This window comes from Mucilaginibacter sp. P5_A4, from assembly GCF_056400605.1.
The window spans coordinates 55,682-113,352 of record NZ_JBFUKX010000007.1 but is presented as its reverse complement, the minus strand read 5'-3'; the positions used below and the strand labels follow the sequence as shown (position 1 = coordinate 113,352).

41 protein-coding genes and 1 pseudogene (1 of these 42 cut by a window edge) are annotated in these 57,671 nt (G+C 42.3%); 17 read left to right on the top strand and 25 right to left on the bottom strand.

Annotated elements, in window-relative coordinates; translation table 11 throughout:
• The first annotated feature begins 81 nt into the window (after positions 1-81).
• Entirely contained in the window at positions 82-396 is a 315-nt protein-coding gene (locus AC1DQW_RS06940; RefSeq protein ID WP_477453424.1) for a hypothetical protein, read from the top strand.
• Between the two features lie 500 nt (positions 397-896).
• Here the strand turns inward: AC1DQW_RS06940 and AC1DQW_RS06935 are convergent, their stop codons facing one another.
• Entirely contained in the window at positions 897-3,272 is a 2,376-nt protein-coding gene (locus tag AC1DQW_RS06935) for an ABC transporter permease (protein WP_477453423.1), read from the bottom strand.
• A 1,697-nt stretch (positions 3,273-4,969) separates the two neighbouring features.
• Here AC1DQW_RS06935 and AC1DQW_RS06930 point away from each other — a divergent pair.
• On the top strand, positions 4,970-5,152 hold the full coding sequence (locus tag AC1DQW_RS06930; protein ID WP_477453456.1) for a DinB family protein: 183 nt from the start codon (positions 4,970-4,972) through the stop codon (positions 5,150-5,152).
• A gap of 6 nt (positions 5,153-5,158) precedes the next feature.
• On the opposite strand, the gene AC1DQW_RS06925 is transcribed toward AC1DQW_RS06930, so the two are convergent.
• On the bottom strand, positions 5,159-5,602 hold the full coding sequence (locus AC1DQW_RS06925) for a Crp/Fnr family transcriptional regulator (protein ID WP_477453455.1): 444 nt from the start codon (positions 5,600-5,602) through the stop codon (positions 5,159-5,161).
• A gap of 293 nt (positions 5,603-5,895) precedes the next feature.
• On the opposite strand from AC1DQW_RS06925, the gene AC1DQW_RS06920 reads away from it, so the two are divergent.
• Genes AC1DQW_RS06920 through AC1DQW_RS06910 form a run of 3 tightly spaced genes read left to right on the top strand, consistent with a single transcriptional unit; the run spans position 5,896 to position 15,236 of the window.
• The gene (locus tag AC1DQW_RS06920; protein ID WP_477453422.1) at positions 5,896-9,291 is read left to right on the top strand and encodes a hypothetical protein; all 3,396 of its coding nucleotides are present in this window, start codon (positions 5,896-5,898) and stop codon (positions 9,289-9,291) included.
• Positions 9,292-9,295: 4 nt separating this feature from the next.
• A complete protein-coding gene (locus AC1DQW_RS06915) occupies positions 9,296-14,227 on the top strand; it encodes a DUF6443 domain-containing protein (protein ID WP_477453421.1) in 4,932 nt (1,643 codons plus the stop codon).
• Positions 14,205-15,236 carry a hypothetical protein gene (locus AC1DQW_RS06910; RefSeq protein WP_477453420.1) on the top strand — a complete coding sequence of 344 codons (1,032 nt, stop codon included), beginning with the start codon at positions 14,205-14,207 and terminating at the stop codon, positions 15,234-15,236. Before AC1DQW_RS06915 ends, AC1DQW_RS06910 begins: the two co-directional genes overlap by 23 nt.
• 285 nt (positions 15,237-15,521) lie before the next feature.
• Here AC1DQW_RS06910 and AC1DQW_RS06905 read toward each other — a convergent pair whose 3' ends face one another.
• Entirely contained in the window at positions 15,522-15,758 is a 237-nt protein-coding gene (locus AC1DQW_RS06905; protein WP_477453419.1) for a hypothetical protein, read from the bottom strand.
• A 288-nt stretch (positions 15,759-16,046) separates the two neighbouring features.
• Between AC1DQW_RS06905 and AC1DQW_RS06900 the strand changes: the two genes are divergently transcribed.
• Positions 16,047-17,129: a hypothetical protein gene (locus tag AC1DQW_RS06900; protein ID WP_477453418.1), complete on the top strand. Its 1,083-nt coding sequence runs from the start codon at positions 16,047-16,049 to the stop codon at positions 17,127-17,129.
• Positions 17,130-17,319: 190 nt separating this feature from the next.
• On the opposite strand, the gene AC1DQW_RS06895 is transcribed toward AC1DQW_RS06900, so the two are convergent.
• From AC1DQW_RS06895 to AC1DQW_RS06845, 11 genes are all read right to left on the bottom strand, one after another.
• Entirely contained in the window at positions 17,320-17,622 is a 303-nt protein-coding gene (locus AC1DQW_RS06895; RefSeq protein ID WP_477453417.1) for a hypothetical protein, read from the bottom strand.
• 659 nt (positions 17,623-18,281) lie between these two features.
• Positions 18,282-19,397: an AbiH family protein gene (locus tag AC1DQW_RS06890; RefSeq protein WP_477453416.1), complete on the bottom strand. Its 1,116-nt coding sequence runs from the start codon at positions 19,395-19,397 to the stop codon at positions 18,282-18,284.
• Positions 19,398-19,471: 74 nt separating this feature from the next.
• Positions 19,472-19,912 (bottom strand): hypothetical protein, encoded by a 441-nt coding sequence (locus AC1DQW_RS06885; protein ID WP_477453415.1) that lies wholly within the window; start codon positions 19,910-19,912, stop codon positions 19,472-19,474.
• A gap of 2 nt (positions 19,913-19,914) precedes the next feature.
• Complete coding sequence (locus AC1DQW_RS06880; protein WP_477453414.1) at positions 19,915-20,514, bottom strand: helix-turn-helix domain-containing protein; 600 nt, start codon at positions 20,512-20,514, stop codon at positions 19,915-19,917.
• Entirely contained in the window at positions 20,507-21,007 is a 501-nt protein-coding gene (locus AC1DQW_RS06875) for a hypothetical protein (RefSeq protein WP_477453413.1), read from the bottom strand. Before AC1DQW_RS06875 ends, AC1DQW_RS06880 begins: the two co-directional genes overlap by 8 nt.
• 48 nt (positions 21,008-21,055) lie before the next feature.
• The gene (locus AC1DQW_RS06870; protein WP_477453412.1) at positions 21,056-21,343 is read right to left on the bottom strand and encodes a hypothetical protein; all 288 of its coding nucleotides are present in this window, start codon (positions 21,341-21,343) and stop codon (positions 21,056-21,058) included.
• Positions 21,344-21,490: 147 nt separating this feature from the next.
• Positions 21,491-21,766, bottom strand: a complete 276-nt coding sequence (locus AC1DQW_RS06865; RefSeq protein WP_477453411.1) for a hypothetical protein — start codon at positions 21,764-21,766, stop codon at positions 21,491-21,493.
• 340 nt (positions 21,767-22,106) lie between these two features.
• On the bottom strand, positions 22,107-23,279 hold the full coding sequence (locus AC1DQW_RS06860) for a trypsin-like serine peptidase (RefSeq protein WP_477453410.1): 1,173 nt from the start codon (positions 23,277-23,279) through the stop codon (positions 22,107-22,109).
• Entirely contained in the window at positions 23,276-26,209 is a 2,934-nt protein-coding gene (locus AC1DQW_RS06855; RefSeq protein WP_477453409.1) for a hypothetical protein, read from the bottom strand. The genes AC1DQW_RS06860 and AC1DQW_RS06855 overlap by 4 nt, the downstream gene beginning before the upstream one ends.
• A 29-nt stretch (positions 26,210-26,238) precedes the next feature.
• Complete coding sequence (locus AC1DQW_RS06850; protein ID WP_477453408.1) at positions 26,239-26,997, bottom strand: hypothetical protein; 759 nt, start codon at positions 26,995-26,997, stop codon at positions 26,239-26,241.
• 241 nt (positions 26,998-27,238) lie between these two features.
• Positions 27,239-27,391, bottom strand: coding sequence for a hypothetical protein (locus AC1DQW_RS06845; RefSeq protein ID WP_477453458.1), 153 nt, complete (start codon positions 27,389-27,391; stop codon positions 27,239-27,241).
• Here AC1DQW_RS06845 and AC1DQW_RS06840 point away from each other — a divergent pair.
• Complete coding sequence (locus tag AC1DQW_RS06840; protein ID WP_477453407.1) at positions 27,365-27,553, top strand: Lrp/AsnC ligand binding domain-containing protein; 189 nt, start codon at positions 27,365-27,367, stop codon at positions 27,551-27,553. The two genes, AC1DQW_RS06845 and AC1DQW_RS06840, sit on opposite strands and share 27 nt — an antisense overlap.
• 5 nt (positions 27,554-27,558) lie before the next feature.
• Here the strand turns inward: AC1DQW_RS06840 and AC1DQW_RS06835 are convergent, their stop codons facing one another.
• Genes AC1DQW_RS06835 through AC1DQW_RS06825 form a run of 3 tightly spaced genes read right to left on the bottom strand, consistent with a single transcriptional unit; the run spans position 27,559 to position 30,531 of the window.
• Positions 27,559-28,467: an NlpC/P60 family protein gene (locus tag AC1DQW_RS06835; protein ID WP_477453406.1), complete on the bottom strand. Its 909-nt coding sequence runs from the start codon at positions 28,465-28,467 to the stop codon at positions 27,559-27,561.
• Positions 28,468-28,477: 10 nt separating this feature from the next.
• Positions 28,478-29,575, bottom strand: a complete 1,098-nt coding sequence (locus AC1DQW_RS06830) for a hypothetical protein (RefSeq protein ID WP_477453405.1) — start codon at positions 29,573-29,575, stop codon at positions 28,478-28,480.
• Positions 29,572-30,531, bottom strand: a complete 960-nt coding sequence (locus AC1DQW_RS06825) for a M48 family metalloprotease (protein ID WP_477453404.1) — start codon at positions 30,529-30,531, stop codon at positions 29,572-29,574. Before AC1DQW_RS06825 ends, AC1DQW_RS06830 begins: the two co-directional genes overlap by 4 nt.
• Positions 30,532-31,344: 813 nt before the next feature.
• Between AC1DQW_RS06825 and AC1DQW_RS06820 the strand changes: the two genes are divergently transcribed.
• The 5 genes and pseudogenes from AC1DQW_RS06820 to AC1DQW_RS06800 all read left to right on the top strand — a co-directional run.
• Complete coding sequence (locus AC1DQW_RS06820; protein ID WP_477453403.1) at positions 31,345-32,118, top strand: DNA-formamidopyrimidine glycosylase family protein; 774 nt, start codon at positions 31,345-31,347, stop codon at positions 32,116-32,118.
• 410 nt (positions 32,119-32,528) lie between these two features.
• Positions 32,529-35,918, top strand: a complete 3,390-nt coding sequence (locus tag AC1DQW_RS06815; RefSeq protein WP_477453402.1) for a SpvB/TcaC N-terminal domain-containing protein — start codon at positions 32,529-32,531, stop codon at positions 35,916-35,918.
• Positions 35,919-35,942: 24 nt separating this feature from the next.
• Positions 35,943-39,608, top strand: coding sequence for a DUF6443 domain-containing protein (locus tag AC1DQW_RS06810; RefSeq protein ID WP_477453401.1), 3,666 nt, complete (start codon positions 35,943-35,945; stop codon positions 39,606-39,608).
• Complete coding sequence (locus AC1DQW_RS06805) at positions 39,605-40,297, top strand: hypothetical protein (protein WP_477453400.1); 693 nt, start codon at positions 39,605-39,607, stop codon at positions 40,295-40,297. The genes AC1DQW_RS06810 and AC1DQW_RS06805 overlap by 4 nt, the downstream gene beginning before the upstream one ends.
• 418 nt (positions 40,298-40,715) lie before the next feature.
• Positions 40,716-41,084: pseudogene (locus tag AC1DQW_RS06800) on the top strand (transposase); the annotation flags it as partial.
• A gap of 893 nt (positions 41,085-41,977) precedes the next feature.
• On the opposite strand, the gene AC1DQW_RS06795 reads toward AC1DQW_RS06800, so the two are convergent.
• Positions 41,978-42,811 carry an RteC domain-containing protein gene (locus AC1DQW_RS06795; RefSeq protein ID WP_477453399.1) on the bottom strand — a complete coding sequence of 278 codons (834 nt, stop codon included), beginning with the start codon at positions 42,809-42,811 and terminating at the stop codon, positions 41,978-41,980.
• A 193-nt stretch (positions 42,812-43,004) separates the two neighbouring features.
• On the opposite strand from AC1DQW_RS06795, the gene AC1DQW_RS06790 reads away from it, so the two are divergent.
• Positions 43,005-43,604 (top strand): Crp/Fnr family transcriptional regulator, encoded by a 600-nt coding sequence (locus tag AC1DQW_RS06790; protein ID WP_477453398.1) that lies wholly within the window; start codon positions 43,005-43,007, stop codon positions 43,602-43,604.
• Between the two features lie 794 nt (positions 43,605-44,398).
• On the opposite strand, the gene AC1DQW_RS06785 is transcribed toward AC1DQW_RS06790, so the two are convergent.
• From AC1DQW_RS06785 to AC1DQW_RS06775, 3 genes are all read right to left on the bottom strand, one after another.
• Positions 44,399-44,632 carry a helix-turn-helix domain-containing protein gene (locus tag AC1DQW_RS06785; RefSeq protein WP_477453397.1) on the bottom strand — a complete coding sequence of 78 codons (234 nt, stop codon included), beginning with the start codon at positions 44,630-44,632 and terminating at the stop codon, positions 44,399-44,401.
• A gap of 298 nt (positions 44,633-44,930) precedes the next feature.
• Positions 44,931-46,100 carry a hypothetical protein gene (locus AC1DQW_RS06780; RefSeq protein ID WP_477453396.1) on the bottom strand — a complete coding sequence of 390 codons (1,170 nt, stop codon included), beginning with the start codon at positions 46,098-46,100 and terminating at the stop codon, positions 44,931-44,933.
• A gap of 24 nt (positions 46,101-46,124) precedes the next feature.
• Complete coding sequence (locus AC1DQW_RS06775) at positions 46,125-46,280, bottom strand: hypothetical protein (RefSeq protein ID WP_477453395.1); 156 nt, start codon at positions 46,278-46,280, stop codon at positions 46,125-46,127.
• 372 nt (positions 46,281-46,652) lie between these two features.
• Between AC1DQW_RS06775 and AC1DQW_RS06770 the strand changes: the two genes are divergently transcribed.
• Complete coding sequence (locus tag AC1DQW_RS06770) at positions 46,653-47,441, top strand: sensor histidine kinase (RefSeq protein ID WP_477453394.1); 789 nt, start codon at positions 46,653-46,655, stop codon at positions 47,439-47,441.
• Positions 47,438-48,172, top strand: coding sequence for a LytR/AlgR family response regulator transcription factor (locus AC1DQW_RS06765; protein ID WP_477453393.1), 735 nt, complete (start codon positions 47,438-47,440; stop codon positions 48,170-48,172). The genes AC1DQW_RS06770 and AC1DQW_RS06765 overlap by 4 nt, the downstream gene beginning before the upstream one ends.
• Here the strand turns inward: AC1DQW_RS06765 and AC1DQW_RS06760 are convergent.
• A complete protein-coding gene (locus AC1DQW_RS06760) occupies positions 48,169-51,183 on the bottom strand; it encodes a lantibiotic dehydratase (RefSeq protein ID WP_477453392.1) in 3,015 nt (1,004 codons plus the stop codon). The genes AC1DQW_RS06765 and AC1DQW_RS06760 overlap by 4 nt on opposite strands.
• 88 nt (positions 51,184-51,271) lie before the next feature.
• Between AC1DQW_RS06760 and AC1DQW_RS06755 the strand changes: the two genes are divergently transcribed.
• Positions 51,272-51,694 (top strand): MauE/DoxX family redox-associated membrane protein, encoded by a 423-nt coding sequence (locus AC1DQW_RS06755; protein ID WP_477453391.1) that lies wholly within the window; start codon positions 51,272-51,274, stop codon positions 51,692-51,694.
• 121 nt (positions 51,695-51,815) lie between these two features.
• Positions 51,816-52,100 (top strand): DUF6520 family protein, encoded by a 285-nt coding sequence (locus AC1DQW_RS06750; protein WP_477453390.1) that lies wholly within the window; start codon positions 51,816-51,818, stop codon positions 52,098-52,100.
• A 54-nt stretch (positions 52,101-52,154) separates the two neighbouring features.
• On the opposite strand, the gene AC1DQW_RS06745 is transcribed toward AC1DQW_RS06750, so the two are convergent.
• The 3 genes in view from AC1DQW_RS06745 to AC1DQW_RS06735 are tightly spaced (at most 33 nt apart) and all read right to left on the bottom strand, a layout consistent with a single transcriptional unit that may run on beyond the window.
• Positions 52,155-53,507: a RagB/SusD family nutrient uptake outer membrane protein gene (locus AC1DQW_RS06745; RefSeq protein WP_477453389.1), complete on the bottom strand. Its 1,353-nt coding sequence runs from the start codon at positions 53,505-53,507 to the stop codon at positions 52,155-52,157.
• A 13-nt stretch (positions 53,508-53,520) separates the two neighbouring features.
• A complete protein-coding gene (locus AC1DQW_RS06740) occupies positions 53,521-56,730 on the bottom strand; it encodes a SusC/RagA family TonB-linked outer membrane protein (protein ID WP_477453388.1) in 3,210 nt (1,069 codons plus the stop codon).
• Between the two features lie 33 nt (positions 56,731-56,763).
• Positions 56,764-57,671 carry the 3' portion of a TlpA family protein disulfide reductase gene (locus AC1DQW_RS06735; RefSeq protein ID WP_477453387.1) on the bottom strand. The gene runs 70 nt beyond the window's last position, so only the last 908 of its 978 coding nucleotides appear in the window; the start codon falls outside the window, past its right edge; its stop codon occupies positions 56,764-56,766.

Below are 57,671 nucleotides of genomic sequence, written 5' to 3'. Positions count from 1 at the left end.
GCAAAACCCCTTCAGTTCAACAAAAAACTTGTTAAATCGCTAATCACACGATTGAACATATAGAAGAGAATGCGCTAAAATATGCCTAGCAACATAAAAAAGCCCGTTTTCGTTAGAAAACAGGCTTTTGAAAGTGTGGTGGCTACTGTACAAATCTCGAACTATTTCCTATCTGATTTGCGTTTAATGGATTTGGATTTGACAACGGCTGATAATTATGATCAGCCACTGATAAAATATATTATTCAAGAAGAAATAGGTCTCGGCCTATTTCTGAACGTCACCCAGAGATTAAGGCTTATTTTCATGGTCACAACAATTGGAATGAATTTTACGACTGGAAGGCCGCAGGTACTGATTTTTCTATTCTTTGTTTCAGGGTGGATTACAAATTAAAGGCCGGGTATCGGCAAAAGATGAAACCCGGCTTTCCTTTCAGTTGATATCAATTAATCCACTGAAACATTTATTAACAGTGCGTGAGCGGATATTTAATACCGAGCGCTTAATCAATTACAGGGAGTTCGCTTCGGAGCCCCTCATACAATTTCACTGAAGGTTAAAAGTAAGGATATAAATTATTCTCTTACTATTAGATATAAACCAGCTGTGGTTAAAATAAGCAAACCTGTTAGCTTTCCCACAGCGTTCTTAAGTGCCATGTCCACAGTGATGGATTTAAACCTGATTGTTGGCCAGTGATGTTTGGCGACTAATCACTGGCCTTTATTTATTCAACCCCATGATTACAGCTACTTGGGATCAGGATGATCATCAACGGTGATTAATACTCTATTGCCTGCGCAAGCAATAGGCTTGATAGGATTAATGAGATAGCCTTGGTTAATTGAATGGCCGAAGAATCATTCCCCTTTGTTAAAATTGTCGATCTGCAGTTAATCCGCTTTAAGGCTTTTTGTTGGATTAGCTAATGCCGCTTTTACACTCTGAATACTGGTTGTAAGTAGGGTAATTGTCAAAGCGCCAGCGGCCGTTACTACAAATATCGACCAATCCATACGGGCATGAAAACTATAACTCTGCAACCAGTTATGCATAAAGTAATAGGCAACAGGAGATGCGATCATGATCGAGATGATGATCATCGAGATAAAGTCCTTCGTCAAAAGCGACCATAAATTAAAAACAGTTGCTCCCAAAACCTTCCGTACGCCAATTTCCTTAGTGCGTTGTTCGGCCATAAAGGATGCCATCCCGAATAAACCTAAACAACTGATGAAGATGGCCAGCGCGGCAAAGGAGCTTGCCAATTTGCCAATACGCTCTTCATTGCCAAATTTCTTTGCATATTCCTGATCAACAAATTGAAAATCAAAAGGCTGTCCTAACGCATATTTTTTGTAAATGGCTTCCATGGTATTCAGGGCCTGGACGGCACTTGTTTTTGGATTTATCTTCACGTTAATTATACCGGGTTCTGTGGAGATATAAAAAATTGTAGGCTTGATAGGTTCATAGGGCGATTCAACAATCATATCTTTGGTTACTCCCAATACTGTATATTTTTTGTCGTTCCAGGATATGATCTGGCCAACCGGATTTTTTAGTCTCATATATTTCACAGCCGTTTCGTTTAAAATCAGGCCAAATTGATCAGATGCTAACGACTGAGAAAAATCCTTACCATCTTTGAGCTGCCAATTTACCGCCTTACCATACTGTGATGTAACGGCAAAAGTTGCAAATTCATCCGCCATATTTTGATCTTTTCCTTGCCAGGCCAGGCCGCCGCTTGTTCTGCTGCCCCGGGTTATCTGGTTTCCGGATTCTGCTATTTCGGTAATTACGCCGGATTGTATTAAATCATTTCGGAATGATTCAAAATGATTGTGGATATCTTCCGAGTAAGGCCTTATCATGACGAGGTTTGTCCGGTTGTAACCAATCGGGCGATTTTTGGCATATTGAATCTGACGGAAAACAACTATCGTCCCGATGATCATGAGCACGGAAAATGTAAATTGAATAACAATAAGCGTCTTTCTGGGTAAGCTGGCCATTTTGCCAATGCGAAACGTTCCCTTTAATACCTTAACCGGATTAAAAGATGATAAGTAAAAGGCAGGATAAATACCTGCAAGTAAACCACTGAAGATCGCAAAACTGGTCCCCAATATCCAAAATACGGGTTCTTTCCACAGAACATACATTTGTTTCCCGGACAACTCGTTAAAGAAGGGAAGTGAAAACTGTATCAGTAATAGAGATAAGATAAAGGCCAACAAGGCCATAAGCAGAGATTCACTTAAAAACTGCATGATTAACTGACTCCGAACTGACCCTACTGCTTTCCTGATACCAACTTCTTTAGCCCGCTTTTCTGATCGTGCAGTGCTTAAATTCATAAAATTAATACAGGCAAGTAACAAGACAAAAATGCCGATAATACCAAAAAGCCATACATATTTAATGTTACCCCCAATGTTTGCACCGTCTTTAAATTCTGAATACAGATGCCAGCGGCTCATCGGATCAAGCAATAACTCGGGTTTCAATCTTTTGCCGTCGTTATCTTCCTGATCGAATTTGATATCTTTGATTTTTGATGACAGCGATACAGGGTTAGCATTGTCTGCAATCTGGGCGAAGATTTGAAATGAATTATGATTCCAGTTTCCTTCTGCCTGCCGTACCTCTTCAGTACGGGCATACGCTTTCCAGGGTGCTACGAATGATACTTCATTAAATGATGTATTTGCAGGCAACGCTTGATATACACCAGTTACTTTCAGATTTAGGCTGTCCAATTTAATGACCTTATCTATTGGGTCGGCATTACCAAAAATAGCTTGGGCGACGGTTTCTGAAAGCAAAATAGATGACGGATCTTTTAAACCAGATCTTGTTCCTTTGATCATTTTTAAGGTGAGCATATCAGGGGCCTCGGGTTCCATAAAATTGCCCGTTACGGATAAACTTTTACCCTGATAGGATGCGAGATGTGTATTTGTCCAAGAAGACAGGACTACGTATTTGAAGTTTCCCCTATAGGTTTGACGCAATTGATAGGCAGCAGGTATAGGCATCGCTTTCAGTGTGCTGACCTCCCCGTTTATGGTCTGGCGTTGCATTACCCGGGTAATGTGGTCATAATTTTGATGATATTTATTAAAAGATAGTTCGTCCCATATCCACAATCCGATCAGTATAGCTACAGCCATGCCAATAGATAGGCCCGCTACATTGATAAATGAATGCGATTTACTTCTTATCAAATTGCGCCAGGCAATTTTTAAATAGTTTTTTATCATAATGGTTATAGTACAATTAATTGATCGGTACAGTCGTTCTTAATCAAAACTATGCCATTTGTTAATTGGTTAATTATCAGATTGTTAAATAGGGTGAAAGTGATGCTTTGTATCAATAGCGAACAGGCGGTGTTCGATTTCGAGCGAATCTTGACCCGTAAATTCATCAGTGATAACTGCAAATTTTCTCATATTTAAAAATTATGCCTGATAAATTTAAAAATTAGACCGCTATAGGTAAGATCAGGTGGACAAGTGTTTCGCATGCAGATGACAAGATATTGGTATTGTTAGTCTATTGCAAACAAATACTTTTTTTATTCCTTCCAGTTCTGCTTGATCCAAGATTTCCACTTGATCCTTTTAGATGAGAGAACTTAATCAAATTGTTCTATACCACTATAAACGAAAAACGTTCGCAAGTGTTTAGCAACTTGCGAACGTTTGTGGTATCAGCTGGGATCGAACCAGCGACACAAGGATTTTCAGTCGTATGCTCTGTCTTCTTATATGCTTTATAATCAACTAATTATAAAAGCTATTTTACAAATTCACAATTAATTCTCAATAAGTTATTTCAAAATATTGAACATATAAATATACAATTTCTAAGGGTGAAATAAAAATCTTTCTCGGCTTTACATTTACATTTGTGCCTTAATATGGAATATCATATCCTTAAAAATAAAGTCCCCTAAACGCTCGCCGCCGGGGACTTAAACCTAAACCTTATCACAATTGCAGGCGGGGGCCTGCATTAGATTTTGTAAGTATATCAAATTATTGTGATTGACTTTAGCATGTTCGACACCTTTTTTTAAATTTAAGGTGCACGAAACGAATGCTCAAAGTGCCGATGCAATATTTATCTGTTTTTTTCCATATATCATAACAACGATATATCCGTTTTCACAAATTTGAAAACTACAGTTTTACCATTCTTTCTCCCATCCACAATTTCCCGCTCATTAATTAAACTGGACAGTTTTTTTAAAACATCTACATTGAGTAAGCCTGGTGGATAGCTGTTGCTGTCCATGTAGTAGAAGGGTGGACATTCCGGAGCAATTGACTACCTCCTTCCCGAATTGCAAACAAATTGTTCCGAAACACTTTGACCGTATTAATTAATTGACTATTAACTGAGTTTTTTGTTATTGCCGACACAACTCGGTGCTCTAAAGAGCACGGAATAGACTGGTCTAGCCTTCCAGAATGTCCACCAATAGAGCTAATCGCAGATAATTAAATATTAAACATCTTTTTTGACCCATGTGTGTTTGTTTTAATTGATGAGACCGCTAACCAAGATTAATGTTGCAGCGTTTTAATTTAAATATTAGATCGCATCAACCTAGTGAAAACTGTGATCTGAAAAGCCTAGGATATAGAATTGAAACTGTAAAGAACTCCTTTTGGTAAACGCTTTTATCAAAAGAAAGCCAATCCCATTAAAGGATTGGGATATTACCATTTATAGAGGAGTATTGACAGGCTAAAATGAAGCCTATGGATTTACAAACTTTCATTTGGTTCAAAATAGAACATATTCCAACAACGGTAGGAGAGAAGCAGTTAACTATTTTGAAGGAAGCGGCGATCCCGCTGGGATGATTTTTGATCCTTTTGCGAATCATTTACATGCTATTAGGCGCTCTAAAAGCACTTTTTTTCATTTGAAATCAAAATAGGGTACCATTTTCATTAACCACTCTACTTACCATCGGGGGCAATTGGTCACCCTGCTGCGGCAGGCCGGCAATGATAAATTTTCATCTGTTGACCTGGTTACCTATTACATTCAAAATAACACGATTCCGTGTGAAAGACTAGCCGGTAATTTAGTTTTCTTTGACGGCTATTTAACTAAATGCAGATAAAGAAAGTTATTTATGAACTGAATGGCTTCTGACACGACTCAAAGTTTCCCGCGAAAGGCCAAGATATGAAGCAATCATGTGCAAAGGAACACGATAAAATATGTCCGGAAACCGGGTTATAAAATGCTGATATTTTTCTTCGGTGCTGTAACTGATCGTATCTATTACCCGATGTTGAATGGCATCGTAACTTCTTGCTAAAAGACTGTCTATAAAGTTTTTTAACTTAGGTATTGTCGTCAACAGGTGGAGGAAAGCAGGCTTATCGATTAAAATAAACTCACAATTTTCCAGAGCATCTATGTTACATTTGGACGGAGTGCCGTTATTATAACTTTCGCGGTCGCTGATCCACCAGTTTTCTGCTGCAAATCTTAGTATATGCTCTGTCCCGTCGTTACCGACCGTATACATGCGGAGGCAGCCTTTTACAACAGTTCCCTGACCAATAATATTTTTATTTGATATATTGCAAACGAATTGTATTTTTACCTAACGCTTAACCTTATTACTTTGTCATGCATAAAATATGCCTTATTAACACCCATAAAATACATCAACCTAATTTGTCAGAGCATTCGTTTTGGCTTCGAAGTACTAGCTACAGTGTCTGCAGAGGATAAGGGAGCACTGCTCATAACCTATTTTTGTGACCACTCAGGCGGTAAACAAGTATTAACCACATTTTAATATCTGTTTCCTTCTGCCTGTTTATCTGGCACGAAATATCATTAAAATTAGAAATGAACAAACATCTTCCTTTTTGTGCGTGCATGTTTTTGTGCATGTATCTCTTCCCCCTTGCAGGGATTAAAGTTTACGGACAGTCAGTGGCGCAGTTCGCCACCCCCAATGCGGCCTCAATGGCCATATTTGGACAATACCCGCAAAGTAGTTTCACGGGTACGCCTCCCATCAACGTGCTGGTTTACGATATTAACTTCCAAGGGCTTTCCCTGCCTATTCATCTTAGCTATAATCCCAATTTGGTAAAGCCTAATAGTACAGGGAGCTGGGTGGGCATGGGGTGGAATCTGGCTGCTGGAGGTGCGGTAAACCGCGTTGTGAACGGAAAGCCTGATGACCTGAACTGGTATAATCCATTTGATTGGGTGGAAACTCATGAAACCTCGATGGGTTATTATTATAACCATGGCTACCTGACCAGTAATTGGACCGACGATTCAAAAATACATAATGCAGTTAGTGATGTGTATACTTACCCGACCTTATATAATCTAGCGGGGTCACCTTTTTCGGGCCCACCACACGTTTCTACTATAAAAGATTATGCGCCTGATGAGTTCTCTTTTTCCGTTGGCGATATATCAGGCACTTTTTACCTCGACGACCAGGGGAACTGGAAAGTACGAAGTAAAAACAAAGTGAAAGTGGTGATCGGCGGCGGGGATTTTGTAAACGCTCCTACCAATCCAATATCTACTTTTCCCCTGCCTAACCATTCTTACCTGAACAGGATAACCCTGATTGATGATAGGGGGATTACTTATGTGTTTGGCGGCGAAGCAAGTGCGGTGGAGGACATACAATATACACCCGTGGCATACGAAATGTTTATAAAAACATGGTACCTAACAAGCGTTAGTTTTCCAAATGGAAAAAATATTTCTTTTGCCTATGAATCCGGGCAGCATGTAATTACCAGGCAGCCCAGCTTCTATGATTTTTATTTTGACAACACAACCGGCGCTTTCGTCGGCAGCCCGGCGATTCAGTACACCAACCAAAATAGCCATCCCGCTTATCTGAAACATATCTACACGGATTTAATGGATATTAACTTTTATCGGTCGGAAAATCCTGGTGAATTTGCTAAACTCGATTCAATACACGTTTATAACCGGTTAACAGGCGGGCAGGTAAAAAACTTCGAGTTTTCCTATCAGGATGTTCCAATGGATCGTTTAAAACTGGTTTCACTTATCGAAAAAAATAATTTTGTGCCGGTTGGGCCACACTATTTGTTCCAATATAATTCCGGAAGGTTCCTTTCGTCAAATACGAATACGGATCATTGGGGGTATTACAATACCAAGCCATTAAAAACTACAAGTTATAGTGTCTTTTACGGTTCAAAAGAAGCTGATACCGCCAATTGCAGAAATGAACTTCTGGATCGCGTAACTTACCCAACCGGAGGATACACACGTTATACTTGGGAGCCGAATGATTATTCTAGGGCAGTTTCCGCAATCAACAGGCTCAGCCTACTTGATTTCGGCACCACCAATCCAAGTGCAGGCGGCGTGCGGATTAAGCAAGTGACAAATTATAATATCGACAACGCCAGGACAGGATTCAAGAAATACGTTTATTTGAAAAACTACAGCCCGTCAGCTACAGGAAGTGTATCCACCGGCGTATTATATGGTATGCCGGGATATGTTTATTATAACAGCAGTAAGTATAATTTACTGCCAAGTCAGCCTCTGCTTGAAAACAATGTAGGCAGTCACATTGCTTATTCCGAGGTGACAGAGGTTAATGCCGACGGCGGCTACACTACCACCAATTATTCTAATTTCGATACTGGGGTAAACAATGAGTACATGGATGAACCTGCCGTTCATACGGCAAGCATAAGTTCGTCATTTTTCATAAATCAATACATATCAAATTCTCATGAGCGGGGCTTCCCGCTCCGCAAAAGAGATTTTTCCAGTACAGGCAGCCTGGTGAATGACCAAACAACCCAGTATATACGGATAGATAAGGCCAATGAGTACGTGAAGGCTTACATAGGAACGCTGGGTGATCTTATTCACAATCCCAACTGCGACTGTTATCCCCCCTTTGCGTGGAGTGGGTCTGCGGTAAAAATATACACAAATGCTTACCTTCCTTCGGTTGTAAGTGAAACATCGTATGCTAACAACAGCGCACCGGGTGTTACAGTCACAAACAGCTATACTTATGATAATGCTACTTTGAACCTGAAGTCCGTTTCTTCAACCAATAGTAAAGGTGATGCGATCCAATCAGTAAATAATTATCCGGCGGATATGCTCAACAACGATCCAATAGGCGTTTATAGCGCGATGATCAATGCACACGTCACCAGCCCAGTAATTGAATCGATCAAATACAAAAACGTGATACAGCTTACCCGTACCAAAACCGATTATTATTTTGCCAATAATTTAATCGTGCCTCAGCTGATTCAATCCCAGGAGGGGGGCAATCCCTCGGAAATTGGTGTGAATTATAAAAGCTACGACGATAATGGCAATGTGCTGACCCTATCAAAGGTGGGCGGTCCCGATATCGGTTATCAATGGGGGTATCATAATACCTATCCAACTGCTATGGTAACCAATGCCAATGACATGTATTCTGTATTTACAACAAATCCCGCCACTGCTTTCGTGATATTGCCCAAGGCTAATACACAGATTTACCCATTGACAATTACAATTCCCCAATCCGAGACTCTGACCATCACCATGAATCCAACAGGGTACCCGGGTGCAAATTCGAAAGCCCAGGTTTACTGCACTTATTCAGGTACCGGGTCTCCAGGAGGAACGTTTTATTTGTGTATTGGTGTAGGGGTTACCTGCGGTTACCCATTGTCCAACACTGTAACACTTTCCAGCGGTACCTACACGTTCAATTTTAACTACCAGATTAATCAGAACTTGCTGGCTGACATGATGGTGGCCATCAATTATTCCTCCACTGTTCCCGGCAAGAAAGAATTTTACGCCGAGGATTTTGAAGAGAGTACAGTTCCGGGGGTTACCACAGGAACGGCGCATACAGGTAAAAAATTCATAACAGGCCCGATGAATGTGCCTTTTACACCACCAAATAGTCGCGCTTATGTTTTAAGTTATTGGTACAGCAGCAGCGGCGTCTGGAAATATAGTCCCGAACAAGTCTACACCGGGGCGGGTATGGCGTTGGCAGGAGGAAATGCCTACGATGATATTCGGGTATATCCAAAAGATTCACAAATGAATACTTATACATACGATCCCCTGGTGGGCATGACAAGCAGTACAGATGTCAAGGGAATAACAACCTATTACGAGTACGACAATTTCCAACATCTGATCAATGTCAGGGATAAGGACTTCAATATTGTTAAACATATCGATTACAATTATCAGCAATAACACTATGCGAGCTTCATTATTCCCCAATATCAACCGGAACAGACGCCTGTGCAGGTTGATAAAAGTACTTATTATTGCTTTTAGTATATTAGGTCAAAGGGCTGTTATTGCGCAGGCTCCGGTGATTACCTATAACGGGCCGCTGGCTTTTTACACCGGTACTACGGTGAATCCGGTGTTTCCGCTAAACAGTGCAGGAACGGGAAACACATCCAGTATTCCTGGGTCATTTTATTCTCCCGTTGGATTGGCATTAGACGCTTCAGGTAATATTTATGTAACCAAGAATGGAGTTTATAATATTGATAAATATTCGACTGCAGGCGTACTTACCAGCTTTGCCGGTAAGGCTGCTGCTGGGTCGGCAAATGGTAATGGCGGAGCGGCAAGCTTCTCTCACCCCGTTGGGATGGCATTTGATGTTTCGGGAAATATGTACGTTGCCGATGAAGATAATAACCGTATCCGTAAAGTTACGCCTGCCGGCGATGTTTCCTTTTTTGCAGGGACAGGGACGCAAGGTAAAGCTAACGGTGTGCGTACATCTGCCAGCTTTTACTTTCCATGCGGCGTAGCGGCCGACGCATCCGGTAATATTTATGTCGCTGACACCTTTAATAATATGATCCGCAAAATCGATGCGGCCGGAAACGTGACCTTACTTGCAGGTGACGTTAACGGAGTGGCAGGTTATGCAGATAATACAATTGGTACCGCAGCCAAATTTAATCAGCCATTTAGCATTGTAGTAGATGCGGCCGGGAATCTTTTTGTGACAGATCGCACCAATCAGCGGATCAGGAAAATAACTCCTGCAGGTGCAGTAAGCACCCTTGCAGGTAGCGGCGCGGCAGATTTTGCCGACGGCAACGGCACCGCAGCCAGTTTTCACGCTCCGACCGGGTTGGCGATTGACCCTTCGGGCAATCTTTATGTGGCCGACGAAATCAATAATTGTGTCAGAAAAGTAACACCCGCTGGTGCGGTAACCACCATTTCTGGAACAGGAGCGGCCGGAACAACGGATGGAGCGCCCAACCTATCCAAATTTGACTCTCCATTTGGAATCGCAATTGACCCGGCAAACGGTAACCTTTACGTGGGCGATTTTAACAATAACAAAATCCGGAAAATTGTAACTTCGTCGGTCAGCTTTACTATCAGCCCGGCGTTGCCTGCGGGGCTGACTTTAAATGTGGCAACAGGGGCCATAGGGGGTACACCTACAGTCGTATCGCCGGCAACTAATTATACAGTGACGGCCACTAATCTCAGCGGATCGGGCACCGCTATTGTGAATATAGCGGTTTTCTATCTTCCACCGCCGTTGTTTGGCAACAAGAATTTTATAGCTACCTATGTACCCAGTTATACGGGCATCAAGACAACGGCGTCCCTTTATGCTGCCAGCAGTGATAAAACAAATGTACAGGTAGGTGTACAATACCTCGATGGGCAGGGCAGGCTCTCACAAAGCGTTCAAGTGAAAGGTAGCCCTCTGGGTAAGGACATTGTTCTGCCCAATGAATACGACCTTAATGGCCGTGAAACGCGACAATTTCTTCCTTACGTTGCATCGGGAACAGCTGATGGTAGCTTTAAAAGCGACGCCCTCACGTTGGGATCAGGAGTGTACAGCTTTTATAACCCTGTAGGTACGCCGGTAACGCAAACGCAATTGGCAGGTGGCATCGCACATATCGCCACACCATTCAGCCTTGCTGTGTTTGAACCGTCTCCACTGGGCCGGATAGGAGAACAGGGCGCGCCGGGAGATGCCTGGCAGCCCAATGCAACAACCCCGGGTCTTGGGCACACGAAACGGACTGACTATGCAACAAACGACCTTACGGATATAGGAATAACGGCAACTACCTTTAAGGTATTGCAATATGGGATCACTACCGCTCAGGACGGTAGTTATATACTAGTAAATGCGGGTATAAACGCCTATCCGGTGGGGCAGCTCTACGTTAGCATAACAAAGGATGAAAACTGGCAAACAACGAATCAGCGTGCGGGTACGATTCAGGAATTTAAGGACAAGGATAATCATGTGTTGTTGAAACGCCAGTTCAACAAAAAAGCCGACAACAGTATCGAGATGCTTTCTACATATTATGTGTTCGATAATTTCGGTAACCTGGCATTTGTCCTGCCCCCGGGAGCAAAGCCCGATGCGGGAACTGTGACCCAGGCAACTCTGGATAACTATTGTTACCAGTACCGCTATGATCAGCGGAAAAGGTTAACACAAAAAAAATTGCCGGGTGCCGGATGGGTGTTTATGGTATATAATCGACTTGATCAGGTTGTGTTTTCACAGGATGGGGGGCAGCGGAACAAAACGCCCCAGGAATGGACATTCACCAAATACGACGCAGCGGGTCGGACTATCATAACTGGCAGGCAGATAACAGGCACGGCCGATGCTAATATAAGTTCGCCTAATAGAACCACTTTTTTTGCTATCCAAAATGTGCTGAATACCACAACAAGCCCGCTGTATGAAGGCCGGGATAATACTACGGCCAGCGGCTATGATGGCTTGAGCGATCCAATCGGTAATACTTACACTTACCTACGCATCAATTACTACGACGATTATACTTTTCCGGCTAACCCTTATACCCCTTCGGTAATGGGGACCATGACAAACCCAAAGGGCCTGCTGACAGCTAGTAAAACACTCGTACTGAACCCGGATGGTACATTTGGGCCGATGCTGTGGACAGTAAATTATTACGACGACAAGGGAAGGGTATTGCAGAGCCTACAGCAACACTATGTAGGTGGCACGTATAATGCGGCCAACTATGACGAGATCAATTACTTTTATGATTTTAATGATCGTGTAACCACTATCATCCGGCACCATTATGTTGCCGGTGCCCAGGCTCTTGTTACCTCCGTTAGTTATACGTATGATCACATGGGGCGAAAAACCAAAACCATTGAAGCGGTAGCAAGCGGTACAGCGCCCCTCCCGGTACCTACCGTGCTGTCTGCTTTGGATTATAACGAAATAGGCCAGCTTTACAAAAGGAAACTTCACGGAATGAACGGAGGACAAGCCGTTAATGCCGATATTATCCTTGGTGCAACTGATGCGGTAAGCTCGGGGCAAACCAAAACCGTAACCGCTACAAACAGTATTACGCTGCAACCCGGCTTTACCGCCGCACAGGGTTCGATTTTTAATGCAAACATAGCGGGCTACCTGCAAACCATTATCTATACCTACAACGAACGCGGCTGGCTGCAGCAAAGTTCGTCACCTTTATTTGCTATGCAGCTAAAATATAATGATGGCGCTGGTGCTCAGTTCAATGGAAATATCAGCTCGATGAACTATGGAACTACCAAGGTTATGAATCCGGGGGCACGTGTATTTACTTATAGTTATGATAACCTAAACAGGTTAACAAACGCTGCGTTCACGGGCGGACTGACCGGCGACGCGCTAAATGAGAGTGTTAGTTATGATGTAGCAGGTAATATCACACAACTTATTCGTGGCGGACAGCTTGGGGGTACGCTGAACTATACTACCTATACCGGCAATCAGCTTAATACCGTTACTGGTTACAGCCCGAGGAGCTACACTTTCGATGCGAACGGAAGTGCTCTGTCAGACGGCATGGGCCGGACGATTGGCTACAATCTTCTAAACCTGCCGCAAAGTGTAAGCCAGGCGAACAACAGCTCGGTAATTACGGCAACATATACCTATGACGCCGGGGGGGCTAAGCTTCGGAACACCGGCAATGATGGTACCTGGGACTACGACAATGCTATTGTTTATCATACGCCTGCAGGTGGAAGCAGGGCGATAGCTTACATCCAGACCGATGAAGGCAGGATCACTTTAAACAACGGCGTATTTACATATGAATACTTTCTGAAAGACCACCTCGGCAACACTAGGCTGAGTATAGATCAGTTCAACAGCACAGCACGCATCATCCAGGAAGATGAATTTTATAGCTTTGGCCTGCGAAAGTCTGTCGGTTTTTATGACCTATCAAGTGGCAATCGCTATCTTTACAATGGAAAGGAATTGCTTACCGATCTAACCAGTCAATACGATTATGGCGCGCGGTTCTACGATCCGGTGATTGCAAGGTGGACAACGGCAGATCCGTTAGCAGAAAAATCCCGGGGATGGTCAGCCTATCGGTATGGCTTTGATAATCCTCTTCGTTTTATCGATCCCGATGGGATGGAGGAAAAACCTGATGGTAGTAAATTGTACGATGAAGGCGATTGGCATGTTTCCGACAGAGAAAGTGACTCTCCCCGCTGGGCCAGCGCAAATCTGTATAATTTAAACCACGACGCCTATGATCAATATCAAACAATAACGCAAAGAACCGCCTTTTATCGTTGGTTTCAAAGGGCTATAGAGGCAAAGGGCTTTGAAACGGTTTGGGCCGGCGCGGCATATGTTGTAGCCGATCAAATGAGTTCAATGGATAGTTGGATAACGAAATTATTTAGTAGTAAGAAGCTTATTAAATTTGGTAATGATGGCAATAAAGCTATTTTTGACGATGTTTTTGACAATTTAAAAGATCTATATAATGGTCCGATACTTACAGGGAAAGCCGCAAAAAAATGGGATATTGCTACCCTGACCCATGAACAAAGAGATGTTGTTGATCCTTTGTATCAAAGTGCACCCAAAGATATCCAAAAAGCGCTTGGCGAATTGGCGAGCGGTAAAGCAATTTTTAAGACAATAATGGGTATTAACTTTGGATTTACAGATGGCGAGCTATTGTTTAAAGGTAATAATATAATGGATTGGCGACAACGTTTTTCTCATGGGATGAATGTAGTTGTTCCTTTTTATATACAAAATCACTCGATTGGCAACGCTTTTATGCAAAGACAAATTGAAAGAGTCAAATATGATTGGAATACTCCCTATTAAAAGGCTTACCTATTTATTGATAGGCTTTTTAGTATTAGCAAGTTCTTGCACACAAAAAGCTGCCAACGAAAGCAAGAACATTGTATCATCGTCAGTAACTATAAAGGGTAATATTTTGATTTATTCAACCTGGGACAAAAAAATTGTGGTTGAAGATATAGCACAAAGTAAAATCGTATACAATAAAGCCCTCGTTGATATTTGTTACCCAAAGCCTATTTTAAAAAAAGAATATTTATATTTTCCACTATCGAATGAGAAATTTGTTTGTGTTAACATTAAAACAAATAAGTTGGCATGGGAGCTTAGTTTGCCAGGAAGGTGTAACGGAATTTATATGATAAACAATATCATTTTAATGGATATTAAACATCATGGGATTGTTGGTTGTAATTTGAATAATGGAAAACTACTTTACGAGATTTTATATCACTACAACAAGGAATGTGCTATCCCCGATTTGTCACCATACAGGATTTCGTTTGATTCCAATAACTTTTATTTAAATAATTGGCAATGTAATACTCTTTCATCTTTCAACAGTTCAACAGGAAAGCAAAATTGGACAAAAAACTTTGGTGATGGTCAAAGTAATACTGCGTTTTCAACGAATGGGTTATTTCTTGGTATAAATAGGGTTTATCAAGGGGGGGAGATATATTTGATAGACAGTGTTAGCGGCAATGTACTATTTAAACGCGAAAGCTTATTTGAACAAAACTTCAATCCAATTTTTAGAAAAAACAAGGTATATTATTATACTTACGATGCAAAAATGCATGCTTTCGACGTTTTAGCAAAAAGGGATTCAATAATATTTCATTTTGAAGAATCGCAGGATGTTAGCGGAAACCAAATGTTCTTAGTTAATGATAATTTATATTATAACAGAGAAAAAGAAATCTATGCATTGAATCTAAATAGTTATGTTTTGAAGATAGTTGGACATACTGAAAAGGATATTTGTGGGGTTGCTCTAAACCATGGAAGTATAAAATTTATTTATTAGAGTCTACAGTTTCAGCCCCTGTTGTCCGTAGAGTCCCGCTGTTCGAATTTCTCTGACTCGAGCGGCTATGCCTGTAGTTTGCCTTGATCTTTCGCCGGATGCATACATAAAAAAATCGCATATGACCTTATTGCGCTTTCAAAGTCGAATCCCTTCCCACACTCCTGACAAAAGTGAAGCTGCCATCGATGTTACTGTATAAATAATTCTCTTTTAATAAGTAATTTAATGGAGTATTGTTCGAAATCAATATAGTGACAATAATTAGCACCAATGGCCTTTTTTTCATAATCGCCTATTATAATTACAATGATACTTCCGTTGATTTTCCCTTACTTCATCCTTTACTTTTTTGTCTGAAATATTGTTGGTTTGACGAGTTGCTAACGTATCAATGGATTCTGCATCTGCTCTGTTCCTTTCCTTAATCATGACCAGCACAACAAAAAACAGGTCATTAATATCCTTTTTAACGTTGGAATATCGTTCCTGGATTTCGGTTGCTAATACATTTTTGATCATAACCGCAAGGCGAACAGGGATTTTTTTCTTTTGTCTGGCAGATCATTTTAATACAACAGATATTAGAAATATTATTGAACTTCTATTTGTTTGAAATGATAAATAATTATATTTGAAGCACCTAATCTCAATATAATTATGAAATTATCACAGTAAGAACCTCCCGCCCTTAACCTTCAGAAAGGCTTCAATCAAACGGATTTTATTCAATTGCTAACAACATAGTATCAATCTAATAAAGATTGACTTTATACACATATCTTAATTAAACTTTTGGCCCCTTATATCATGAAGAAAGTCATCTTTTCACTATCTCTATTTTTAAGTTTTTCATCATTAGTTCATGCCCAATGGACAACTAATGCAACAAACACTATTACTTCAACTACTAATTCTGTAGGTATTGGCACAACCACACCTGATGAAAAATTAGTAGTAAGTGGTACGATAAAAACAATTTTGGATCCCAATCCAAGTTTTAGTGCTAAAAATGTTGTACGCATTATTCCTGTTGGAGCATCCGGTATCACGGGTGCTCAAAATTGGGCCATCAGGGGTGTCTATCAATATGGAAACGGTGTAGGTCTTAACGCCGTTGGTGGTGAMCTTGATATTATTAAATCGTTAAATGGTAATTCAATCTTAGGAACGAAAACAGACGGTACTGCACTTGGAAACATCGGTATAGGTACGCTGACTCCTAATACCAGGCTTGATGTTAATGGAGTGATCTCAATGAATTCATTTGGGTATCTGTCATGTTTGCGGATTCCTGCTAATGGTTTTACAAATTTATTTTTAGGGGGAGCTATAAAAGATAACGCTGATGGTACATACACTATTTATGGAGATGGTGGGTCAAATTATTTCAGCGCGATCAAAATGGACAATGGAGGAGATAATGGCGCAGGAATTAATTTTTACAACGGTGCAGCTACAGGAGGTTCAAATTATACAGTTACCGGTGCGAATCTTCCTAATTACCTACAAATGAGGATAGCTGGAGGGAATGTATCCATCGGAACCTCAGACAGCAAAGGATATAAATTAGCGGTAAATGGCAGCGCCATCGCCACTTCCATGACAGTTAAACTTAACTCAGCATGGCCTGACTATGTTTTTAAAAAGGATTACCACCTTCAATCCCTCACCGATGTAAAAACCTACATCGATCAAAACCAGCATTTACCAGATATGCCGTCTGAAGCGGAGGTTGCCAAGGATGGGCTGAACCTGGGCGAAATTAATAAGTTGCTGGTGAAAAAGGTGGAAGAGTTGACTTTGTACCTGATCCGAAAGGATGAAGAAATGAAAGCCCAGAACAGGAGGATTGATGAATTGGAGAGGAAAATTACCGATGTTAAAAATTGATGCAAATTCTCTTCCGTGTAAAAGTGTACCTAAAATTTATAATTGCTGGTTTTGTTTTATTGCTAATTTATTTAGTAAATTTGTTTCATGGCTGCTCAGGTTGATGATCCAAGAGAATTTAATGTTGAGTTATACGGGCAAATGGCCAGTGTTTCGGCGCATACTATCAAGTCTGCGAAAGTCTTTCATATTATCTTTTGCGGCGGTCGACCTTCTCCGCTTTTGCTTTGGAATAAGCCAGGTAAAGATTAAAACAAGAAACAATCAACGATAGAAAATCAACTCCCGTCTTAACTATCTCACAACTAAGGAAACCGAAATGACCATTATTAAATTGATTATCTCTTTCGCTTTGATATTCTGACTTATTTTCAAATAATTTTTCGATTATTTCAGTGCCCTCTATTTCAAAATTCGTTTGCTGATTTCTTGATAGTTCACTTTTGACTATCTTTTGCATAATAGTCGAGAAGTTTTCTTTAGTGGTGCTCATGACGGTTTGGTTTGAGAATCAAATTTAATAATGAATTRGTTAATAACCAACCTCTTATATAAGATTTTCGGCAAAGCCATCTTCGGGAACTCGTCACAGTTAAAATTATTTAAGCCCCATTAATTTGAAAATTGAATGTCCGTAAGCGGTTGAAACTTTATTGGAGATTCTGGAGCCATTGACCACCGGATTCCGGAAAAGCGCTCAGGTAATTCTGTTACACTTTTACCATGCAAACTTGCTGATTAAAAAGTTCGAAATTATCATCCGACAACGCAACTCATTGATTTAATGTGCACGGAACAGCATGGCCAAGCATGCCGGAATGTCCAAATAAGTCCGCCCTGGGGCGATAATGGCTGCTGCTGTAAGCAAGTATAGGTATAGGTGCCGCGATCTTCATAAGGCACTCTGTAATCTATTCTATAACTGACATCAAATTGTTTTGCTATTTCTTTAAGGCTCCTGATTGGTGGTATCCATCGCGAATCAAAAAGGAGTGCATTGTCGTAAACTATGATTGAAAGAAAAGGCGGTGAATGTTCTTCTGTTTCAGAAACATCCTGCCGTTTAACGATTGTAGTTTTTCTCTATTCAATATTAGACCGCTCTGCTGCTTTTTCCGGCCATATATTTTAGTCATGCTCCTAAATAAAGAATCATTTAGACACCTGTGGCATCGGCAACGATTTATTAAAAGGGACAATTTTCTTTCTCATAACGCCTTTGTTTTTGAAATGCTTCGAAATTTCCTGAGTCAATGAAGTGAAATTATTCTTAGCAGTATCCCCGTGGTAAAAGATCTTTATAGACTTACATTTATCATGTTCGAAAATCATATTTAACATCGTTCGATCCGAAAGTCCACAACTATGGCCCAAAATGAATACTTGAAAATCGCTTGCATCGATGAACCTGATTAAATCATGATAATTGGATGTTTTGAAGTACCAAAACGATTTAATGTATTCCAGAAAACCTTTTGTCTTTTCATGTTCCATTAAAAGGTAGTTTTCATCTAATTCATCTCCAAATCCAAAGATCAAAGGATTTTGCGGATTGCCCAATTGTCCGTGGATGTAATTAACTTCAAACCCATACCGCAAAGCCTCATCTTTGCCATCAAAATAATTTTCTATCGTCCGTGTATAATTGAAATTTAAAATTCGAGTCGTATCCGGCTGAAGATCATCGTTTAAGTTAATTGTAACAACGTCATCATGCAGGATGTCTTCCTTGAGAATTTTAATATACTGCTTTTGTAGATCAGGTATAGGGAGCGATTGCAGATAATGTTCCAGTCGCGCGATAATATTTTTCATTGATTTGTTGAGGTCATTCAATACCTTAACCTTATCAGGGTAATTTTTTTGAACAAGGATTTTTTTAAGCTCTTCATAGTATTCGTTTTCAATGTCAACCCAAGTAGCATGGCTGCAGGAGGTGGCTAAATGTTTAAAGAAATGTGACTTTACCTGAACTCGAAAATATGGTTGATACTGTGTCGAACCAATATCAAGAACCCTGTTGTTTAACAAATCTCCGAAGCCTTTCTCATAATAAATCGCGATGAAACTTGGAATATCAGCTGCTCTGCCAATTTTAAATTCTACGAAAAACGATCGGTTGATAGAAATTAAATCATCTTCGTAACTATTATTTGTAAGCGCTTCTTGGAAACAATTAGTTAAGTAAGACATTATAAAGTTGTTATAGGAGGTTCTCATTCCGTGAGCTAAGTCGAATCCATTTCCTATAAGTATCAGTCTGTTCATTTTAGCATAAAGTTTAGGTTTGCTGACAAGTAAAAAATATTAAAATAACCATTCCGAGCGAATGCTCGGAATGGTTATTTTAATATTTCATGTTCCTTACTCGAAAAATTCGCTGCGTCAATCAAAGGCAAAATTGCATTCTGCACAGCCGTTCCTTTGAACTTAGAAAACATGATTCCACGCGTAGTGGACAACGCAATAGCATTCATACCAATCTGAATAGCTCTTGGAATAATCGGTGTTCCAGATTTATCAGTTTCTAAAAGATCAAATCCTATAAAGTCAAATGAATATCTAACAGTCAAGTAGGCAAGGGAAGGCCCTTTCACTTCACTTCTAATTTCAATTTTATTGACAACATTAGCTTGCTTTAATTCAGCATTTATTGTAGCTTCCAAAGAAACATGAAACTGGAAACTCACAGGGATTTTAAATCCTTCAGGTATTTGTAAACCAAAGCTGATTTCCTCTATTTGAGAAAGGAGATAATCAATAGTAGGAAGGTCTTGTGTCATACTCATGCTTTTATTTTATAATCATTTCCGGTTTCTGATTGTTGATCCAACTTTCCGGATGGTGACTTTCTATAAACGGCAACACGAATAGTATCGTAATTTTGTAAAACAACTTTTTCCCAAATTACGCCTTTTACCAAAAACGGATTTTCGATCCCATGTATGATAGGTGGGTGAAATAAAGAGGCATTATTTTCTTCACCATGACGATATAAATTAATTGATATTTTTCCGTCATGCAAACCCTGCTCCAAATAAGGAGGATAAGTCGAAACATCAAAACTATTCTGATAAACCGTCTTGACAGCTTCCCGTTTCTCTTGCATCAATTCCGCTAAACTCAAACCCAACTTAAAAGCAATCTCCGACAAAGTCTCCAACGTATAATTATGTGTCCCACTCAACCACTTACTAACTACCGAAGGCTTCTGGTCCATTAAAACAGCAAAAGCCGACTTACTCAAGTTTCTTTCCTTGATTAAATCAGCAATACGAACAGCTAAAAACATTTTATCCTTGTTCTTTCGGGTCTCTGCAAGAGACCGCTCATCCAACAATTGATCTAAAATAGATTTCCTCACTTTTTGCGTTTCCTTATTCATTGTTGTCCTCCTTAAAATCAAGATCACCATTCATATCCCTATAGTTTGCCGCCCACTTCCAATCTTTCTCTTCAAAACCATGATGGACTTTTTTCGCTACCTCAATCATCAATTCAGCATGATAAGTTAAGTTTTCGTCGTCTTGCCAGGCTCTAACGCCTGGAGCTTTTGGCCCGCCGCCGCCAAGGATTATACAATCATTACCGAATCGCATACAGTACAAACGCAAACCCTTTTCGGGTGTATCGTACAAAGCTTCGACCAAATCGCCGTATTTGCCTTCTTTATCCTTGAAAAATTGTTCCCTTGCGCCATAAATATGGCCGATACTTTCCAAACGGTCAACAATGTTAATTATTTGTGTGCGGTGCGAACCCATATATGCTCCTAAAAACTGGTCAAAAACAGAATCGGTTTCGTCATTGAGGAACACTTCATATATTGAAGCTGTTGTTCCGCTTAGCCGTTCGTTCTTTTTCAGTGTGAAATTCATTTAAAGATACAATTATTTCACAAAATTACACATTTATTTCATGTTATTTCACTTATAAGTGAAATTTCTGGGTTTGACCAATAGAAACAACCTATGGGCAGGGTAGTTCCTGTGGCCACAAGAGTTGTAATCTTTAGTAGAATACCGGGACTTGGCGGTTTTCTCGTGGCAAGTAATGATTCCTTTGAACTGTGTTTCTACTTCAATACAGGCCAGCACCAAGAGGTTTTTGATGTTTTGTCCATAGGTGTTCAGGTTATCCGGCGAGGGGTGTATAGTGCGCATCACAGCGATCAGCATTTCTTTTAAAACACTCAGCTGGTTTAAAGCCGACATGAGTAAGGTTTGATCGGTGGGGAAACTATGAGGATAAGGATAAATTGTTAGTTCCAGTTTGGCCAGTTGAGAATGATAACCAAAGCTGATCTCCTCGGTTTCCTTTATTTCTGGACGCTGTATCCTTGGATAAAAGTCGCCTGGATGTTATGAAATTTCTACAAATTGGGCGTGGTGCTTTAATGAAGGATAGCCACTGTAAATCTTGCCATAGCTATATAGAGCATCAAAAGGTGTGTCGCTTGGTTTTACTTCACAATATAACTCTCCTACTTCCAGGAAGTGATGTATAAATTTATTTTCCACTATCTCCCTAATGGAAAGACTGAAAAGCTTAGCCCCTTTTAGGCCGAAGAGGTTCCCTCTCGGTTCTTTTTTGATGATGGCCAATTGTTGAGGAATATGCAGGTATATTTTATCCATGACTATTGAATACTTGAATTTAGTATGTCTCGTCCTGAAAAAAGTTTACACATGGTCTTGTCCGCTTTTTGGTTTACACTTTTGGAGGGTTAAAACTGTAGTTTTTTAATACTTGTAAGATACTCATTATTGTTGTTTGTAGTGTTGAAATGTGGTCAACTCCTTCAGTTTACCACATTTCAATGCTTTTTCTTCTTTTGGTACTGTCATGTCCTGATATACCTTGTCAGTTAAAACGAGCCATTTTTAATAATTAATAACATTTGAACGATTAACGAAGCAATAACGCTTTTATTGGAAAAAGTGAACAATACTGGGAGACTGGAGTTACATATAGGACTTAGTGTAATGTAACGGGTATCGTCCTTGCCTTTTCACCTTTACAATAGGGAATGCGGCAAAGAGCGGAAATATTACAGCCGCCATTCCAGACAAAATCATTGGCACCGGAAACCAGGATACCGATTACTTCGTTAGTTTGGAGGTCAAACACCGGCGATCCGGAATTACCCTGGAAGGCATCTAGTGAAGTATAAAAGCTGTTCTGGTTATCTAACGATAGGATACTGGCATTCATGGCAGCTTTAAGAGGGAGACCGGCCGGATAGCCCAGCATGTAAATTGGCCGACCAGGGGTAATGATTTTCAGCTTGTTTACCTTCAGGGCGGGGCGATCTGTGATCCTGTTTAACTTAATCCTGATGATATCTTCCGTTTCAGAACGGTAGCTAACCCCCGAAAATTGATAGATATCGCGTTTAGGGATAAAAAGAACATAGGCTCCCTGCTTATTGATCAATTGGAATCCGAATATCAGTGCGTATTTTTCAATTCCGGCGCTTATAACATGTGATGCGGTCAGAACTTCATGGTTACTGACCAAGAACGCGGTCCCATCACCTGCTACGGGCTCACTTTCAAATGCCTCGCCTGTACAAAGATGGTATTTTTCTTTTAGTGTGAGACTATTATTGAGCTGATAAACGCTATCTGTGACCTGTAAAAGATCTTCTTTGCGGATGATCATCCCGACCGATCTGGAGTTTTTCAGCACGTCAAGTTGTGCAGGTACCAAAGGGTTGAGCTCTGCGATCTCGATCCGGCTGTCAAACTGTGTAGGCCCCTGGAGCATGTCCTTTTTTCGCCGAAGCGGCTCCTGGTCATTGTCCGAAATACCGACGACCACATGGTCAACAACAACGACAGTGGCTGTCTTTTGGATCATTTGGAGCTGGACATCCCGTGTTGATATCGCTTTTTCTTCCTCTTGAGTCATTTTCAGCGGCTCCGCATGCTCTTGTTTTCGCAACTTATTCCAGTCAGATTGCTGTTGCAAAGCAGGAGAAGCTTTATCTTGCTCATATAATAACTTGTTTTTTAGGAAGTCCACTTTGATATCCAGCTCCGTTTTGATGACTGGTCTCCGTTTGGTCGTATCTGATTGGGGATAAGCCCGGATACCTGTGGCGGCCAGCAGGAAAATAAATAAGGCAGGTTTATTTATCAGTGTCATCGGACGGTGCTATGCAGGTTAAATAAAGGGATATCAATAACGATTCCGGCACCAACCCGGAAGGCGTCCTTCCCGGATCCGGAAGTGCTTCCGTCCGCTTTGATCACCTGCAGGTCGGGGCCGTACTGGATACCAATATTGACCGCTATCGGGGACTTTTTAAATCCATGCGAAAAGTAGATACCAGGAGAGAATATATTTTTGAATTTGAATTCTGGCAGCGTTTTTACCGTAGAATCTGCGCTGAACAACCGTAGTCGGGTCAGCGCCCCAATGTCAATGACAGGCAGAAAGACTCCGTTCACGCAGCCTCCTTTGTTTCCCCAGGACAACCCGAAACCGACCGGAGCGGTAAAGCCAACGGATGCAGTCACTTTACCACCGGCAAACTCGGCAGCAGGAAGGATGCCGGGATAACTATTAATGCTAAGGTTGAAACGGGTGGCCCGTTTGACTGTATAGCTTCCCGCAGGCAACGCGAAAGTATCCAGGGCCTCAGCCACCTCATCCGAGTTTTTGGCTAAAGCTAGATCATTGACAAAATGGATCAGGCTGACCAGTTGAGTATTGGAGGCGATGTCGAATTTTTGTGGAAGGACACTCACATAATTGGCGATGGTGGAAAATAAGAAATCCTTCGTCCTGACGAGGGTTTGATCGTTGTCTTGATGCCCGCGGATATAATAATTGCTGTAGATGGCCGCCACATAAGCGGAGGCTGCAAAGGCGATCTGAGCCGCATCATTTTCAGTAAATACTTTAACCGGAATATTCCTGCTGTTCATCACTGTAATCTCGCTCAATTCTTTGGTGATCTTACTGAGCAGGTCGTCGATCAGGATACCCGTATAAAAAGAGACAACGAGCTTTTGAAAATCAGGTCTTTCCAATACGGTTCGCAGGTTGACCAGGTCACCCACACCCAGTATCCCTGTAAGCGCACCCGAACCGCAAATCCCGACCAGGGAAGGGACCCCGGTATGCTCGTTCGCAACCGGACTGTCCGGATAGTTGATCCGGGCAAAGAGAGCCAGTTTAGTCAGCTCCGCCTGAAGGGTCTTTACCGCCGCCACTTCCCTGGTATCCAGGTGGAGTTGCTGTGCCGGATCGTTCCGGGTAGCTAGTCCGATCACAAGATGCCATGCAGCGGTCCGTTTGTCCGCCCGCATGCGACCGAGAGTTTGTATATCGGCTATAAGTGTGGGAAACTGATTGTTATGCACCAATGCGCTGCTAATGCCCGCCAATTTGATCAAGGCCGAAGCATACCTTTTCTGGCTGATGTCGATATATACATCATTGACTGTACGGGCGACGTTATAGAAAGGGGCCGTCTTCCCAGGCAGGTCAAAACTGATTTTCTGGTTGGCCGGATGGCTGATATTGATTGGACCCGCCATTTCATTGAGCAGGTCGTTAACCGAACCCGTCAGGTCCTCAGAAAAGCCGATAACACTTTTAATAAAGGCATATACTGTATCTGGTGCTACTTTTAAACCGGCTTGCTTTGCTTTTTTGATGTCAGCGCTGGTCACATAGATTTTCTCGGCGTTTTTTGCTGCTTTGTTAAGCGCATCTTCTATTCGAGTTTTGAATGCCAATAAGCTGATATCGGTGCTTTTCTTCTGGATGATCGTTCCCAGTTGTTCCGCTAACTGGAAAGAGCCAGAATGCCCGGTTACGAAACAGATATCATAGTATTTCAGGTTTTGCTGATACAGGAAACCTGTATAAAGGAGAAAGAATTCCGATTCGGCTGCATATTTCCCCAGCCAGTCCATACTGGCGAATTTGAGTTCACCATTGTCCGTGACCATCAGGCTACGGGCGAGCAAACCGGACAAGTAAATGCCATTGGCGATATTGTACCGGCTGGTATCTGTACTCGTCTTCCAACGGCTGAGGTTCCGGCTCCGTTCCACGATGCTGAAATAGTCCGCTGGGGTTTTGATCTTGGACAGGTCAGGAATGATCTCCAGTGCTTCCATGGCAAAATCAAGGTCAGGATGGTTACTGATCAGTTTGTGAAGACGTGGGGTTTGACGGAGTCCCGGCGCGTTATCCAGTAAATGGTTTAGGTCGTCTTCAATATACTGCTTGATCTCGCCCGGAAAACTGCTGATCTTATCTGCTGTAAAGCCAGTCAGGAACAGCGTAGTCTGTGGCAAGATGACCTTGAATTCTGCCAGCGGGTCGTCTTCGCCCTGTTTTTGCAGCCAGGTCTTGACACTTTCCATGACATAGGCGGTCAGCTCCTCCTTAATCCTTTTGGCCAGGAATTTACTTAATCCATCGACCACAGTTTCAAATGAAAGGTCTCCTCCAATGAAAGGGATTGATTTCTGGATCGAAGAATTCGTGTTCACAGCCGAAAAATCATCCTGCTTGCCGGCGTTGATCCGCAAATATTTGCGGTTCAGTTTTTCGATCATTTCGCTGAGGAACATATTGCAACTGCGGGCATAGACCTTTCCGATAGTCTCCAGTTCATGACAGTCATTCGATGCCTTGTCCTGATAATATTTTTTGGTCTTATCTTCGAGGCTGTCTGCGTTCCTTTTCAGCGCGTCAACAATCGGATCGGCATTTTTTGAATCTTTCAGGTCATTCGGGCTGCCGGCTGAATAATAAACCATCTTCTTTTTCAGGGCGTTCATCTCCTTTTGGGTGCTTTGCAGATCTGCCATCGGCTGGGCTGAACTCTCCAGTTGGCTTCGCTCACTGTCAGACAGGTAGGATTTAAAGATCGAAATGATCAGGGTTTGGTCCCGGCTGATTTCGTCAAACCTGTTTTCGGGTGCTATAGAGCTATAATCTTTGCGAAGCAGGTCGACCAGGGTAGCCGCGTTACCACTGACAGGCAGGTCTCGTTGTGCAAAAACTGACAATGACAAGGCCAAAGAAAGGAATAAGAGTAGGACAGGTTTCATGATACAGGTTGGTTTAAAGTATAGGGCCGCTATGGGTTTTTGATCTGATAAGCATTGGCAAGTTCACTGGAATGCAAGCTCAGCCATTTGTGGTGATTGTTTTTAAATTCACTGAGCATCGCCTTTGTACCGTATTCATCGTAAAAGCCTTTGCTGGAAAAAGCAGCGTGGAAAAAGCTAGTGACAATGATCTGGTCCTGGCTGGCGAGGCTATCGATGCCTAGCGCAACAGGGGACAATCCGAGTAAGGGAAAAAGATCTGCCGCTCCCAGGTTTTCACCGCCGTTCAGGTTCGAAGCCGCTTTTTCTATACCGGATAGGTGTTCCATTTTAAATTTTCTTTTTGCCAGTACAGCAAAGACGAATTTTGCTTGTTGGTAAACCTGTAAATTAGTGCCTTCTACAAAAAGATCCAACAGATTGATTCGTTTCTCCTCCTCCTTGGAAAGCGATATAGTATCGCCGTTCCTAAACTTAATATGGTAATTATTATTCAGAATAGTATCCTGGTGAACAAAGACCCTGTCCCAGCCATAGCTGGACATCGCCAATTTGATGACGGCAATGGAAGCACAGTTACCGGCTGCACCCTGGTGAAAGGAGGTGATCAGTTGATCGGGTAGAAGCATCGTCCCCGGTGCTGAGGTAGAGCTAGCCGTAGTACTTGATGGCGTATTTGTAGGGTACCCCTGTGGAATAGGTATGATGACTTTGGAGCAGGCGGACAGCCATAAACTGGCCAGTGCTACGTATGCCGCAATGCGGGCTGGACTGTTGCTTTGGTTCATGTAGTGACAGATTTAGATCAGGTTAGTTATCTGCTTTCGTATAACACAAATTCAGATACCCTAAATATAAGATTTTTTCGGTGCTTTTTGACACTTTTGTTAACGTTATCAGCGGAGAGGGAGGGATTCGAATTTAGGCTAAAAAAGCTCCTTTTTGCGCCATATAGTAGTTTCTATTTTACAGGACCACATTTAGACCCTTTCAAATTCGAATAAATTCAGCTAAATATGATGAACTAATTTAATGATTTACTTTAAGGCCATCAAAACCCGAATAACCCATAAATAAACCATTTCCATTTAATATATCAACCTTTAACGCCGGACTAAAACCCTGCCGCATACGTTCGAGCAGACAGCTAACCAAATGGATGAAGTCCAGTTTTGCCAGCACCAGTTAGGAAAATGGAACTTCATCCTTCATGTAACTGTCAAAACCCACCAGCATTATTACGAATTCCTGATGAACAAACTCTGTGACCTTCCAAACGTAGCGCATGTGGAAAGTAGTTTTGTGTTGAAGGAAAGCAAGAGTATTAGCCAGTTTAGATTGTAAACGCCTTAATCAGCAGCCAAGATCCTGACGATCCGATAGTTTCGTTTTTCAATCTCAGGCACCAGCTTTCCTGCCAGTATTCCATGCTTGCCGTTCATATTACTAACGCAAATATTCGTATTTGTTGTTTCTCTGTTCGGGCTTCCCAGGCATTGATAAAGCGTAGCTTCACCCTGCTCGTTTGTCAGTACGATTGCGATGTGATAGACCCCTTTGCTACCTATAAAGTACATCAGGTCCCCTGAATGCATTTCCGAGATCTTTAACTTTCCCATATCCATCACATCGAACGGGCTCCCTTTGAAATACTGTTTTTCCAGAGCTGTGTGCAAAAATCCAGGCATTCGTTCCTGATCTGCGCGACACTGTTCGACAGGCAGCTCAACGCCTGACATTTTAAATACCTGGTAGATAAAACCGGAACAGTCCAGTCCATGGACCTCGTAGGTACAGTTGTCCCCTTCACCAGGTGGCTTATGTCTAAGTTGATATTGTTTGGAACCCCATGAGTACGCGATCCGTCCCTGTGCCGGATCTTTTGTTTCTTTATAATTTACATTGAACAAGAAACTGGCATTTTTACGGAACCGTTCAAAAAGCGTCAATACCTTTTTCTCATTGTCCGGCAAGTCCATGACCCGGGCAATATTGGGCTCCGGCTGGAAATTTGCTATTTTCTTCTTGTTATAGAATGCGTTGTACAAGGCCAGGTTGAACTTTTTATTTTTGACCGTTACCTGTAAATTGTCCGCACTAGTGTCCTGGGCCGTAGCGGGCGATAAGCGGGAAAGCTGGCCAATAACTGCAGTGTCAGCTTCTGCGTCTAGCGCAGTAGCCGGTGTTTGACCATGGGCGGCCATTGTCACAAACGATAAGGCTGTAATAAACAGCAATGTTAATTTTGTGGGTTTCATATGATGTTCTTTAGTGAATTTTAAATGTTTTATTAACCGGCAGTACCGAGCCATCTTTAAAATAAACCATGCAATGCACGGTAACCGTGCTCCAGATCCCTGTCACCGTATATCCATAATCATCATGGTTGATATTATAGGAATCAATAACAGGTTTTATAAGATTCGATTTATCAAAGCTGTAGGTTACCTTTTTAATTTGAGGAAGCAGAAATTCGAGTGGCAGCAGGGGATTGGATGAGGATAAGTGCATAGTAATCTCGAAGTCCTTTGACTTTTTATGATCATCTTCTGAAACATGAGGGGAAATCATTGCAAAAATACCAAGCGAATGTCCGTAAAGCCCGACAAACCAGGTGGTCAGCCAATTGCGGGAGTGTTTAGGGGCGACGATCCGATTAGCGAAAGGGACGATGTTTTCAGCATAACCACGACGGCCAAACCCATGCAGAACGGAGCTATACGAGCTCAATGACGACACCCCGTATACGTTTGATGAAGGCAGCGTATTGTATGCATTTACGGCGAAGAATTCCGGCCGGTAAGCGTTCCAGCCGGCTGTGACCGAATCGATTCGGAGCTGTGAGGCAGGATGGATAGCATCGGTCGCCAGGTTTTTATAACCAGCGATAATAGAATCCACTTTTGTGCAGCCCGCGCCATGCGCCCAATGACCTGCATAAGCATCTGCATTTAATTCGTCTGTTCTGTTAACGTCCCTGACCATGGACATATCGCCCCTGTAAACATGGCCCAATTCATGTGCCAATATCACCGCAAGGATCCAGCGGGGCGCTCCCCGGAGCTTGGAGGCGTTCATTACAATGGTCAGATTAGAGTCAGCGTCAATTGTTGTCACTGGAAAACGCACTTGTCTGCAATCCTGGACCGTCATTGTTTTGATACCTATCCCGTTGTAGCGTATCATCTTGTAAACCAGAGTCTGCATATCCGCAGCAGGTTGGTTAAGGCAAGTATATTCATTTCTTGGAATCGTATCAAAACCACAGGCATGTCTCATGTATACCTGGTGGGTCTGGCCGAAGGACCTGAAATTGTTGAGGCCGGTCAGGGCCACGGCAACAAATAGCAATACTATCCATTTCATGGCTCCAAGTCTAATTTAAAATACTTTACGATAGGCAGAATAGAATCATCCTTGAAATAAATCACACACTTCACAGGGAAATGGTTCCAAACCCCGGTGATCAGGTAACCGTAGTTGTCATTGAACTTATTGACTGAAACAACCAATGGCTCTTTAATGTGCGGCTCGTCAAAGGAATAAGTTACTTTGAGGATGTGGTTGGTAATGGTATCAACGGGAACGTTAATGTCGGCGGAAGTCAGGTGAATCTTTACTTTGAAGTCATTCCGTCTGCTCGCAAGAAAACGGCGAAGCACGTAAGGTGTCACTGTCACCAATACGCCTGCGCTGGCTCGGAAGCGCTCAGCTTCTGTTTGTGTGCCATCTGCAAGATATCGTTTTTCCGCATCCTGCCAGCCATCAAAAGCTTTACCTGTTCTCCTAACACTGTCTGGATGGGTCGCATCGGTTTTCGATCCTTTAAAGGCAGCGATGACGAGTATGAAATCAGGACATTTGGCGCGATGGACCCAGAAACCCGCATAATAATCAGCCTTTAACTCCTGGTCGGCAGTGACGTCATTCAGGCCGTAGATATCCCCGTTATAAATATGCGCCAGTTCATGCGCAAGAATTACGGTCATTGTCCAGTGGTCGGCCTTTTTAAATGTTGCCGAGTTGACCATAATGCTGATTTTTCCTTCAGTACTTTGGGTGGTAACCGGCCTCGAGACAAACCTACAGTCTTCAATGTGGATACCGGATCCGCTAAGGCCGTTATAAGCGATCATGTTATACACCTTATCTTCGAGCCAAGCCGGGGGATCATCCTGACAAACATAGGATTGCAGCACTTCCCCAGAAAATCCGCAAGCGATTTTTACTTCCACTTTATGGGTCTGCCCACAAGTGATCATCGCGCATGTGGATAAGAAGAGCAGTAAGCAAGTACGAAACAGGCGATAAAAGCTGTTCATTGTGATAAGGTTTTTAATTTCAGCTGTTTACGACCTAAATGTAAACTACTTTCCTCAATAAAAAAAGTTTTTATTTATTATTTGATCTTTTTCATATCGATAAACAGGGCTTGGAATAGTAAGTCATTCCCTAATACTTTTTGGTTGAGAATTAATAACTTTATTGCCTTGTCTAAATTCTCAATAAATAGTATATTTGAATAAGAAATAATGCGTTTTAAAATATTTGCGTCAATCGTGTAGTAATTAAAAATAAGACTATTAACGAACTGATATAGGTAATTGCTTGTTGGGTTTCTTTCCCTCCCTCATTGGCCATTCCGGCACCATTGACATCTCATTCCGGAGTTGCTTTACAGGTAATTCCGAAACACCTAGACCAGGTTAACTAACAGTCTATTAGATGTATTTTTCCTTATCGCCAAAACAAATTGTTGCTCTAAAGCGCACCGAATGGATGATCAAGCCCTTCTGGAATATCCAGTTAAGACCCCCAATAATTCTTAAGCAACAAGCATTTGCAATTGTCGCTTCAAATTTTTACTTTGGCAGTGATGGCAAACCCTGTGATTGGATTCGGGATCGTGTATGGTGATGAAATGATCTATTGTGAAGCAAGTATGGCTGAGGGGAGTTATGAAATATTTTTTGATGGGAAGTGGATGGCATCAGTCGAACATACAGACCATTTCAATTGGATTCAAGCATCCGGGGTAATATTACCGCAAAGTATTATTGACGAGATCGGGCATAGAATCGAGAGCCACTATAATTAAAAGAACACACTAAGTTACTATCATTTACATCTGTCCTATGCCAGAAATTCCAGACTTAAATATATTTAATAAAAATCTTAGCAAGCGCCTTATAGGTAAAGTTCTTATTGAGATCAATATACTTGTCCCCAGGAAACTCAAGGTACCGGAATCCGCTCTAAAAGAAGCCTTCGAAGGACAAAAGTTAGCAGCTATCAGCAGAGAAGGTAAAGAGTTACATTTCGCATTCGAAAACGGGCGTGTTCTAGGACTTCATTTGATGCTGCATGGAACGATGTTTTGGTACGATGATAAGAATGAGAACAAATTTACAATCGCTGAGCTCTTGTTTTCTGATGGGACCGGATTAGCCATTACAGACTGGCAGAAAGCGGTAATATTAACGCTGGACCCGAAGCCAACGAAAGTGCCTGACGCTTTGAGTATCCCGGACGATTACCTGATTGCAGCATTAAAAGTCACTTCTCACCCTATCAAAACAGTTTTAACTGAAGGAAAGGTGGTGCGAGGCATTGGCAACGCATACGTTGACGAAATCCTTTATTCGGCAAAGATATCACCGTTTTCTAAAGCGAATAAAATTCCTGAAAATAAAGTTGACACCATAATCAAAGCGATTAAAAACGTCTTAACAGATGCCGAAAGCCATATATCAAAGGTATTTCCTGATACCATCACTGAGAAGGAACGCGATTTCCTTCAGGTGCATCGTCCACGACATCAGCTGACGCCCTCTGGCGAAACTATTTTAAAGGCTGAAATAAATTCACGAAAAACCTATTACACAGAAGGTCAAGAGCTCTTCGAGTAAATTCTAGATCATTCGCTACTAATAGCAAAATAGCCTTAATCGATCAGAATCTATATGGACATAGCTAATAATGTACTGTGTCTTAATTTAGGGAGCGGAAGATATATTAATTATTATTGACGGACTATAATAAACTTACTGACCTGGGATGGCTACCTTATTTAAACAGGGCTACCGCAGAAAAGCGCGGTAAATTATATCGTAATTAAATTTTTACAATGATCCTTTTTTAATAAGGAAAAATAATATATTGCAGTGCACGATGTTCATCCGTTTGTAATGTTTATTGTGAATAAGGAAACTATGTGTCAAACTAACATCTTCAACATATGATAACATAAAGTAAATATTTTCCATCTACCGCTTACGTAGCATGTAATTGAAATAATAACAACCTAAACCAATCCTTCATGACCCCTTTAAATGGCTTTCGTTCTCTAATCGTACTGCTGCTGTTAATGCCATTTTCCAATATGTTGTTTGCGCAGGTTGATCCCGCGCTTGAATCTCTAAGAAATGTAGTACCTCCGTCACCAAACGCTTCCAGTCTAGGTAAATATTCCGAATGGCCTGTTAGCTTGTATACCGGCATTCCGGATATTAGTATCCCGATTTACGAACTGAAAGGACGCAGCGTTAATGTCCCTATCAGTCTTTCATATCATGCGTCCGGAAACAGGGTTGGCGATATCGCGTCATGGGTAGGTCTTGGCTGGGCATTAAATTGTGGCGGAGTCATCAGCAGATCAGTACGAGGGCTACCAGACGAAGATACCTATTTTATCTATGCCAATACCTATTCAGACCCTAACAATTTTGAGTCAACCTCCAATGTTACCGGAGGATACCAGAAACATCGCGTGGCTGCGGCAAAGCTGACCGGCGACAGCCAGCAGGATTCTTATTCCCTGAACGCTATGGGTAAATCGTATCGTTTGCTTATCAATGGTGATGGCTCTGTTGTCACCATGCCTTACAGTAATTTAAAAATAACCTATGCCATAGGAAACTCATGGACGGTAGTTTTGGAGGACGGCACCTCGCTATTATTTGGAGGCTCATCTGCATTTTGTGAAAGTACCACGAACACCAGGTATAATATAACTGTTGGAGGGGTAACCTTTAACTCGTCGTGGTATCTGCAAAGCATCACAAGCCCAACGGGCGAAGTCGTAAATTTTAGCTATACCAGCGCTACAATTACCCAAAATACCCACATCATGGAAAGTGATGCGATACAATACACAACATCGGGCAGTTGTGGAATAACAAATACCGGATTATCACAGATCGCCGAAGATCAGCAAGTTACAGCATTGTCATTGGCAACGATAGAATCTAATCTTACAAAAGTAGTGTTTGTGCCTTCGGGTATTCCCCGGTCAGATTTAAACGGTGGAGTGGCACTTAGTGAAATCAAGGTTTACTCCAAGCAAACCAACACCGTTGTCGATGATTATTTATTTAATTATACCTATTCACAGGCGGCTACCGGATCAGAATTTGCCGGTAATCCGTCAGACTCCGCCTACTTTCATAAACGTCTGAAACTGCTCAGCTTAAAAAGGCCAGCGACCGATAATTCAGCTTACCAGCAATGGTCTTTTCAATATAACCCTCAAAAACTTCCCTCCAGGCGCTCTTTTGCCCAGGATCATATGGGTTATTTTAACGGAGCAACCACTAACACGACCATGCTTCCGGTAACCGGTTATACCGTACCAGGTCAACCGTCTATTGGTTTTAATCCGGCAAATAACCATCCCACGGGAGGGACACGGAGCTTTAACGGTACATATATGCAGGCGGAAATGTTAACTAAGATTACTTACCCTACAGGTGGAAATACGCAGTTTAATTACGAACCCAATACTATTCCGGTATCTTCTGAACAGTTCACCAATACGACAATTTCGCCGCATTTAAATATTACCTATACCACAAGTCCTTTTGTGAATACGCAAAGCACAGCTTTTACCGTAACTAAAACGCAGTCCGTCCAGATGTCTTTTACCAGCAGTATCAGCGCCACTATCAAAGCAGATATGCCTTCTGCACAATGCTATGCTCAGATATTAAATTCCAGCGGTACGTTGATAGGGCAGATTGTAGGGAGCGGAAGTAATTACTTCAACCTGACGGCTGCGGGCACTTATACTTTGAAAATATATACCAACGTAGGCTCTGACGAGTTCAGTACCTCCAGCGACGTGGTAAATATGAGTGCTTCACTGACTTATAGCCAGTCATTAGGAATGCAAGCAGTAAATCAGATGGTTGGCGGTTTAAGAATCAAGAGCATGCTGAATTATGACGGTGTGTCGGTATCTCCTTTTAACGACAGGTATTTTACATACGCTTCAGGATATGTCATTAATCCTATAGATTCTTTGAATGGTTATCTTACCAGTCAAAATGGTACCGGGAGTTGCAACTATACCAAAGTTACCCGCAACACCTCCACGAAATACGCTTTGGGATCTATCCAGGGCGGGGTGATCGGATACGGTAATGTAACCACGCTGAATGGACCTTCGGGCGCTAATGGAAAAACCGTTTCTGTGTTCAGCAACGTCCCGGACAATGGACTTTCAGTATCGCTTCAATTCCCTTACCCACCGACAGACCCGCGGGAATGGCGTCGGGGCCTGCTTTTGGGCCAATCTGAATTTAACGCTACGCAAAAGGTAAGACAACTTTACAATACCTATAATTTCATTTTGAAAACCCAGGTCGAAAATTTTGCTGCAGGTTACAACACTTTTGTTGACCCCTCACAATGTACCGATCCGAGTTTATATAATTATTGCGGTATAACAGCTTCTGATTTTTACATCTCGTCCGAACAGGTACAGCACACCAATGCTACAGAAACTTTATATAACACTACAGGGCCAGATTCTGTAACTACAGTTAATAATTACTACTACGATAATGCTGCAAATATGCAGCCAGTAAGAATAGTAAAAACAGACAGCCAGGGTCAAACTGTTACAACCTATAACCGTACCGCCCTGGAGTTATCGGACATCAACGCAAGCATCCCGCTGACTGCTGCAGCTACTACTGCCATCAATACAATGGTTACATTAAATATGGTAGGGATACCTGTCGAATCGGAAAAAATTGTAAACAGCGTTGTTACCAACAAGCTACTGGTGAATTTCCAGGTCCTCAATGGCCATGTTTTACCCCAGGAAATTAAAAGCCAGGATGGTGCCACCGCTATTCAAAGCCGGGTGTTATACAACTTTTATGATTCTTACTATAATCTTAGCGAACAACAGAAAACAGGCGGGCCAAAAGTAAGTTACCAATGGGGTTATAGCGGTCAATACCCCATAGCGCAGGTCACTAATGCCCCGGCGAAAGATATTTTCTTCGATGGTTTTGAGGAAGGTGATGGCAACAGCGCCTTAAACGATAGTAAAACAGGCCATTACTGCCACGCGACAGGCACTTTTAGCAAAACCCTCTCCGGCCTCGATAACGGAACATACGTGCTCAGTTATTGGCAGCAAACAACAGGCGTGTGGTCTTTGCAGGTAAATACGGTCACAGTAAGTAATGGAACTTATCCTATCAGCTTAAGCACCAAGGTCGACGATGTTCGCTTTTATCCGGTGAATGCCCAAATGATTACCTATACCTATGACCCTTTGGTTGGTATAACCAGTTCATCTGATGCCAAATGTCAAATTACTTATTTCGAGTATGATAAGCTGATGCGGTTGGTCAACACCAAAGATAAAGATGGTAATATTATCAAACGTAACGTTTACCATTTCCAGGGTCAATAATAATAACCACCTTAACCTAACATTATGTATACTTTATCTTTGAATGTTACAAAGTGGCAAAAGCTAATTTTAATGAGTTGCTTCTTGTTGTTGTCAATAGCTAAACTGAGCGCTCAAACGCAACCCAGCGACACTATCGGCGTTGAGGATACGACGGCAGCAGCAGCTAATACCCCTGCGAAAACTGCCCTAATATCAAATTCAACTAATGCAACTGTGTTTGCGCCGATGGCGGCAATAGCTCCGATCACCGATTGCTACACATTTAGTAATGCCTTTAGCGCAACGCAGAATTATATAGTCACTTCCATTCCACGGGCCGCAGGGTATAACCCGGTAGCTACCGGTGCAAGCACTTGTGCCTTAATGCAGCAGATACAATATTTTGACGGCCTTGGCCGCCTATCTCAAACCATTCAGGTGCGGGGCACAACATTGGGATATGATCTGGTTCAGCCGGTGGCCTATGATGAGTTTAGCCGGGAGGCGTTCAAATACCTGCCTTATGCCGCATCGTCAACAAATGGAGCTTATAAAACAGATGCTTTTAGCACATCGACGGGGCAACCGCATTTTTATGCATCTCCCCCAACCGGAGTAAGTATCATCACTACACCGCAGACTGGAACCTCATTCGAGCCATCCCCCCTGAATCGGGTAAATGAGCAGGGCGCACCAGGTGACGACTGGCAGCTGACCGGTACAACGGGATTGACAAATGGAACTGCCGGGCACACCTCTAAGATGATCTATGCGGATAACGACGGGACAACCTATTGGGCCAATCTGTACAAGGTTAACATCGATGGAAGCGGTAATCGAACATTGCTTTTTAGCAACAAGTATACAGTGGGGCGGCTTTACGTTACAGTAAGCAAAAATGAAAATTATAATAACTCACAGACTGATCCCCGGCTGAATACAACAGAGGAATATCGGGACAAAGATAATCGGTTGGTACTCAAGAGAACTTATAATTACACTACAGCGGTCCAGGTTATATCAACCTATTATGTTTATGACAATCTTGGTAACCTGTGCTATGTTTTGCCTCCTCTATCAGGAGCTGATGCGACGGCGGGAATAACAAGTGCCTCAAATCAGGGTGTACTTGATAACATATGTTATCAATACAAATATGATCTAAGGAACAGGCTGGTGCAAAAGAAGCTGCCGGGAAAAGGCTGGGAATATATGGCCTATAATATCCTTGACCAGCTTGTTGCTACACAAGATGCCAAGCAGCGCGGGGTGAGTCCTCAACAGTGGACTTTTAACAAATACGATGCGCAGGGCCGATTGGTAATCAGTGGGATATTTCTTTATTCGGGAACCGCAGGAACCAATTACCTGGCCACCATACAGGCGGCAGTAACCGCAAATGCCACATTATGGGAAACGCCAACTGCCACGGGAAATGGTTATACCTCTGCTGCATGGCCCACCAGTTGGACTGGAGCCACCCTTGGTATAAATTACTACGATAATTACAATATACCCAACCTGCCAACCGGATATACGTCGCCCGCTGCTGCAAGCACTGTAAATATCGGTTTACTTACAGCTTCTGTAATTAATGTCCTCGGTACGAGCAACATGTTATGGAATGTTAATTATTATGATCCACTGGGACGGCAAATAAAAACCTATAAGCAACATTACCTTGGAGGACTCCAGGACAACGGGAATTACGACGTGTTAATAAGTACTTACAATTTTAATAACACGGTTACGACAATAACCCGGCAGCATTGGAATACCTCAAATACCACCTACCCGTTGTTAACCATTGCAAACCGTTATATTTATGACCATATCGGACGAAAGGTAAAAACATGGGAGCAGATCACGAACCTTAATAATGCACCAACTACGAGGACACTGCAATCACAGGCCGATTACAATGAAATAGGGCAAGTGATGTATAAACACCTGCACAGCACCGACAGTCTGAATTTTTTCCAGGACCTGACGTATACCTATAATGAGCGCAGCTGGTTAACCAAAAGCAGCGCTGAACTTTTTGAAGAGCAACTGCAGTATAATAAGGTAACCGGGATCAGCGGGATATCTCCGGCGGCTACGTTCAATGGTAATATCGCCAGCCAAAGCTGGGGGACATTTGCGGCACCAAACAGCAAAAGCTACACTTATACTTACGATAAACAGGACAGGCTGACATCCGGAATTTCAACAGATAATTATAATGAAAGCGGAATCGGCTATGACCTGAACGGAAATATATCAACCATTAACAGGACTGCAGGGAGCACTGTTCTGATAGATCAGCTCGGCTATAATTCGAACGGAACCAACCAGGTAACGAGTATTACTGATGGGGCATCAGATAACAGCTCACGCGGATACAGGCCGGGTACCTACAGCAGTTATCATTATGACTTGAATGGTAATATGGATATTATGCCTACTCCGCCTGACGGGACAGCCGTTTCTAATATAAATATTAGTTACAATATGCTAAACCTGCCGCAAACAATTACCGGGGGCAGAACTATAACCTATGTTTACGATGCGGCCGGTAACAAATTAAGGCGGATAAGTTCAGTTAACGGTAACACCGATTACATCGGTGGGATACAGTACGATAAATCCACAGTGGCTTCAACCCCCTCCCTTAGTTTAATTCAAACTGAAGAGGGAAAAGCTGTGCCTGTGAGCGGAGGCTTTGATTATTTTTATTACATGGCCGACCACCTTGGCAATACACGGATAACGTTTCATACCAGCACGGGTTCCGCGGCTGTCCTACAGCAGGATGATTATTACCCTTTCGGCTATGAAATCACCAGGGGTACCGTTACCAGTCCAAAAAATGAATACCTTTATAATAAGAAAGAATTGCAGGAAGAATTGGTGCAATATGATTATGGTGCGCGTTTCTACGACCCTGTAATTGGGAGGTTCACTACAGTAGACCCGTTGGCCGAAAAAAGTACAAGATTTTCGCCTTACGTTTATGGAAAGAATAATCCTATCAGATTTATAGATCCGGACGGCATGGATTGGCTTGATAAAGTAAAGGATCAGAAAACGGCTGATGGATTGCAAAGTAAGATTGCGAAGCACATCGGTAGCGAACAGAAAACCTATGATAAAAATGTAAAAACTATCATGGGTGTGGTTGCCAGGCTGGCCTTAGGAGGTACAAAGCGCTCTGATGTTGATAATTTGACAAAGGCAGCCAGCAGCGCCCAATCGGCTAAAATTAACATCAATAATTTGTCCGCTACTTCAAGAGAATTGAATGAGATGGGTGCAACCAATGAAAAGACCTTTACCTTTAAAAGCATTGGAGGTCAAGAAGGCGGAACTGAAGTGGTGAATGGCGTTGTTGTTATGTCAGTTGCGGGCGATGCAAATAAAGTTCATGAAATCACGCATGCTTACCATGATTTTTGGAAAAAAGATCAGTTATTTTCCAGCCAGATAAGTCTCGGATGGCAAAAAGAAGTTTTGCCCTATCAGAGACAGTTTTCTTTTGACTCAACAACCGTAACAAATATCACATCAGTTACAGGCTCTGTGGCACAATACGGGGATATAGAGAAATATTGGGTAGCTGGTATAAAAAATACAGATACAAGTCTATTTCCTTATTCCAGAGGCTGGAATGGACAGGAAGAACAATTGAAAAAAGATGTGGCAACCTTAAAAACAACTAACCCATGAAAATAACTTACATCGTCATTTTACTTTTCATATTGACAGGATGTGCAACAAAAAAAAATGTTGCGGGAAAGTACATAGCAGACAATTATCCCGAAGTTTTTAAAATCAATTCAGATTCCACATTTAAAAGTGAATTCCGGATGGGACATTCGGTGAAATATTCGGATGGGAAATGGCAAAGAGGTCAACTTGACACGTTAATTTTATCGAGTAATATTCAGGAAACTCCGCACTTTAAGCTGGCTGAATTGGATAAATCAAGTACAGGGACCACCCAGCTTTTCTTTGATTTGCAAATTAAAAATAGAAAAGACTTATCAAGCTACGAATGCTATATTTTTTCTAAAGATCATGCTACTATTATTAAATCTTGCGACTCACTTTCTTCAATTAAGCTAAAGCAACCCGTGTTCGATATTTCTATTACTTTTTTAAAAAAACGGGATTCGACAGGTTATGGATATTTTCCAGTTGCTGGTCCTAAATGGAGTTTTAAAACGGCATTGAAAAATGATGTTAAAATAACAAGTTCTTTCAACGATTTTTTATTTTCTTATAATGTTATTAATAAAAGAAAAGTAATAGTAAAGAGGAATAAAATACTGGTTTACAATGAATTTCTTGGAAAGTGGGAAATACTTTATAAAGTGCCTGATAAAGTAAATATTTTTATTCACGATCACGATTAAGTTGTAGCAGCAACAAACAACTGCTTTTAGAAATTAGATAATTAAAAAAAGGATGATATTTACTATCAATCTTGTCCAATTAAAGTTCCGACTTGAATTTCTATCGGCCGGCCAAATAGAAGTGGTCAGGAATGCCATATATCGCGTTAAATAGAGGTTTTGACTAATATCGAAGCTATTTTAATCGAGAGGACAGTAAGAGAAATAATCCCTTACTGTCCTCTCTCACTTTAAAGTATTAAGATAAGCCGTTTTCTTCATCTACCTTTGCTTTCTTTTTTTTCATTTTCTAAATAGTCGTCCCTCAAAAAAGGCAAAAACGGGGTTTAAGCTATTTTAGATAAGGATTTAATGTAAAGTTAGGAGGAATAATCTGCAAGCTATTTGAAAAAGAGGTAAAAACCTTTCAAATTACAGGATGCTGACACCATCCAAAAAGCACATTCCGCAGTTTTGCCTATTTACGGGCTTGGCAGACCAGCTCAACCAGAAGCATCCATTGTACCAGTTGTCACATAAAATAAACTGGTCAGTTTTTGAAAACGCATTTAAGGTTCATTACAGTGAAACAAAGGGCAAGCCATCCAAGCCTATACGTCTGATGGTAGTCCTGCTAATATTCAAATATGTACGCAACCTAAGTGATGAGAACCTGATAGAACAATGGTCAGAAAATATTTATTATCAATATTTCAGCGGGGAACATCATTTCAGACCTTCGGTTCCGTGTTTTCCAACTGAACTGGTGGCTTTCCGGGATCGGATAGGTGAAGCAAGCGTTGAACTGCAGGCTCCCGTTGTTGGCAGCCTGCCATTTATACCGAATGCTGTTAGATTCGCTCGAGAGTCCGTCGGCGTTGAGACAGGTACCCGCTGCTTCATTATTATTTGTTCCTGCTCCGCTTACATTGCTCTGCGAAATGGTTTTGTGTTGAACATAAATAAGAAGCCGTGGCACAATCTTGCCCGGTTTTAAGTACGGGGTTGTAATTGTTTAAACATAATTGAAAGGTGCCGGTTCTTTGATTTTCACCGCTTACAGCAATATAGTAGGTATTCCCAATAATAAGCCCGCCCTTATAAAAGCTGGTTACATTATTTTCTGATATGCCGGTACCAACCAGTTCTGTACCATCCATGGCAATCGCTGTATATTTTAATAACAGGAGATATTAAAGTACCGCCGGAACCCTGGCCGCTCACGTTGATATTCAGATCGGAGGCGGAGGCGATAAATTTAAACCAGCTTGTTTTTTCGGCGTTGGCATTGCTGAACTCGGAATTACCGGAACAGTAGGAGGTGGTCTGGGTGATTAATGTAGCATTATTACAATCCGCCCACCCTTAAAAAGCAATGATACGTAGTGATATAACTAATAATAAAACATTGATGGGCCTGGGCAACATATTTTTTGAAGATAATAAAATATGTGGACAAGACAGGCGGCTTATTTTTAAATTTTACAGCTAATGATTTTACCTCTTTGTGGATAATTAACAGGCTTATTTCCAAGACTTGTCAATCCTGGAATTTTCACCTAAAAATCGGCAGTAAATTTTAATAGCAGGTCTAGTAAGGCCTTTTTAAATTGTTGCATCTATGGGATAACCTTAAGCAATCAACTTATTCCCGGATTCGATAGTTGTAGAGAAAAGCATATGTGTGTTAATGATTATTTGTTATTTTAAGGTATTATTAACCTTTTCAATAATAGAATCTCGCATCTGGTCTATGAACTTAGTGAAGGAAAGTCGTTTTCGGCGAGTTATATCAATGAAATGGCGATGGGGACGCCCGATCTTAACACTGAGGTTCTCTTCAAACCAACATGTTATACCGGCCAGGGTTGCTGTTCCATTGTTTATTTGGCCTGCCAAGTAAATACCATAAATCAATTCTACGAGGTTTATTACATCTCCGGTCCATCTGAGGTTATTTTTATTGTCATTTGGTTCATAGTAATTATCATATACTATTGGTTTGAGTATCAAACCAAGGATATAGGACTGGATTTTTTCAAACGCCCGGAATTTAGCAAACTGGTAACCTATGGGGATGTCATTTATATAGAATTCAGAATTACTTACGATATGCAGTTCTGAATTTTGAATGAAATAAACCTGATCAAGTTCAACATAATCGTTTCGGTAATATTCAAACAAAAATCGATACCGATCAAAATAGCGGGCAATTGCTTCCAGCTCCTTTTCATAATATCCTTTTATTCTATCCGGTAAACCAGTCGGACGATTTGCCTGGAGGATAATTTTTTCTTCATGAAATATCAACAGCGAATAAAAACGGGGTTTATCATATTTATAAAATTGAACTTGAGCGGCAGGATCTTTAAAGGGATAATTATCGAAAATTAATCCGAATTCAGCTATTGCTTCGCGGGACACCTGGAACGTCAATTCCATTTGCGTTTTGATACCTAAAGCTGATTCCTGAATGTTCAATAATCTTTCTTCAAATTTCAGGTAAAGTACTTCAATTTCCTCCTTGGTCTCCATGGTAAATTTATTTTATTAATTATTAGTTATAAGTTCCATAATGCTATTTTATTAACCGGAATGTATATGAATTGTAAAAAATAATAGCGATAATACTATTTTCGTTAAACAATAGTTTAACTTTTAATTATTATCTGTTAACGTAAAGCTAATACCTATAAATTCCGGGTGTTTTGATTTTAATCAAAATCACATGGATAAACTAAATAATCAGTCAGGTTTGGAACAATTGTTCCATGTGCTGACATCAATTGCGCCATTGCCTACCGGCTTGCAACAGCGAATGACCGAGTTCATCGTACAGAAAACCTACCCCAAAAAGCACCGCCTATTGGAAGCGGGCCAGGTTGCACGGCATATTTTTTTTATCTGCAAGGGTTCGGCGAGGGCATTTTACTATGATATAGAGGGTAGAGAACATACCACCTGGTTTATGTCAGAAAACAATCTTATGATCTCTGTATTCAGCTTCTTCCGTCAGGCTACGGCAACGGAAAACATTGAATTACTGGAAGAAAGTACATTGTTATGTATGAGATGGGAAAAGCTGCAGACCATTTATAAGGAATTTCCGGAATTTAACGTGCACAGCCGGATATTCACGGAGAAATACTATATCCAGGCAGAAAAACGGGCAATTATTTTGAGAACAAGGAAGCCTGCAGAACGCTATCAATTGCTGCTCAATTCCCAACCGGAAATCCTTCAAAAGGCATCACTCGGCCAGATCGCTTCGTTCCTCGGCATCACCCAGGAAACCTTGAGCAGGATCCGTTCAGGCAAACGAATTTGATCTTGATAAATGAACGTTCAATTCAAAATACTAACATTTCTAATAAGTAACAAACAAAAAAAAATATTTTCATCCCGTCAACTATTTGAGGTTAACTACCACCTTTCGTGAAAAAATATTTCACGAAAGGCTTAGCCTGACATATAGACACAAGAATCGTGTAAAAGAAAGTAGAATTCTTTAATCTTAAAATAAAGGAGAGTCAACCCACTCTCCTTTGTAATTGGCAATTATTATCTGTGTTGCCAACCTATAAAGAACGGGGGCTGTATTTTTAATATTATATTATTTATATCAAACTAAGAACTGGAATTCGCATAAATAGATTTCTATCATCGAATCCATAGTTAAAGTCACGTACAAACGCCGCCGGAAAACAACTGTATTTTGATCGTTCCCACTGTAGAAACCGATTGTTTCAGTGGAAACGTTCCGATTAGTACTTAAGCCGCAATTGCAGGAAATTTGGCGGCTAACTTTGATAACAATGCCAATTTGGATAATAAATATTATTTATATTAACTCATGTATGAGTTAATTGGATATTGTTTAATGTAAATACTCGAATAATACATTAAAAAAGGTATTTGGAGTAAATGAACTTAGGAAAAGTAAGTCAATTGAGCGTTCGGATTTAACAATTTCATTGTAAGTTAAGGTCGAAACTATAAAAATACCCAAGCTTATTTTTGCTTTAGATAACCCGCAGTAGCGCACGGTTAAAACATAGCAAAAACCATGTATATAACATAACAAAGATCAGGAAACTATTAGACCTCTTAGGTGAGCAGTCTTCAGTAATTTGCCTTTGGTATTAAAATATCAAGGGATACGTCTAATGCTTTTGCAAGACTAATTGCGGTAGTTAAGGTTGGATTGCCAAGGCCTCTTTCAATTTTGCCGATTTGGGATAAAGGAACATCGGATAGATTAGCCAGATTTTCCTGTGAAAAACCCTTTTTTTGGCGAACCTCCCTTAATAGGTTGCCAAAAGTCCTGTTCGCTTGTTCGTTGCGGCTGTTCCTCACAGCACCGAAAATCCGAGATAAAAATTAGGTTCATATACTCATATATGAGTGATTTTAATTATATTTAATCATTTATTAATACATGTGAATTTTAAATAAAATGGGATTATGACCGGAACTGGTGCAGAAAATATTGTCGAAATGCCGATCATAACACTTGATCTGAGCGATGATTTTAAAATATTATCTGGAAGAATGGGGTTTAGAACTTTGCAGGATGTTATTATTGTTCCGCCTGAAATATTATTGCAAAAAAGGGGGTTCAATTATAACTGGTTGGGGGAGTTGATCAGTTTTCTCAGCGACAGAGGATTATTGCACTTATTGCAGCCACTGCCGGGAAATAATCCAGGTTGATGCGGTTAATCATCTTCATTAATATAGCTTTTATTTCCGCCGCGGTTACCTGGTTTTTACTGTAGTATTCTTTACTAAGACCGTGAACCGATACTACATCCTGTCGTTTTGTGCTGAAGTTCGCTGAGAAGAAATCGAAAACTTCGGTAAGCGGTGTGGCGCCAAAAAGGCTTTCTTTGGCGAAAAGCCTGAGGAGGCAGGCTAGGTGTGAAACGGAAAATTCCAACCGGAGCCGTCGTGTATAAGCTATTGGCCGTTTTTCGTTAATTTGAATCCCTGGGTCAATACTTTCTTTAACTTCCTTTAACCAATCCGACAACATCTGCGACAATGGTGGCCAGCGATGATCATAGCGGACAACATCACCTTGAGCCTGGTACGCATACAACTGGGTGTATTGCCCGACCACTGATAATTTGGCTGCTTCTGTTTTACCTTCAAAGGCAGATCTTATCAATTCCTGTTGATTAACAAAAGCGTCGAATTGGTTAAATTCAAGTTCCAGTAGTTTATCATAAATGAGTTCATGAAACTTTTCAGAATCGGCATACGGCAGCAAATAAAATAATTCTTCGACCAGCAACCGAAAATATAGTAATTGGGGGAGCGTACAGGGCAAAGCTTTTTTTCCGGTCATTTCTTCTATATAGCGCAATAAACAACGCTTTACCTTTAGGGTAACATCGGATTTCTCAAGAGTTTCTGACACCATTCTGCAGGTTTCCTTTAAACCATTGGTGAAATACAAGCGATAGATAGTTCCTACATCAATATTATCTTCGAGATATTCACCGTAATACGTATGCAGGCTGTCCAGCAACTGACATATTTTCTCCCGGAATAACGGTGGTGCAGTTGCATATTTTGATGCACCTGCATCTAATAACCTGAAAATAAACGTTCCATGATAAGTAAAATAGCGCTTGAGTGCGTCATTAGTTACTTCTGAAAACACCGCAAAAGTCCAGGCTTGCCGGACTTTTGCTACGGTTTCGTCCATTTCCTTCATTGTCAATTCAGGTTCATGTCCGGATAATAGTTTTTCGAGACAGCTCAGGACGGCAAGCTGTTCAGATAATATATACTCCGCTGATATTTTTTCCTGAACCAATGTTTTGAAATTTAAAAGTGGACGTTACACGAAATGGCTGGTGGTATAAACCGTCGTACAGGTGTTTGTAGGATCTCCCTGCGAGTTGGTTGTTTCATTTGATGAGTTTGTGACATTGTTGACATAGCTAAAACGGGTTGAAACCGTCTTTTTTGGTAATTTAATGTTTGAGGTTTTCATAATATTTATTTTTTTACTATATTAATATTTATTGAGAGTAAGCGGATTTTTATTACATCAACACTTTAAAAATTTACACTAAAAAAAATGAATGGCCTGTTTGATCAAAAACCAGAAAGGCTCAATGCCTTTAAGACAAGCCTAAATCACATATTGTGGTGGATCTTCTATATGTTTTATGAAGTGTCTTCCATGTATAATTCCGGTGCAGCCCCGAATTTATTTAAATATTTATGTTATTTTTTCATCAATATTTCTTTATTCTATACACAGACCACCATATTAAACCAAACAAGGAGTTTAGTCAGGGCACGGTATCTGAAATTAAGCGCCATCGTTATACTGGAACTTGTTGCGTACGTTGGTATAAAAATGTCAGCAGACTATTTTTTTATCAATACTAAGGACTGGACATTTACGGTTATGAAGCAATTGGCGGTGCTTGATTTTTACCGGTGTGTCTTTTTTGCGGCATTGGCTACACTTTATTGGACCGCCTCCAATATCTCTGGCTTTGAGCGGAAAGCAAAGGAAGCAGAAATCAAACAATTAACCGCTGCCCGCGATAACCTGGTGTTAGAAGCCAGTCTTGCCCGTTCTCAAAACGCCTTGTTAAGGCAACAGATTAATCCTCATCTTTTATTCAATTCATTAAATTTTATTCACAGCATTGTTTACAAGGTTTCCGGTGAAGCCGCTGAAAATGTGATTCTTTTGGCGGATATCATGCGATTCAGCATGGAAGAGACCGAACCTGACGGTAAAATTATCCTGGAAAAGGAGGTTGAACAGCTTTATAACCTGATTAAAATCAACCAGGTCCGCTTTGAACAAATGTCAGCGGTTGAATTTTTGGTAACCGGTGAAACGACCAGGCATAAGATAATACCACTGGTATTAATGACGCTGACTGAAAATGTGTTCAAGCATGGTGATCTGATTGAATATCCCGCTACTATCAAACTGCTTGTAGAGGAATCCGGTAATCTGACTTTCTATACCCGGAACAAAATAAAAACTAAAGCGCCTTACCCCCGGATCAAAAGTACAGGACTGGAAAATATCCGGATCCGCCTTGATTACGCCTATGGCAACAATTACCGGCTGACCATTCAGGAAAAAGACGACCTGTTTGAATCCGAACTAAATATTCAGCTATGATATTGACTGTTTATATTATCGACGATGAAGCACATGCTGTTCATGTGTTAAAAGACTATGTAGCGAAAACACCAGATCTTGTGCTGACAGGTGCGGCAACGAATCCAATGAGCGCACTGCCTGATCTTACCGGAAATAAACCACCTATGCTGCTGCTCCTGGATGTAGATATGCCCGGTATTTCCGGGTTGGAACTGGCAGGGCTGCTTAGACCGGATACTAGTGTTATCTTTATTACATCATTCCGGGAGTTTGGTGTAGAAGCATTTGAATTAAGAGCCGTTGACTACCTGCTGAAACCAGTATCTTACGCCCGATTTTTTAATGCCATACAAAAAGTAAAGGACGAACAGAATGCAAAACAAAATTTTGTCAAAGAACGGACCTCCATTTTTGTTAAAGGTGATGTCAAAGAGAAGTATATTAAAGTCGTTATTAAAGACATTCTCTTTATCGCTGCTGCATTGAACTATATTGAAATTCATTTTGCCAATGAAAAGGTGCTTACCTACCTGACGTTAGGCGAAATTCTGGCTGAATTACCAGCCGGCGATTTTTGCCAGGTGCAGCGGTCATTTATCGTTAACAGGAACCGTATTAAAGCAATTGAAAAATCGCAGATCAAAATGGACAATGACAAGGCGATTCCTATTGGCAAAGCTTTTGAATCTGCATTTTTCCTATGGCTCGGCGCTGATTTCCTCATCAGCAAAAGGCTTTCGGAAAACTAATCCCCGAAATTTCTGGATAGCCGCGACGCTGTATATTTATATAAAAAATAATATATCAATAATTCATGCCTGCGCTGCATACCTCTGAATGACCTGTTGATCTGCATATGTACCAGGTCCGCGAGTAATGTCATTTTCTTTATCTCCGGCCAGTATGCTGATCCGCGGGCCATTTGCGTTATTGTTTCCAGGAAATGGCTTTTTATGAGCCCGCTTTCATATTCTTGGTTGCCCGGCCCGGTGGATTCAAGCGTAACTGCCAGTTCCTTTGTCAGCTCCCTGTATTTCCGGTCAAGGTCTAGGCGGAATTTTTTGGTGTCACCAAATTCAACGATGAAACTTTCTGACCGCTGTTTAAAAAAGGCGACAAGGTTTGAAGCGTCAGCGGTAAACTTTAGAGCCATGTGATAAACCAACTTGAAAACCGCCATGTCAAATTTCGAAGCACTGTTTTCCACCAATTTTAAAGGCAACCAGGAAAGAATAAGCTCGCTACCCGCACAGAAACTATCTTCAGCTGTTTCGATCAGTTCTTCACTGTACCGCTCGATCTCCCGTTCATAGTTGTCTGTTTTTACATCACGGATAAGTACTTTCGTTGATTTGCGGCTGGTCATTTTTGTAATAATTGCTACCAGATTCCCGTAATTTTCGGGATCCGTTTGGATACGCAGCCGGATATGATGATCTGGGTCGTGGTACCGGATAAAGAACCAGGATTTAATTTTTTGATGGTTATTTTTTATAAACTTGCTTATCAACAAAGACAATAGCCTATCAGCGCTATCTTCAGAACAATAAATTTTGAAGTACATCCATGAACTTCCCGGTAAAAATGTGCGCGCCACTGTCTTCCTTTTTGTCTTGCTTTCCCCAACCGATCCTTTGTATACCTCACCGCTTCTTTTTAATAGGGCGATAAACTGACCGGCCAGTTTATATTTTCCGGATGTCACAGATCGGTCGGGTTCCAGGTATTCCCTGATAAGGGCAGTCTTTTGCTCTTTCAGGCAATCCAGGAAAAAAACAGCATCATCGTCGGATGAGAGATCAAATACCAGTTGTTGGTCGCTCAGTCCATAGCTCACCAATGAAGGTATACCACGTTCCTGACGAAGAATGTGAAGTTTTCCGATGGACATCTGTCCGGAAACCAATGCACTGATTTCTTTGCTGTTCAACTGCCACCGGGCCAGGCTGATGATTGTATTCCGATACTCCACCCTTGGATAAAATTCAAGACCGGGAAAAAGCTTTTCCAGGTCGAAGGTGAGGTTTGCCTGTAATCCCTGGTATTGAAGGTCGCAAAGCATCCGGAACACGGCCAGGTCATTATGGTGGAAATTATAGGCGGTGGGTAATCTCGGGATCACCCTTTTTCCAAGACTAATTGATTCTAACACCAGTTCGTCTCCGCGTAAGAAAAGCTGAAGGTCATCCAACCTAATAGGTTGTTGGCCGGTATTACCAGGATAAGCATTGATATGGATAACATGATCGTAGACAGGTTTCCGCCTGTTGATGTTATCCACGTGCTTATCTGATAACTGGTGAACTTCAGCGAAGATAACTTCAGGATTTGCTTCAGATTCCGCCCGGGCTATTTCAAGACACAGCGCCTCTACTTCCGGACTGAACACGGTAAATCTCCCGATAAGCGCTGTTGCAGATGCCCCGCCGTTATTTTCCAGAATCAGTTTGTTCGCCGATCTTGAAAACAATATGGACATGGATGGAGGCAGCGTTACTTTGCTGGCCACTCCGTCCAGTTCGGCGATATCACGATCATCAATGACTAAAGGCGAAAAGGGCTGCCGGGAGTTATTTCGCTGCCAAATACGTAAGAACAGCCGGTGTACTTCTGTCCAATCGATACTTTTATTGCCTTGCACATTTCCGGGAAATGACACATCCTTCAGTAGCCCGCTTGGAATGGCACTACCGTAAAGATTGTCATAGCCCGTGCCACAATCCGGGTCCAGGGCATAAAGCAGGCCGACTTTCTTACTTTCAAATTTATTTTTAAAGGCAACAGAAAAATTTTTAAGTGCCGGGGTAGGATAGGGTATGATAATTTTACTTAATAATTCGATCGCAGCTGCTAATTCTGGCTGCAGGCCGGCGTCCAAACCCCCTTCTTGAACAGGCCTTTCCAGGCCGCCGTAAAATATATTGCCTTGAAATTCCAGTTTCGATACCGGGCCAGCATAGAGCAGCCGCTTGCTGTCCTTCGCTATATTTAAATCATCCCCTAAGCGAATATTTTTAAATGGTGCCCAATCCTTATCTAAATTAAAAACATTGCTGCTATTCCCTTCGATTAGTTGGCCATCAAATTCTGTTAAAAAAAACTGCTCATCCAGCAGGAAATTCAGATAGTCACTCGCATCATCAACAGAACAATCGGTCATTTTGCTGATGCTATTCATTATTTCTGATTGAAGTGCCGGTTCTTTACCTGCTATTTCAACCAGCATGATATTGAGTTTTTCAGCCGCTATACTGCTTAACAAAAAGTGCATTTTGCCGTTTTCATCGGGGCCTGAGCGAACGAAGCTGAGGATATTGCCGATACGTATCATGGTGGGGTTTAGCATGATATGGAAGTCTGCTCGTTCATTTTTAATATGGTTTTCCACATGCGTCTGCCATTCTCTTGAAGGCTGTAGATGGAGAACCGACCTGCCTGCTTCCACAAGCCTCGCCTGTGCGCAATTATCCCAGTTCAGTATCGAAAATGCGGAAAAAGCCCCAAATGGCGTGGCCCGGAAAGACATCCGGTTATAATATTTGAACAAAGAGAAACGCTCTTTTTTTCCAAGCTTGTCCCATTCGAAATTTTGCTTTTCGAGTACCCGGTAAAATTCGGGGCTGGCCAACCATAGTGCGTTTCTGAAATCCTGACGTTTTAAAATCAGTGGCATATTTTCCAATGCGTACTGTTCTGTGCCGTAAAACGGAGTCCTCAAAAATACCTTGTCAATAAATTTGTATTTGCTTTTCGCGTCCATATCCTAATTACCAAAAGGGTATATACCTATTTCATACTGTTTTTCCATTGATCAGCGCCATTACTTTGTTGAACCAAAAGCAATTGCCATGAAATCATTAATTAAAACAACTATTATCGTCCTGCTTATTTTACTGTTCACGTACGCTGCCAGTAGTAAATTGCTGGATATCGAACGGTTTCGCGCCCAACTTTACCTGCAGCCGTTTTCACAGGGACTGTCTGACCTCCTTGTTTACACACTGCCAGCTATCGAGATCATCACTGCCCTGATGCTTTGCCTTGAGCGCTTTCGCCTTGCAGGACTCTTGTTAACCGTAGCATTGATGGCGATTTTCACCGGGTATATCTCCATGGCACTCCTCCATTATTGGGGCAATGTACCCTGCTCATGCGGTGGTATTCTGGAACATATGTCCTGGTCCGTCCACCTGGCCTTTAACTGGGCTTTCCTGATCGCAGGCATTACCGCCATCGCGTTGCATATGCCGGTTAACCGGCATACTAAATGAAACCGACCTCAATAACATAAGATCCAACAGGGGAAGCCGAAAACCTGCGAAAAGAGTAGGCGTATTTTTTTCATCACTTAAGTTTTTCGTTTGTTTTTTAGTAAAAAAGCATTCCTGTATCATGAAAAATTCAAAAGCAGCCATCTTCGCCCTTGCCTTTATTTTAGGTATTGGCGGCGCTTTCAGCACGCATGCGGCTAAGGCATCCCACAAACCAGCAGCGGTTTGGTGGAGCTTTACCGGAACGCAGGCACAGATCAACGACCCGAGCAAGTACACCTTCAGTTCCACCGAACCAAGCTGTTCATCGGGTACAAACCGCTGTGCTGTGGAAGCTAACCGCAGCACTGGTAACCCGGCGCAGCCAGACCTTAACACTATCACCCATGAAGATCTGAAGCCCTGATCTGTTGTTGTCATCGTGTTGTTTCGGAAGGCCGGTTAACCGGCCTTCCTTTTTTTAATTTTGTGCGATTCCTGTGTCATTTATTACCTGTTGTGGTATAGGCCAGGTGTACCGCTGGTCTCCGGGCGGCAACTCATAAACTACGCCGTTTACTATTTTCCTTATAGTCTTTGAAAAAGCGGGTTCTTTATTCAGCCGGCGTAAGTCCGTCCAGCGAAGTCCGCGCAGCAACAGTTCCTTCCGGCGTTCCAGCAATATCCAGGAAAGGGCTGTAGTGGCGTTCCCTGTAATTAAGGGATGATAAGCCGCTGCCTTATACCTGCTTTTCCTTAATTTTTCCAGGTCGGCCAGCGCTGTGGTGATGTCCCCCGCCCGGGCAGCGGCCTCTCCCCTGATCAGGTACATTTCATCAGTGGCCGGTCCATTGAACAGGATAACAGTTCCGTCATAGCTGCCGTTGAATGTATTCCACCTCGTACCCACCTGGGCCTTGAAAAATAAAACCCTGCGCAGGTCCCCGGTATCATATAACGCATACAGGTTACTGTCAACCAGTAGCTTTGGGGGGAGCAACAGGGCGGTGGGGAAACTGGTAGTATGGAATAATACCTCATCGTTGAATCGGGTGAAAGGTGCACCGGCCCCGGCAGTAACTGCATTATAATCCATCAGCGTGCTGTTCAGCTGCAGGCTGGAATCTGCAAACGATCCCGCCTTATCGTATAATCCCATAGCAAGGTAGGTACGGGCAAGCATAGCGTATGCAGCAGCACGGCAAGGCCTTGTTTTAACAACAGCTATTGTTGGCAACAACGGCACAGCTGCCGAAAAATCAGCGATCATACGCGCGTAGGTTTGCTCTGCCGTAGAGCGGACAGACTTAACATTGAGATCGGAGCTTTCGCGTAAAACCAGCCCGGCATCGCCAGAGGCTGTTGTTTTATCATATGGCTTACAAAACTCTTGCGCCAGCTGGTAGTAGGCATAGCCTCTGAAGAAAAATGCTTGTCCTTTGATATTATCCCATGTTGTGCCTCCTTTACCGAATTTATCAACCCCTTCCAATACAACATTGGCATAATACACCACGCTGTAAGGCAGTGACCAGTCATTCCTTGTCTGGTCATTGAACACGTTTCGGTCCCAGATGTAGGAATTGCGTTCCGTAACAGTTGCTGAAGTCCAGGAATCGGCTGTTACAAACCCTTCGTCGGCCCCCGCAATACCCGCATATGGCCAGACCTGTGAGACTTTTGATGTGTTATCAAGCAGTGCCTGGAAATCAGCCACAGAGCCGGGCACCTGGAGCGAGGATGACGGTTTCTCATCCAGCTGCTTTTTACAGGATATTCCAAGCGTAAATAAGAACACCACGGCCGTAAGTATGTTTATGTTTATTTTTTTCATGGTTACTGTTTCATTAAAAATTTCCACTAATCCCGAGTGCAATGGTACGCGGTTGGCGCACAGACGAAGGGTAATCCGGGTCGAGCGCTGTTTTCGTCGCCTTCCAGATCAGGCCCAGGTTGGCTGCGTAAACGTAAACCTGTATATGTTTAAAAGGTAGTTTCTTCAGGCTGTGACGGTCTGCGTCGTAACTTAACCGTACATCCTGCAAGCGGATGTGATCGCCTTTCTCTACATTGGCAGCAGACTGTTGGTAAAACTGGTCCTGCTGGCTGTCTGCCGGGTAAACCATCGAGGGCACATTGGTATGCTTTTCATCACCGGGCACCTGCCAGCGCCGCGCGTAATCGCCTGTCGACGTATCCCAGTTGCTAAATAATGCGCCATATGCTATACCCGGCCTGATAAAGTAATAACCCAGCTTATAGGAAATATTGGCCGACAGGGAAAATTCTCGGAAACTAAAAGTATTACGAAAATATCCGTAGACAGCAGGTACGGCCGAACCGCTATATTGCAGGTCCCCGATTTTGGTGCTACTTAATATGGCCGAATAATCCGAGCTGACGATGCCGTTAACATAGCCGCGCGGGTTGCCGTTGGCTGGGTCGAGGCCCGCCCATTTATAAGTCAGGATGGCATATAGTGGCTTGTCTGCAAGCGGTGCCACCGAATAGGCGTTTGCCACATAGGCCGAAGCGTTATCGCTGTACTGGTAATATTGGGTTACCGTATTTTGCACATAATTGAATAGCAGGTCGGTTTGCCAGGTGAATGGTCCTCTAAAGTTATTGCTGTGCAGGTTAATTTCAAGGCCATGGCCTTTCATGGCGGCGACATTCCCTTTGTACTGGAACAGGTTGGTCGCCGGATTCAGCACGCCTGTGGTCTGGTCAAGCGGCTGGTAACCGATCAGGTCGTGGCTCTTTTTGCGGTAATATTCCAGGGAGCCGGACAGTATCCCATTCTTGAATGCGAAATCGGCGCCCAGGTTAACGATACCAGTTTTCTCCCAACCCAGTTCAGGGTTAGGGGGATTGAAAAGGTCAGCATAGGTTTGTTTGCCAAGCGTGCTTTGTCCGATGTAACGGATCGTAGCCTGTGCGGACAGGGTGTTGTCTACATTACCGCTATATCCATAGCTTGCACGCAGTTTCAGGTAGGGAAGCCAGCTGACTTTATAAAACGGTTCGTTATTTAGCATCCAGCCTGCTCCGATAGAATACAGTGGTACACCCTTTTGGTTGGCATTCACGCCGAACAGGTTGGATTCATCCTTACGCGCGCTGGCCGATAGGGTGTACCGTTTATCATAGGAATAAACCGCATTGGCAAAATAAGACAGGTTATTATTCTGCAATGTACTGTATCGGTTAGGATAGGGGATAGTATAATCAATGTAATAGGAATAGTTAGACAACAGGAAACTGGTGGTGTAATCCACAGGCAGCGTTGTTTGGGTGGCAGCGTTATAGCCGTAATCCCTTGAACTGCGGTCACGGGTATTGGTGCTGCGGTATTCATATCCCGCCAGTGCGGTCAGCTGGCTTTTACCCATGTCCAGGTTATAATTCAGCTGTCCGCGGAAACTGTGCGCCAGCAGACGACTGTCCATATTATCCTTGATCCCGCCCAGCGGGATAGGTAAAGTCAGGCCCCCGTCCGAATTTTCCTGGGTATACTGGTTGATCAGGTTGCGCGCATAGTAACTGTCTTTTCCGTAAAGTAAATCGCCCTGTGATTGTTCGTTTTCGAGCTGATAGCGTAATACTGCATCCAGTCCGTTTATCACCCGGTATTTTAATGCTGTGTTCAACAGGATATCCAGTTGATCCGTGCGGTTGCTCACCTGCCTATAATCAGTCAGGGGAGTATAGTTCCAGTTCTGGAAGCCTAATGCTTCCGACGCGGTAATAAATGATCTCTGGTAGTCTTTCAATATGGTTAACGGGGTGCCGTTGGCATCGGCAAGGGCCTCATAAGGCAGCAGGCCTTTCTGCTCACTGGTACGCAAGGTGGTGTAATCGTCCCGGCCTGCAACAGTCCTGCTACTCGTAAGGTAGGCCCCCACATCTAACTGCAGCCGGCCGGTTAAATAAAAGCTGTTGTCCGATCTTAAATTGAACCTACGGTAAGTTCCGTCCAATGCGCTCAGATTATGATCAAATCCAGCCGAAAATAGGTAGGCGGCTTTGTCCGAACCGCCACTCAGGCTTAATGCATATTGTTGATTTATCGCTTTACGGTACCAGTATTTTTCAAGGTCGTTGCGGAAATCATGTTTGGCCAGGGCTGCAATCCGGGCATCTGCGGATGTGCCGCTGATCGTGCCATCCCGCTGCCCTATCAGGGTTTCAACCACCGGCGATATTGGCAGGTAGTTGTACACGTTCTCATCATCGGTGTAAAAACCTTTGGCAAACAGTTGCTTTTCCAGGCTCACGAAATCAGCGGATGACATTCGCGGCAGGTAAAAAAGATCGGGTTTCGAGGCAACAGTCACATTCGAGTTTAAAGCCACCAAGAGCGGTTTGTTCCGCGCGCCTTTTTTCGTGGTTACTACGATGACGCCATTGCTTGCCCTAACACCCCAAATGGCGGCTGCAGAGGCGTCTTTGAGAATCGTAATGCTTTCTACATCGTTAGGGTTCAAATTGTTGATGTCTCCCTCGAATGGGAAATTATCGAGTATGATCAGCGGAGCGGCATTGGCAAACAGGGTACTTTTGCCCCGGATGACCAGGCTGTTAGACTGGCCGATACGCTTATCAAACAATATGCTGCTCACGCCTTCCAGACGCCCTAATACATCGGTACCTACCGAGCGGTTGAACAAGGCCTTACCGACCTGCTCAAACGAGCCGGTCGTTTTTTCGAGCGCAATGGACTGGTAACCGTTGGATACGATCTTCACTTCGTCCATTTGCTGTACTTCAAGCCGTAAGGTTACCTTAAAAAAACGGCCACCTTGTATGATTACCGCTTTGCTGACGTAGCCGGGTTTTTCAAAATACAACGTATCCTGCTTACCCGCAGCCAACGAAAAGTGCCCTCCGGTATCAGAAAGTACTATTCCCTGCTTTCCCTTTATACCAATGCGGGCGCGGGAAATTGCTTTGTTGCCAGGGTCCTGCACCCGTCCCGAAATGCTTTGGGCACTGGTGACTGCCGGCAGTAAAAAGCACAGCAGCACCCCATAAAATATCCTGTAAAAATTTTTCATCAATTCATTTTTAAATCTGTAAATAATCAAAACCTAAAGTGTGAGTGGCTCACCGCCGAAATCTCCCTCCCTGCTCAATGGCACCAGGCGAAAAGCTGTGCCCGTAAACTCCGACCGCACCCCGAAAAACCTATCCAAATCTTCCCTGATGCTGCGGCGTACCAGGGTAGGGGAAGCCGATGGCAGGTCAAGCTCGTAACAATACAGGCCCGACAGATTATCGAGGTCAACGTTATCATTAGTGAGATTTCGGAGTCCTTTGTAGGCCAGGGTATAAAGCTTCTTGATAGACACGTTCGTAGCCCTTACGATAGTCATTCGCTTAGCGGAATCATAACTGAAACCCATTCCTGAAGGCAAACCTTTCAGTGCCCCGGTTATGACGGACCGATATTTATACAGTGAATCACTACCACCGTTACCTTGTACAAGCAATGGTTTGTCCCTGTCAAAATCCAGTATATCTTCTTTCATCCCTGCGGTAATGCCTTTTCCGGCCAGCGCCTGTGCCACCGTAGCCTGGGTAATATCTAGTGCCTCGGTAAAACCAAGCACTTTGCCGGTGCCGTCGATCCATACCTCGTGGGGAAGCATCCGGTGAGGGAATAATATATGAAGCGCCTTATCTTCGACCACGGTGCGGAACAGCCGCCGTTTTAAAAAAGTATTTGAGTGTTGAAAGGCAAATATTCTTTCCGCCTTTTCCGCTGTAACCGGTAATACAACCAGGTTACCGCCAAATGCATCCGACAACGAATCAAGCCTGGGCATCGCCTGGATACAAGCACCGCAGGAGGTTGCCCAGAAGTCCAGGATCAAGAGTTTGCCTTTAAAATCAGCTAACTGCAAAGTGTTGCCTCCATTATTTAATATCTTTTCTATCACTATATTGGGCACCATGTCCCCGTGCTTCAGTGCCGGAAAGTTTATTCCCGTTATAC

Bases quoted from the DNA above. Each gene is read 5' to 3' on its own strand.
- AC1DQW_RS06940 (WP_477453424.1), top strand. From the start codon at position 82: ATGCCTAGCAACATAAAAAAGCCCGTTTTCGTTAGAAAACAGGCTTTT.
- AC1DQW_RS06935 (WP_477453423.1), bottom strand. From the start codon at position 3,272: ATGATAAAAAACTATTTAAAAATTGCCTGGCGCAATTTGATAAGAAGT.
- AC1DQW_RS06920 (WP_477453422.1), top strand. From the start codon at position 5,896: ATGAACAAACATCTTCCTTTTTGTGCGTGCATGTTTTTGTGCATGTAT.
- AC1DQW_RS06915 (WP_477453421.1), top strand. From the start codon at position 9,296: ATGCGAGCTTCATTATTCCCCAATATCAACCGGAACAGACGCCTGTGC.
- AC1DQW_RS06910 (WP_477453420.1), top strand. From the start codon at position 14,205: ATGATTGGAATACTCCCTATTAAAAGGCTTACCTATTTATTGATAGGC.
- AC1DQW_RS06905 (WP_477453419.1), bottom strand. From the start codon at position 15,758: ATGATCAAAAATGTATTAGCAACCGAAATCCAGGAACGATATTCCAAC.
- AC1DQW_RS06895 (WP_477453417.1), bottom strand. From the start codon at position 17,622: ATGAGCACCACTAAAGAAAACTTCTCGACTATTATGCAAAAGATAGTC.
- AC1DQW_RS06890 (WP_477453416.1), bottom strand. From the start codon at position 19,397: ATGAACAGACTGATACTTATAGGAAATGGATTCGACTTAGCTCACGGA.
- AC1DQW_RS06885 (WP_477453415.1), bottom strand. From the start codon at position 19,912: ATGACACAAGACCTTCCTACTATTGATTATCTCCTTTCTCAAATAGAG.
- AC1DQW_RS06880 (WP_477453414.1), bottom strand. From the start codon at position 20,514: ATGAATAAGGAAACGCAAAAAGTGAGGAAATCTATTTTAGATCAATTG.
- AC1DQW_RS06875 (WP_477453413.1), bottom strand. From the start codon at position 21,007: ATGAATTTCACACTGAAAAAGAACGAACGGCTAAGCGGAACAACAGCT.
- AC1DQW_RS06870 (WP_477453412.1), bottom strand. From the start codon at position 21,343: ATGTCGGCTTTAAACCAGCTGAGTGTTTTAAAAGAAATGCTGATCGCT.
- AC1DQW_RS06865 (WP_477453411.1), bottom strand. From the start codon at position 21,766: ATGGATAAAATATACCTGCATATTCCTCAACAATTGGCCATCATCAAA.
- AC1DQW_RS06860 (WP_477453410.1), bottom strand. From the start codon at position 23,279: ATGACACTGATAAATAAACCTGCCTTATTTATTTTCCTGCTGGCCGCC.
- AC1DQW_RS06855 (WP_477453409.1), bottom strand. From the start codon at position 26,209: ATGAAACCTGTCCTACTCTTATTCCTTTCTTTGGCCTTGTCATTGTCA.
- AC1DQW_RS06850 (WP_477453408.1), bottom strand. From the start codon at position 26,997: ATGAACCAAAGCAACAGTCCAGCCCGCATTGCGGCATACGTAGCACTG.
- AC1DQW_RS06840 (WP_477453407.1), top strand. From the start codon at position 27,365: ATGGATGAAGTCCAGTTTTGCCAGCACCAGTTAGGAAAATGGAACTTC.
- AC1DQW_RS06835 (WP_477453406.1), bottom strand. From the start codon at position 28,467: ATGAAACCCACAAAATTAACATTGCTGTTTATTACAGCCTTATCGTTT.
- AC1DQW_RS06830 (WP_477453405.1), bottom strand. From the start codon at position 29,575: ATGAAATGGATAGTATTGCTATTTGTTGCCGTGGCCCTGACCGGCCTC.
- AC1DQW_RS06825 (WP_477453404.1), bottom strand. From the start codon at position 30,531: ATGAACAGCTTTTATCGCCTGTTTCGTACTTGCTTACTGCTCTTCTTA.
- AC1DQW_RS06820 (WP_477453403.1), top strand. From the start codon at position 31,345: ATGCCAGAAATTCCAGACTTAAATATATTTAATAAAAATCTTAGCAAG.
- AC1DQW_RS06815 (WP_477453402.1), top strand. From the start codon at position 32,529: ATGACCCCTTTAAATGGCTTTCGTTCTCTAATCGTACTGCTGCTGTTA.
- AC1DQW_RS06810 (WP_477453401.1), top strand. From the start codon at position 35,943: ATGTATACTTTATCTTTGAATGTTACAAAGTGGCAAAAGCTAATTTTA.
- AC1DQW_RS06805 (WP_477453400.1), top strand. From the start codon at position 39,605: ATGAAAATAACTTACATCGTCATTTTACTTTTCATATTGACAGGATGT.
- AC1DQW_RS06795 (WP_477453399.1), bottom strand. From the start codon at position 42,811: ATGGAGACCAAGGAGGAAATTGAAGTACTTTACCTGAAATTTGAAGAA.
- AC1DQW_RS06790 (WP_477453398.1), top strand. From the start codon at position 43,005: ATGGATAAACTAAATAATCAGTCAGGTTTGGAACAATTGTTCCATGTG.
- AC1DQW_RS06775 (WP_477453395.1), bottom strand. From the start codon at position 46,280: ATGAAAACCTCAAACATTAAATTACCAAAAAAGACGGTTTCAACCCGT.
- AC1DQW_RS06770 (WP_477453394.1), top strand. From the start codon at position 46,653: ATGTCAGCAGACTATTTTTTTATCAATACTAAGGACTGGACATTTACG.
- AC1DQW_RS06765 (WP_477453393.1), top strand. From the start codon at position 47,438: ATGATATTGACTGTTTATATTATCGACGATGAAGCACATGCTGTTCAT.
- AC1DQW_RS06760 (WP_477453392.1), bottom strand. From the start codon at position 51,183: ATGGACGCGAAAAGCAAATACAAATTTATTGACAAGGTATTTTTGAGG.
- AC1DQW_RS06755 (WP_477453391.1), top strand. From the start codon at position 51,272: ATGAAATCATTAATTAAAACAACTATTATCGTCCTGCTTATTTTACTG.
- AC1DQW_RS06750 (WP_477453390.1), top strand. From the start codon at position 51,816: ATGAAAAATTCAAAAGCAGCCATCTTCGCCCTTGCCTTTATTTTAGGT.
- AC1DQW_RS06745 (WP_477453389.1), bottom strand. From the start codon at position 53,507: ATGAAAAAAATAAACATAAACATACTTACGGCCGTGGTGTTCTTATTT.
- AC1DQW_RS06740 (WP_477453388.1), bottom strand. From the start codon at position 56,730: ATGAAAAATTTTTACAGGATATTTTATGGGGTGCTGCTGTGCTTTTTA.